The organism is Winogradskyella damuponensis, assembly GCF_039538385.1.
Lineage (GTDB): Bacteria > Bacteroidota > Bacteroidia > Flavobacteriales > Flavobacteriaceae > Winogradskyella > Winogradskyella damuponensis.
Window position 1 is genome coordinate 1 of record NZ_BAABCB010000030.1, and the last position, 57,671, is coordinate 57,671.

The 57,671-nt window shown below is 34.9% G+C and carries 43 protein-coding genes and 1 riboswitch (1 of these 44 running past the window's edge); of the genes, 36 read left to right on the forward strand and 7 right to left on the reverse strand.

All coding sequences use genetic code 11. The features are described from left to right. Nucleotides 1-297 precede the first annotated feature (297 nt). The 24 genes from ABD730_RS15255 (at nt 298) to hisIE (ending at nt 26,250) form a co-directional block, all read left to right on the forward strand. Nucleotides 298-468 (forward strand): hypothetical protein, encoded by a 171-nt coding sequence (locus tag ABD730_RS15255; RefSeq protein ID WP_344715767.1) that lies wholly within the window; start codon nt 298-300, stop codon nt 466-468. Nucleotides 469-674: 206 nt separating this feature from the next. Beyond that, the gene (ilvD, locus tag ABD730_RS15260) at nt 675-2,354 is read left to right on the forward strand and encodes a dihydroxy-acid dehydratase (protein ID WP_334465174.1); all 1,680 of its coding nucleotides are present in this window, start codon (nt 675-677) and stop codon (nt 2,352-2,354) included. 156 nt (nt 2,355-2,510) lie between these two features. Next, a complete protein-coding gene (gene ilvB, locus ABD730_RS15265; RefSeq protein WP_344715771.1) occupies nt 2,511-4,247 on the forward strand; it encodes a biosynthetic-type acetolactate synthase large subunit in 1,737 nt (578 codons plus the stop codon). A gap of 2 nt (nt 4,248-4,249) precedes the next feature. Next, entirely contained in the window at nt 4,250-4,780 is a 531-nt protein-coding gene (ilvN, locus tag ABD730_RS15270; protein ID WP_334465179.1) for an acetolactate synthase small subunit, read from the forward strand. Between the two features lie 13 nt (nt 4,781-4,793). Beyond that, on the forward strand, nt 4,794-6,293 hold the full coding sequence (gene ilvC, locus ABD730_RS15275) for a ketol-acid reductoisomerase (RefSeq protein ID WP_344715773.1): 1,500 nt from the start codon (nt 4,794-4,796) through the stop codon (nt 6,291-6,293). A gap of 150 nt (nt 6,294-6,443) precedes the next feature. Next, nucleotides 6,444-7,709 (forward strand): threonine ammonia-lyase IlvA, encoded by a 1,266-nt coding sequence (ilvA, locus tag ABD730_RS15280; protein ID WP_344715774.1) that lies wholly within the window; start codon nt 6,444-6,446, stop codon nt 7,707-7,709. A 79-nt stretch (nt 7,710-7,788) separates the two neighbouring features. Further along, nucleotides 7,789-9,381, forward strand: a complete 1,593-nt coding sequence (locus ABD730_RS15285; protein WP_344715776.1) for an NADP-dependent glyceraldehyde-3-phosphate dehydrogenase — start codon at nt 7,789-7,791, stop codon at nt 9,379-9,381. 412 nt (nt 9,382-9,793) lie between these two features. Continuing rightward, nucleotides 9,794-10,423, forward strand: a complete 630-nt coding sequence (locus ABD730_RS15290) for a GNAT family N-acetyltransferase (RefSeq protein WP_344715777.1) — start codon at nt 9,794-9,796, stop codon at nt 10,421-10,423. Beyond that, nucleotides 10,416-11,597 carry an argininosuccinate synthase gene (locus ABD730_RS15295; protein WP_344715779.1) on the forward strand — a complete coding sequence of 394 codons (1,182 nt, stop codon included), beginning with the start codon at nt 10,416-10,418 and terminating at the stop codon, nt 11,595-11,597. Before ABD730_RS15290 ends, ABD730_RS15295 begins: the two co-directional genes overlap by 8 nt. Before the next feature lie 51 nt (nt 11,598-11,648). Then, nucleotides 11,649-12,632: an N-acetyl-gamma-glutamyl-phosphate reductase gene (argC, locus tag ABD730_RS15300; protein WP_344715780.1), complete on the forward strand. Its 984-nt coding sequence runs from the start codon at nt 11,649-11,651 to the stop codon at nt 12,630-12,632. 58 nt (nt 12,633-12,690) lie between these two features. Further along, the gene (gene proC / locus ABD730_RS15305; RefSeq protein WP_344715782.1) at nt 12,691-13,491 is read left to right on the forward strand and encodes a pyrroline-5-carboxylate reductase; all 801 of its coding nucleotides are present in this window, start codon (nt 12,691-12,693) and stop codon (nt 13,489-13,491) included. Continuing rightward, nucleotides 13,488-14,621 (forward strand): aspartate aminotransferase family protein, encoded by a 1,134-nt coding sequence (locus ABD730_RS15310; RefSeq protein ID WP_344715783.1) that lies wholly within the window; start codon nt 13,488-13,490, stop codon nt 14,619-14,621. Before proC ends, ABD730_RS15310 begins: the two co-directional genes overlap by 4 nt. A gap of 67 nt (nt 14,622-14,688) precedes the next feature. After that, on the forward strand, nt 14,689-15,624 hold the full coding sequence (locus ABD730_RS15315; protein ID WP_344716100.1) for a Rossmann-fold NAD(P)-binding domain-containing protein: 936 nt from the start codon (nt 14,689-14,691) through the stop codon (nt 15,622-15,624). A gap of 147 nt (nt 15,625-15,771) precedes the next feature. After that, nucleotides 15,772-16,548, forward strand: a complete 777-nt coding sequence (gene argB / locus ABD730_RS15320) for an acetylglutamate kinase (RefSeq protein ID WP_344716101.1) — start codon at nt 15,772-15,774, stop codon at nt 16,546-16,548. Further along, nucleotides 16,545-17,606 carry a M20 family metallo-hydrolase gene (locus tag ABD730_RS15325; RefSeq protein WP_344715785.1) on the forward strand — a complete coding sequence of 354 codons (1,062 nt, stop codon included), beginning with the start codon at nt 16,545-16,547 and terminating at the stop codon, nt 17,604-17,606. The genes argB and ABD730_RS15325 overlap by 4 nt, the downstream gene beginning before the upstream one ends. A 96-nt stretch (nt 17,607-17,702) precedes the next feature. Then, the gene (gene argH / locus ABD730_RS15330) at nt 17,703-18,977 is read left to right on the forward strand and encodes an argininosuccinate lyase (protein ID WP_344716102.1); all 1,275 of its coding nucleotides are present in this window, start codon (nt 17,703-17,705) and stop codon (nt 18,975-18,977) included. Nucleotides 18,978-19,219: 242 nt separating this feature from the next. Further along, complete coding sequence (hisG, locus tag ABD730_RS15335) at nt 19,220-20,077, forward strand: ATP phosphoribosyltransferase (protein WP_344715787.1); 858 nt, start codon at nt 19,220-19,222, stop codon at nt 20,075-20,077. Beyond that, nucleotides 20,077-21,366, forward strand: coding sequence for a histidinol dehydrogenase (gene hisD, locus ABD730_RS15340; protein WP_344715788.1), 1,290 nt, complete (start codon nt 20,077-20,079; stop codon nt 21,364-21,366). The genes hisG and hisD overlap by 1 nt, the downstream gene beginning before the upstream one ends. Next, entirely contained in the window at nt 21,359-22,423 is a 1,065-nt protein-coding gene (hisC, locus tag ABD730_RS15345) for a histidinol-phosphate transaminase (RefSeq protein ID WP_344715790.1), read from the forward strand. Before hisD ends, hisC begins: the two co-directional genes overlap by 8 nt. Further along, nucleotides 22,423-23,514, forward strand: coding sequence for a bifunctional histidinol-phosphatase/imidazoleglycerol-phosphate dehydratase HisB (gene hisB / locus ABD730_RS15350; protein WP_344715791.1), 1,092 nt, complete (start codon nt 22,423-22,425; stop codon nt 23,512-23,514). The genes hisC and hisB overlap by 1 nt, the downstream gene beginning before the upstream one ends. Then, complete coding sequence (gene hisH, locus ABD730_RS15355) at nt 23,511-24,089, forward strand: imidazole glycerol phosphate synthase subunit HisH (RefSeq protein ID WP_344715793.1); 579 nt, start codon at nt 23,511-23,513, stop codon at nt 24,087-24,089. Before hisB ends, hisH begins: the two co-directional genes overlap by 4 nt. A 117-nt stretch (nt 24,090-24,206) precedes the next feature. Next, nucleotides 24,207-24,920: a 1-(5-phosphoribosyl)-5-[(5-phosphoribosylamino)methylideneamino]imidazole-4-carboxamide isomerase gene (gene hisA / locus ABD730_RS15360; protein WP_344715794.1), complete on the forward strand. Its 714-nt coding sequence runs from the start codon at nt 24,207-24,209 to the stop codon at nt 24,918-24,920. Continuing rightward, entirely contained in the window at nt 24,914-25,672 is a 759-nt protein-coding gene (gene hisF / locus ABD730_RS15365; protein WP_344715796.1) for an imidazole glycerol phosphate synthase subunit HisF, read from the forward strand. The genes hisA and hisF overlap by 7 nt, the downstream gene beginning before the upstream one ends. Then, the gene (hisIE, locus tag ABD730_RS15370; RefSeq protein ID WP_344715798.1) at nt 25,663-26,250 is read left to right on the forward strand and encodes a bifunctional phosphoribosyl-AMP cyclohydrolase/phosphoribosyl-ATP diphosphatase HisIE; all 588 of its coding nucleotides are present in this window, start codon (nt 25,663-25,665) and stop codon (nt 26,248-26,250) included. Before hisF ends, hisIE begins: the two co-directional genes overlap by 10 nt. Nucleotides 26,251-26,424: 174 nt before the next feature. Here hisIE and ABD730_RS15375 read toward each other — a convergent pair whose 3' ends face one another. Both ABD730_RS15375 and gltB read right to left on the reverse strand, forming a co-directional pair. Then, a complete protein-coding gene (locus ABD730_RS15375; RefSeq protein ID WP_344715800.1) occupies nt 26,425-27,888 on the reverse strand; it encodes a glutamate synthase subunit beta in 1,464 nt (487 codons plus the stop codon). A 77-nt stretch (nt 27,889-27,965) separates the two neighbouring features. Next, a complete protein-coding gene (gene gltB / locus ABD730_RS15380) occupies nt 27,966-32,474 on the reverse strand; it encodes a glutamate synthase large subunit (RefSeq protein WP_344715801.1) in 4,509 nt (1,502 codons plus the stop codon). Between the two features lie 442 nt (nt 32,475-32,916). On the opposite strand from gltB, the gene ABD730_RS15385 reads away from it, so the two are divergent. Together ABD730_RS15385 and ABD730_RS15390 are read left to right on the forward strand one after the other, a co-directional pair. After that, complete coding sequence (locus ABD730_RS15385) at nt 32,917-33,975, forward strand: outer membrane beta-barrel protein (protein ID WP_334465245.1); 1,059 nt, start codon at nt 32,917-32,919, stop codon at nt 33,973-33,975. Between the two features lie 30 nt (nt 33,976-34,005). Further along, nucleotides 34,006-35,304, forward strand: coding sequence for an ammonium transporter (locus ABD730_RS15390; protein ID WP_418636624.1), 1,299 nt, complete (start codon nt 34,006-34,008; stop codon nt 35,302-35,304). A 186-nt stretch (nt 35,305-35,490) separates the two neighbouring features. Here the strand turns inward: ABD730_RS15390 and ABD730_RS15395 are convergent, their stop codons facing one another. From ABD730_RS15395 to ABD730_RS15415, 5 genes are all read right to left on the reverse strand, one after another. Further along, nucleotides 35,491-38,070, reverse strand: coding sequence for a phosphoenolpyruvate carboxylase (locus ABD730_RS15395; protein WP_344715804.1), 2,580 nt, complete (start codon nt 38,068-38,070; stop codon nt 35,491-35,493). 9 nt (nt 38,071-38,079) lie between these two features. Further along, entirely contained in the window at nt 38,080-39,198 is a 1,119-nt protein-coding gene (gene leuB / locus ABD730_RS15400; RefSeq protein ID WP_334465251.1) for a 3-isopropylmalate dehydrogenase, read from the reverse strand. A gap of 45 nt (nt 39,199-39,243) precedes the next feature. Next, on the reverse strand, nt 39,244-39,834 hold the full coding sequence (gene leuD, locus ABD730_RS15405) for a 3-isopropylmalate dehydratase small subunit (protein WP_334465252.1): 591 nt from the start codon (nt 39,832-39,834) through the stop codon (nt 39,244-39,246). Nucleotides 39,835-39,914: 80 nt separating this feature from the next. Then, nucleotides 39,915-41,297, reverse strand: coding sequence for a 3-isopropylmalate dehydratase large subunit (gene leuC / locus ABD730_RS15410; RefSeq protein ID WP_344715806.1), 1,383 nt, complete (start codon nt 41,295-41,297; stop codon nt 39,915-39,917). Between the two features lie 5 nt (nt 41,298-41,302). Next, entirely contained in the window at nt 41,303-42,478 is a 1,176-nt protein-coding gene (locus tag ABD730_RS15415; RefSeq protein WP_334465258.1) for a 2-isopropylmalate synthase, read from the reverse strand. A 148-nt stretch (nt 42,479-42,626) separates the two neighbouring features. On the opposite strand from ABD730_RS15415, the gene ABD730_RS15420 reads away from it, so the two are divergent. The 10 genes from ABD730_RS15420 to ABD730_RS15465 all read left to right on the forward strand — a co-directional run. Then, nucleotides 42,627-44,174, forward strand: a complete 1,548-nt coding sequence (locus ABD730_RS15420; protein WP_344716103.1) for a hypothetical protein — start codon at nt 42,627-42,629, stop codon at nt 44,172-44,174. A gap of 102 nt (nt 44,175-44,276) precedes the next feature. Further along, nucleotides 44,277-44,400: riboswitch (SAM riboswitch) on the forward strand. A 120-nt stretch (nt 44,401-44,520) separates the two neighbouring features. Then, nucleotides 44,521-45,819 (forward strand): O-acetylhomoserine aminocarboxypropyltransferase/cysteine synthase family protein, encoded by a 1,299-nt coding sequence (locus ABD730_RS15425; protein WP_344715807.1) that lies wholly within the window; start codon nt 44,521-44,523, stop codon nt 45,817-45,819. Nucleotides 45,820-45,900: 81 nt separating this feature from the next. Then, nucleotides 45,901-46,353, forward strand: coding sequence for an OsmC family protein (locus ABD730_RS15430; RefSeq protein WP_344715809.1), 453 nt, complete (start codon nt 45,901-45,903; stop codon nt 46,351-46,353). A 9-nt stretch (nt 46,354-46,362) separates the two neighbouring features. Further along, nucleotides 46,363-47,370 (forward strand): alpha/beta fold hydrolase, encoded by a 1,008-nt coding sequence (locus tag ABD730_RS15435; RefSeq protein WP_344715810.1) that lies wholly within the window; start codon nt 46,363-46,365, stop codon nt 47,368-47,370. A gap of 144 nt (nt 47,371-47,514) precedes the next feature. Next, nucleotides 47,515-52,599, forward strand: a complete 5,085-nt coding sequence (locus ABD730_RS15440) for a translocation/assembly module TamB domain-containing protein (RefSeq protein ID WP_344715812.1) — start codon at nt 47,515-47,517, stop codon at nt 52,597-52,599. A 2-nt stretch (nt 52,600-52,601) separates the two neighbouring features. Continuing rightward, the gene (gene tamL, locus ABD730_RS15445) at nt 52,602-54,884 is read left to right on the forward strand and encodes a translocation and assembly module lipoprotein TamL (protein ID WP_425583576.1); all 2,283 of its coding nucleotides are present in this window, start codon (nt 52,602-52,604) and stop codon (nt 54,882-54,884) included. 175 nt (nt 54,885-55,059) lie between these two features. Next, the gene (locus ABD730_RS15450; protein WP_344715813.1) at nt 55,060-55,533 is read left to right on the forward strand and encodes a nucleoside deaminase; all 474 of its coding nucleotides are present in this window, start codon (nt 55,060-55,062) and stop codon (nt 55,531-55,533) included. 15 nt (nt 55,534-55,548) lie between these two features. Further along, entirely contained in the window at nt 55,549-55,845 is a 297-nt protein-coding gene (locus tag ABD730_RS15455) for a hypothetical protein (protein WP_344715815.1), read from the forward strand. A 16-nt stretch (nt 55,846-55,861) separates the two neighbouring features. After that, nucleotides 55,862-57,274 carry an FAD binding domain-containing protein gene (locus ABD730_RS15460; protein WP_344715816.1) on the forward strand — a complete coding sequence of 471 codons (1,413 nt, stop codon included), beginning with the start codon at nt 55,862-55,864 and terminating at the stop codon, nt 57,272-57,274. Further along, nucleotides 57,264-57,671, forward strand: the start of a protein-coding gene (locus tag ABD730_RS15465) for a xanthine dehydrogenase molybdopterin binding subunit (RefSeq protein ID WP_344715818.1). It continues 1,923 nt past the right edge of the window; the window shows 408 of its 2,331 coding nt (coding positions 1-408); the start codon lies at nt 57,264-57,266; the stop codon falls past the right edge of the window. Before ABD730_RS15460 ends, ABD730_RS15465 begins: the two co-directional genes overlap by 11 nt.

The window sequence follows — 57,671 nt, forward strand, 5'->3', positions numbered from 1 at the left end:
TTTTTTTACAAAAATCAGAATCTTTTTTTAATCATCACACACAACTTTTAGCAATGACCCAAAAATATACCGTTTTTTAATATTTATTTCAGCTCTGTCATCATTTTTTATAAAATCAAAAAAATTACCACTGTGAGGTATTTCTACTCATTTTACACTTATTACTTTCAAATAAAACAATACAATCAGGTCTGCATAACTTTATAAAACGACAATAGCGTACTAAAACGCACCTTATTCAAAACATAAAAAGTATAAAAAGCGCCATAAAGTTCATAAGAAAATGTTGTGCGCTATGTGAACTCTAAAATACCTGTTATTGGGTATTTAATACCAACTGAAACTATTCATGTACCAAATCAAGATTTATCTGAAACGAATGAGATAAAAAGATTGAAACCTATTCAGACAAACCCAACAACAAAGAATAAAAGCATGAACATTCTAGAAACCATAATTTTATTTTAAGCCTTCCTTACATCGAGAAGGCTTTTTTTATGCAAAAAAATAGCACACTTGGACATCATATTTATTTCAAATCAAAATACTGATTAACAGCGATTTATAACCGTGTCAATTCTATTGAATTTAGATTAAGAAATAGAATATTAATATACAAACGCTGCATAACAAGTAATTTAGATTCAGCAAATCATTTTTGCCATAATAAAACTATGAACGAATTAAACAAATACAGCAAGACCGTCACTCAAGATCCAACGCAACCTGCAGCTCAAGCTATGCTACATGCCATTGGATTAACAAAAGAAGATTTTTTTAAACCTATTGTTGGTATTGCAAGTACAGGTTACGAGGGCAATCCGTGTAACATGCACCTTAACGACTTAGCCAAATTGGTAAAAGAAGGCACAAAAAACGAAGACATCGTTGGATTAATTTTCAATACCATTGGAGTAAGTGATGGCATTTCCATGGGAACGCCAGGTATGCGCTACTCACTTCCATCGCGAGACATTATTGCAGATTCTATGGAAACCGTAGTCCAAGCCATGAGCTACGACGGCTTAGTAACTGTAGTCGGTTGTGACAAGAACATGCCTGGCGCTTTAATGGCTATGATTCGATTAAACAGACCAAGTATTTTAGTCTATGGTGGCACTATTGATTCGGGTTGTCATAACGGCAAAAAACTAGATGTTGTTTCTGCTTTTGAAGCTTGGGGAAGTAAAGTGGCTGGTACAATGAATGAATCAGAATACCAAAATATTGTTGAAAAAGCCTGTCCAGGAGCTGGCGCATGTGGTGGTATGTATACCGCAAACACCATGGCTTCTGCAATTGAAGCTTTGGGAATGACATTACCGTTTAATTCTTCAAACCCAGCACTAAGTGATGCCAAACAAAACGAATCCATAAAAGCTGGTGAAGCCTTACGTTTATTATTAGAAAAAGATATTAAACCTTCAGATATTATTACAAGAAAGTCACTCGAAAATGCCGTAAGACTTGTAACAATCTTAGGAGGATCAACCAATGCCGTCCTACACTTTTTAGCAATAGCAAGAGCTGCTCAAATAGATTTTACACTTAAAGATTTTCAAGATATTAGTGATAACACGCCATTCTTAGCAGATTTAAAACCTAGCGGAAAATATTTAATGGAAGATGTGCATGCTGTTGGAGGTATTCCAGCTGTATTAAAATACCTTTTAAAGAAAGGCATGATTCACGGTGATTGTTTAACCGTTACAGGAAAAACAATTGCAGAAAACTTATTAGATGTTCCTGACCTTAAAGCAGGGCAAGATGTTATTAAACCTATTGAAGAACCTATAAAAATCTCTGGACATTTAAGAATGCTTTATGGCAATTTAGCAACCGAAGGCAGTGTGGCTAAAATTACAGGAAAAGAAGGCTTATGCTTTAGAGGAAAGGCCAAAGTTTTTGAAGGAGAATATGCCGCTAATGATGGTATTAGAGATGGCAAAGTTGAAAAAGGAGATGTTGTTGTCATTAGATATGAAGGGCCAAAAGGCGGGCCAGGAATGCCCGAAATGCTAAAACCTACCGCTGCGATTATGGGAGCTGGTTTAGGTAAGGATGTTGCTTTAATTACAGATGGTCGTTTCTCTGGCGGAACTCATGGTTTTGTGGTAGGTCATATTACACCTGAAGCACAAGAAGGAGGCACAATCGCCGTCGTAAAAGATGGAGACATTATTACTATTGATGCTGAGACCAATTCTATATCATTAGAAGTTTCTGAAGTCGAGCTTCAGAAAAGACGCCAACAATGGAAAGCACCAGAATTAAAATTTGAACGTGGTGTCCTCTATAAATATGCCAAAACAGTATCGTCAGCATCTAAAGGATGTGTGACTGACGAGTTTTAACTAATTTCTTAAAAAAGGAATCTCTAAGTCGGAAAAGCAAAAAGCCAATCCATAAAAAAAGAGAACGATAATATAAGTATTGAATAACCAATCTATGCTTCCTTCGAGACGTACAGATTTTAAAATGAGATTCCCATTGTCGTGGGAAGTAAAAACATGAAAGAAACTCAAACCGTACAAAACAACACCAAAAACACTGAAGCTACAGAACGTATTTCTGGAAGTGAAGCCATTATAAAATGCCTATTAGCCGAAGGTGTTGATATTCTTTACGGATATCCTGGAGGTGCCATTATGCCTGTTTATGATGAATTATATAAGTATCAAGACAAAATCCATCATGTTTTAACGCGTCATGAACAAGGCGCAACACACTCAGCACAAGGTTATGCTCGTATTTCAGGTAAAGTTGGTGTCTGCATGGCAACGTCTGGCCCTGGAGCCACCAATTTAATTACAGGTATTGCTGATGCCCAAATCGATTCGACTCCAATGGTTTGCATCACTGGCCAAGTCGGTTCGCATTTATTAGGAAGCGATGCGTTTCAGGAAACTGATATTGTTGGAATTTCAACTCCTGTAACCAAATGGAATTGTCAGGTTACTAAAGCCTCTCAAATCCCAGAAGCTATTGCTAAAGCATTTTATATTGCTAGAAGCGGACGACCAGGACCGGTTTTAATAGATGTCACTAAAGATGCTCAATTTGAAGAATTTGACTTTAAATATGAAAAATGTAAAGGCGTAAGAAGCTACAAACCTGTACCAGACACTGATAAAAACACACTAAAAGCAGCTGCCGAACTTATTAATAATGCAAAAAAACCATTAGTCGTTTGGGGGCAAGGAGTCATTTTAGGTAAAGCGGAACAAGAGTTTAAAGCTGTTATCGAAAAAGCAGGAATCCCTTCGGCTTGGACAATTTTGGGTGCTTCTGCCATCCCAACTTCGCATCCATTAAATGTTGGTATGGTTGGCATGCATGGAAATTATGCGCCAAATGTATTAACAAACGAATGTGATCTTTTAATCGCGATTGGCATGCGATTCGATGACCGTGTTACCGGAAATTTAGAAACATATGCAAAACAGGCAAAAATCATTCATTTTGATATTGATCCTGCCGAAATAGATAAAAACGTAAAAACAGATGTTGCCGTTCTTGGAGATGCAAAAGCAAGTTTAGAAGCTTTGCTACCCTTGTTAAATGCCAATTCTCATATTGAATGGCATCAAAAATTCAAAGATTTATATAACATTGAATTCGAAAAAGTCATTAAAAATGATTTACACCCAACCAAAGAAGGCCTAACCATGGGAGAAGTGTTAAAAGAAATCAACATTCAAACCAAAGGAGATGCTGCTATTGTAAGTGATGTTGGTCAGCACCAAATGATTGCTTGTCGATATGCCGAATTCAATAAAAGCAAAAGCAATATTACATCAGGTGGTTTAGGGACTATGGGATTTGCATTACCAGCAGCCATAGGTGCAAAAATGGCAGCACCAGACCGAGAAGTCATAATGATTGCAGGAGATGGTGGTTACCAAATGACAATTCAAGAGTTAGGTACTATTTTTCAACAAAAAGTACCCGTTAAAATCGTGGTATTAAATAACGAATTTCTAGGTATGGTTCGCCAATGGCAACAGTTATTTTTTGACAAACGTTATGCATCAACAGAAATGACAAACCCCGATTTTGTAGCCATTGCAAAAGGCTATTCTATCGAAGCTAAAAAAGTAACCGAAAGAAAAGATTTAAAAGCAGCTGTAAAAGAAATGATTGACTGTGAAGGGCCTTATTTCTTAGAAGTCCGAGTGGAAAAGGAAGGTAATGTCTTCCCAATGATTCCAACAGGCGCAAGTGTTTCAGATATAAGACTAGACTAACTATGGAAAACGAAATAAAACAATTTACCGTTTCTATATATACGGAAAACAACATCGGATTATTAAACAGAATTTCTGCAATATTCCAAAGAAGACACATCAATATTGAAAGTTTAAACACTTCGCCATCTGAAATTGAAGGAGTCTCTAGATTTACGATTGTCGTCAATATTACAGAATCTCAAATGAAAAAGATTCAAGGCCAAATTGAAAAGCAAGTCGAAGTCATAAAAGCCTATTATCATACTGAAGAAGAAATCATTTATCAGCAATCGTGCATCTTTAAAATGAAATCTAATTTATTGTTTGATGAACGTCAAATTCAGAATATCATTAAAGAAAGCAATGCTAGAATTGTCACTGTAAATCGCGATTTCTTCGTTATAGAAAAATCAGGTAGAAAAGAAGAAATCGATTTATTACATAGAGAATTAAGTGTCTTTGGCATTATGCAGTTTACACGCTCAGGCCGTATTGCTGTAACCAAAGACGAAATGAAAATATCAACAATGCTATTAGCATTAGAACATTAAAATACAAGAAAAAATGTCAAATTACTTTAACACATTACCATTAAGAGAACAATTAGGTCAATTAGGAAAATGTCGTTTTATGGACGCTTCAGAATTTGAAGATGGCGTCAACGCATTAAAAGGAAAGAAAATCGTTATTGTGGGTTGTGGAGCGCAAGGCCTTAATCAAGGTTTAAATATGCGCGATTCTGGATTAGATATTTCATACACGCTTCGTCAAGTTGCCATTGACCAACAACGCGATTCTTATAAAAATGCAACGTCTAATGGATTTACAGTAGGCACTTATGAGGAATTAATTCCTACAGCCGATTTAGTTTTAAACTTAACTCCAGACAAACAACATACCAATGTCGTAAAAGCCATAATGCCTTTAATGAAGAAAGGAGCGACGTTAAGCTACTCTCATGGTTTCAATATTGTTGAAGAAGGCACTAAAATCCGAGAGGATTTAACCGTAATTATGGTGGCACCAAAATGTCCTGGAACCGAAGTAAGAGAAGAATATAAACGTGGATTTGGAGTCCCAACATTAATTGCTGTACACCCTGAAAATGACCCAGAAGGTAAAGGTTGGGCGCAAGCAAAAGCATATGCCGCTGCAACTGGAGGACATCGTGCTGGTGTTTTAGAATCCTCTTTTATTGCTGAAGTAAAATCAGATTTAATGGGAGAACAAACTATATTGTGTGGTCTGTTACAAACCGGAGCTATTTTATCTTTTGATAAGATGGTTGAAGAAGGTATTGAACCTGGTTATGCAGCTAAACTAATTCAGTTTGGCTGGGAAACCATTACAGAAGCCTTAAAACATGGAGGTATTACCAACATGATGGATCGTTTATCTAATCCTGCAAAAATAAAAGCCCACAACTTATCAGAAGAATTAAAAGTGATTATGCGTCCATTATTCGAAAAGCATATGGACGACATTATCTCAGGTCACTTCTCTCAAACCATGATGGAAGATTGGGCTAATGACGATATTAATTTATTAACCTGGAGAGCCGAAACTGGTGAAACTGCTTTTGAAAAAACAAAATTGACTTCAGATCATATTACAGAGCAAGAATATTTTGACCATGGAGTATTATTAGTCGCTTTTGTAAAATCTGGTGTAGAACTCGCTTTCGAAACCATGGTAAGTGCAGGTATTATTGAAGACTCAGCTTATTATGAATCGCTTCACGAGTTACCATTAATAGCTAACACTATCGCAAGAAAAAAATTATTTGAAATGAATCGCGTCATTTCTGATACGGCAGAATATGGCTGTTATTTATTTGATCATGCTTGCAAGCCCTTATTAACGGATTTCATGAAAACAGTAGATACATCTATCATTGGAAAATCATTCTCAAAAACAACAGGAGTTGACAATATAGAATTAATTGCTGTTAATGACGCGATTAGAAATCACCCTATCGAAGCTGTTGGTCAACGTTTGCGTGCAGCAATGACTGCTATGAAAGTGATTAAAACTGAAGATGTAAAAGCATCTGTTTTAGCGTAACAAAAATTATCCTGCAAGGTTTCAAAAACCTTGTAGGTTTAAAGATAAAAAAAACTCTGTTTACTGCGAAAATTAAAACTTCGTAGAACATTAACTTTAAGATTTAATGAAAGTAGGTCATTCTCAAGAGATTCCTGCTTTCACAGGAATATGGAAACCAAAACCACATACAGACCAACATTAAAAGCTATTGAAGCTGCAGCAGAAAAATTACAAGGCATTGCATCCGTAACACCTTTAATTAAAAATGCACGATATTCTAAAGATTTTGATGCTAATATTTATTTTAAAAGAGAGGACTTACAAGTTGTGCGTTCTTACAAAATTCGTGGTGCTTATAATAAAATAGCCTCATTGAGTCCATCTCAAATTGAAAATGAAATTGTGTGCGCAAGCGCAGGAAATCATGCGCAAGGTGTTGCCATTTCATGTAAACTTTTAAAAATAAAAGGCACTATTTTTATGCCCTCGCCTACTCCCAATCAAAAGATTGAACAGGTAAAAATGTTTGGGGAAGAGTTTGTTGACGTTGTTTTAGTTGGAGATACGTTTGATGATGCTTACCACGCAGCAATGCAACAAAGTAAGGAACTCAATAAAACCTTTGTACACCCTTTTAATGACGAAAAAGTTATTGAAGGCCAAGCAACCGTAGGCTTAGAGATTATAGACCAAGCCAAAACACATCCCATTCATTATGTTTTTGTACCAGTAGGTGGTGGTGGACTTGCCGCAGGATTATCCTCTGTTTTTAAAATCTTATCTCCTCAAACTAAAATTATTAGCGTTGAGCCGAAAGGAGCACCAGCAATGCTCACCTCTATTAGAGCTAACCGAAATACAGAATTAAGTACCATCGATAGTTTTGTTGATGGTGCTGCTGTTAAACGTGTTGGAGATTTAAGTTTTGCTATTTGTAAAGAAACACTGCATCGTGTCGTTACAGTAGACGAAGGTAAAATTTGCCAAACGATTTTAGACTTATATAATAAAGATGCTATTGTAGTTGAACCTGCAGGAGCTTTGAGTCTTTGTGCCTTAGACCAATTTTCTGAAGAAATCAAAGGCAAAAACGTGGTTTGTGTGATTAGCGGAAGCAATAACGATATCACGCGAATGGCAGAAATAAAAGAACGTGCGCTTCTTTATGCCAATCTTAAACACTACTTTATCATCAAGTTTCCACAACGCGCAGGAGCTCTACGTGATTTTGTAGTTGATATTTTAGGACCTACAGATGATATTACACATTTTGAATACACTAAAAAAGTCAATCGCGAAAATGATGTCGCAGTCGTTGGTTTACAGTTAAAATCACCAGAGGATTTAGAACCTTTAATTACCAAAATGAAGCTTAATAACTTCTATGGAGATTACCTAAATGATAAACCCGATTTATTTCAGTTTTTAGTATAGCTTAACATAACCATAACCACACAAGAGATGCGATTTAGTATCTTTATTACTTACAATTAACAGTTCAAAATAAGTTATTATGACTTCAGCATTTGTGAATATTCCAGAACAGTTTCAAATTAAAAATTTAGTCGAACAAAACACCTATTTAGTAGACGGTGCACTGATACCTTGGCGCGGAGAAACTTCTAAAGTATATTCTACAATTTCTTCCACTGAAGATTATAAACCCACATTACTTGGAACTATTCCAACTTTAGGAAAAAAAGAAGCTATAAAAGCATTAGATGCTGCTGTTTCAGCATACAATAAAGGACAAGGTTTATGGCCAACAATGAAAGTTGTAGACCGTATTGCTTGCATGGAAAAGTTTGTAGAACAGATGAAGACGAAACGTGAGGAAGTCGTCAAATTACTAATGTGGGAAATTGGAAAAACCCTACCTGATTCTGAAAAGGAATTTGATAGAACCGTTGAATACATTTACGATACCATTGAAGATTACAAACAAATGGATCGTGATAGCGCTAAATTTGTAAAAAGCTCTGGTGTTAATGCTCACATTAGAAGAGGACCTTTAGGTGTCGTTTTGTGTCTAGGCCCTTATAACTACCCTTTAAATGAAACTTTTGCTTTATTGATTCCGGCATTAATCATGGGTAATACAGCCATTTTTAAACCTGCAAAACATGGAGTTTTATTAATTACACCTTTATTGGAAGCTTTTAGAGATAGTTTTCCAAAAGGAGTTGTAAATATTATCTATGGAAGAGGAAGAACCGTAGCGGCTCCAATTATGCAATCTGGCAAAGTGGATGTTTTAGCTTTAATAGGAAATAGTAAATCAGCAAATGCATTACAAAACCAACACCCTAAAAGTAACAGGTTACGTTTAGTTTTAGGTCTTGAAGCTAAAAACCCTGCTATTGTGTTACCAGACGCTGATTTAGATTTAGCCATTGATGAATGTATTGCAGGAACTACTTCTTTTAATGGTCAACGTTGTACGGCTTTGAAAGTTCTATATGTACATGAAAATATCATTGAAGAATTTAACAAGCGTTTTTCAGCTAAAGTCGATGCGCTTAAATTCGGAAACCCATGGGAAGATGGAGCAAAACTAACTCCGTTACCAGAACCCGATAAACCAATATATATTCAAGATTTAATTGACGATGCCATTGAAAAAGGAGCCAACATCATTAATAAGAAAGGTGGAAACACCACAGAAAACTATATTTTTCCAGCAGTTTTATATCCAGTAACTAAGGATATGCGCGTCTTTCAAGAAGAACAATTCGGACCAGTTATTCCAATAGTTCCATTTAATGACATCGAAGAACCCTTAGATGATATGGCAGCATCGAATTACGGACAACAAGTGAGTTTATTTGGAAACGACGTTAAAACCTTAGCGCCATTAATTGATACTCTTGTGAATTTAGTTTGCCGTGTGAATCTAAATAGTTCTTGTCAACGTGGACCAGATGTATATCCATTTACTGGACGAAAAGATTCGGCTGTAGCAACATTAAGTGTACATGATGCCTTACGTTCATTTTCAATTAGAACCTTTGTAGCGTCAAAAGACAATGATTATAACAATGCTATTTTAAAAGATTTACTAGATTCTAGAGCCTCAAATTTTGTGAGCACAGATTATATCCTCTGACAAATAGCCGATTAGAATGAATTATTTAAAATTTTAGTCGCTTATATTATGAATTTCATAAAAAAATAGCAAAAGTGAACGCGTTGCGACGAATATTAAATATTAATTCTAAATTTACACTATGTTAAGTCAAAAAAATAGAATCGAAAGACCCACACGCTTGTTGTTAAACAGGCGACGTCGCTAATGGCATTACTTAAAACCATTTAGTTAATCTTTTATTTTTTTACATTGAACAATCTATCATATATATTTTCCGCTTTAGTACTTTCCTTTTCAAATCGAAATACTTTACGTTGTACCCATAATCGTCGCCCGTAAGGGTACACTTCTATTTATAGAACTTAGGTGAGTCCGGTTCTCCTTTCAGAAACAAAAATTAAGTCAATTTATAATTAAAAAATCAATTACAATGAAAATTGTTATTGCTGATAAATCACATAGCATATACGCAGAAATCATCTGCGATACTATTGCTGAAGCTGCTAAAGTTAGAGGTACTGGTATCGCAAAACGTCAACCAGCATACATCATTACCAAAATGGAAAATGGTAATGCTGTCATTGCATTAGAAGGTGATAAATTCGCTGGCTTTTGCTATATCGAAGCATGGAGCCACGGGAAATTCGTCGCTAATTCCGGCTTAATTGTTCATCCAGATTTTAGAAATATAGGTCTTGCTAAACAAATTAAGAAAGTCATTTTTGAACATTCTAGAACCAAATTTCCAGATGCAAAAGTTTTTAGTATTACCACAGGTTTGGCAGTTATGAAAATGAATAGCGAATTGGGTTACAAACCTGTGACGTTTTCAGAATTAACAGACGATCAATCCTTTTGGAAAGGCTGTCAAACATGTAAAAATTTCGATGTATTAACGAGAACAGAACAAAAAATGTGCTTATGCACAGGAATGTTATATGATCCTTCTAAAGCTGAAGCATCAAAACCTAAAACACGTCCTTATGACAAAAAAGTATGGACACGATTAAAATTGATAAAACAGAATATGTTTTTAATAAAAGACAAAAAAGATGAGTAAAAAATTAGTTATAGCATATAGTGGAGGCTTAGATACCTCTTACTGCGCAGTAAGTTTAAGTAAAGCAGGATATGATATTCATGCCGTAAGTGTGAATACTGGCGGATTTACTCAAGAAGAAATTAAAACTATTGAAAGCAATGCCTATAAAATGGGTGTTTCAACATACAAGAATATTGATGCGGTTGCATCCTATTACGATAAAGTGATTAAGTATTTAATCTTCGGAAATGTTTTAAAAAATAACACTTACCCTTTATCTGTGAGCGCCGAACGTATTATTCAGGCCATTGAAATTGTACAATACGCCAAAAGTATAGATGCTAAATATATTGCACACGGTAGTACAGGCGCAGGAAATGACCAAGTGCGTTTTGATATGATTTTTCAAACCTTAGCACCAGAAATTGAAATCATTACACCAATTAGAGATGGCAAATTAACCAGACAGCAAGAAATTGACTACCTCATAGAAAATGGCATCGACATGTCTTGGAACAAAGCAAAATACTCAGTAAACAAAGGCCTTTGGGGAACGAGTGTTGGTGGAGAAGAAACGTTAACGTCTGAAAAACCATTACCAGAATCCGCTTACCCATCACAATTAAAACATACAGACCCAGAGAAAGTAGTACTTACATTTTCTGAAGGTGAATTAGTAGCTTTAAATGGTGTAGAAAATAATCCCGAAGTCAATATCGAAGTGCTGAACAACTTAGCTTCTGCTTATGCTATTGGCAGAGATATTCATGTTGGCGATACGATTGTAGGTATCAAAGGTCGTGTTGGTTTTGAAGCTGCCGCTGCTTTAATTATTATCAAAGCGCATCATTTATTAGAGAAACACACCTTAACGAAATGGCAACTGCAACATAAAGATTATTTATCTAATTTCTATGGCATGCATTTACACGAAGGGCAATATTTAGACCCAGTAATGCGAGACATGGAAGCCTTTTTACAAAGTAGTCAAGACAAAGTTTCTGGTAATGTAACTGTAACGTTAAAACCTTACCACTTCACGCTAGATGGCATAAAATCTAAACACGATTTAATGAGTGCGAAGTTTGGAAGTTATGGTGAGGAAAATAAAGGTTGGACAGCAGATGAAGCCAAAGGATTTATTAAAATATTTGGCAATCAAAACAAGATTTATCAGCAAGTAAACAACTAAATAAGACCTCACAGGTTTTCAAAACCTCGTAGGTCTCAAAATGTTAGCACAATGAAAAAATTAAATATAGGAATCATTGGAGGCGCTGGTTACACAGCAGGAGAATTAATTAGATTATTGATTCATCACTCTAAAGTAGAAATCGATTTTATTTACAGTACTTCTAACGCAGGAAACAAAGTTAGTAAGGTGCATCAAGATTTGTTAGGCTCAACTGATTTGATGTTTTCAAATGAAATCAATACCAATGTTGATGTGCTTTTCTTGTGTTTAGGTCATGGCAATTCAAAAGCATTTTTAGAACAAAATACATTTTCTGAAGGCACTAAAATCATTGATTTAAGTAATGATTTCAGATTAACTAAAGACGACGTTTTCAATGCCAAAACCTTTGTTTATGGTTTACCTGAATTACATAAAGAAGCGATTAAAAAAGCCGATTATATTGCTAATCCAGGTTGTTTTGCTACAGCAATTCAATTAGCAATATTACCTTTAGCTAATGCCGAAGTATTACAAAACGATGTACACATCAATGCTGTAACTGGTGCCACTGGTGCCGGAACTTCATTATCTGCGACAACACATTTCACTTGGCGAGATAATAATTTTTCACACTACAAAGCATTTACACATCAGCATTTAGGAGAAATAAATCAAACCGTAAATGCGCTACAATCAGATTTTAATTCTGAAATCATTTTTATGCCGAATCGCGGTGATTTTTCAAGAGGCATTTTTGCAACACTTTATACGAAATATGAAGGCAGTTTAGAAGACGCAAAACAATTGTATACGGAGTTTTATAAAGATGCTGCATTTACCTTTATTTCTGATGAAGACATTCATTTAAAACAAGTCATTAACACCAATAAATGCATCCTTCATTTACATAAACACAACGATAAATTACTGGTTACAAGTATTATTGACAACCTATTAAAAGGCGCCTCTGGACAAGCGATTCAAAACATGAATTTAATGTATGGCTTTGAAGAAACTGAAGGATTACAATTAAAGGCAAATTATTTTTAATAAACACTATAGACCTGTAAGGTTTTTGAAACCTGACAGGCCTTAAAACATTAAACACATGAAAATAGCAATCATAGGAACAGGAAACTTAGGAAAGTCCATCGCAAAAGGGCTCATCACTAACAACGCCATAACGACTCTTTATTTAACCAAAAGAAATCTGGATGATATTCAAGATTTGGACGGTTATAAAAATGTCATATTAACAACCGACAATATTGAAGCTGTAAAAAATTCAGATATTTTAATATTTGCCATTCAACCTAGACATTTCGAAACCATATTAAACGATGTTAAACCGTATTTAACAGAAAAACACGTTTTAATCTCAACGATTACAGGTTTTCTAATTCCTAAAATCGAAGGTATCGTTGGGACTGACCAATTTATCATCAGAGCCATGCCAAATACAGCTATTGCGGTTGGTAAATCTATGACTTGTATGTGTAGTAATGAAAAAGGTGCTAAACGTATTAAAATTGCCGAAGCTATTTTCGATAGATTAGGTCATACCTTAGCCATTCCAGAATCTCAAATGCAAGCAGCAACGGTGGTTTGCGCGAGTGGCATTGCCTTTTGGATGCGACTAATTAGAGCAACAACACAAGCTGCAATACAATTAGGTTTTGACGCTAAAGAAGCACAAGAATTAGCCATGTACACCAGTGAAGGAGCTGCCAATTTATTAATTACAAACGGCAATCATCCGGAAGAAGAAATTGATAGAGTAACCACACCTAAAGGTTGTACAATTCAAGGTTTAAATGAAATGGAACACAAAGGCTTAAGTTCATCTTTAATCCAAGGCATGGTCGCTTCTTTTAATAAAATCAATACCATTAAAGAAGAACAAATATGAGTTTATTTAATGTTTACCCACTGTTTGATATCACACCAATAAGCGCAAAAGACATTTACGTTTACGATGATAAAAATGTAGAATACTTAGACCTTTATGGTGGACATGCAGTAATTTCTATTGGTCATTCGCATCCAAAATATGTTTCGGCAATTTCTAATCAAGTTGAAAAATTAGGCTTCTATAGTAACGCAATTCAAAACCCATTACAAGTTGAATTAGCAGATAAGCTTGAAGCTGTATCTGGCTGTAAAGACTACCAACTATTTTTATGTAATTCTGGTGCTGAGGCTAATGAAAATGCTTTAAAATTAGCATCATTCTATAATGGTAAAAAGAAAGTTTTAGCCTTTAAAAATTCATTTCATGGCAGAACTTCTGCTGCAGTTGCTGCAACTGACAATCCTAAAATTGTTGCACCAATTAATACGCAGCAAAAAGTTGATTTTGTAGAATTAGGTGACTTAGACACGGTTGAAACCATTTTAAAACAAAACGAAACTTGCGCAGTCATCGTAGAATTCATCCAAGGTGTTGGTGGCTTGGACCAAAGTACAACGGAATTCTATAAAGGACTAGAACAACTTTGCAAACTATACAACACAGCATTTATTGCAGACGAGGTACAATCTGGATTTGGCAGAACTGGCGACTTTTTTGCTTTTCAAAAACACAATATTACACCTGATATTATTTCTATAGCTAAAGGCATGGGAAATGGTTTTCCGGTAGGTGGTATTTTAATCCATCCTTCAATTAAAGCTTCTTTTGGGTTATTAGGTACCACATTTGGCGGCAACCATTTGGCTTGTGCAGCGACCCTTTCGGTTTTAGAAGTTTTGGAAGAAGAACAATTAATGGAAAATGCTAAAAACATTTCAGAGTATTTTCAAGATAAAGCGAAGTCATTACCACATTTAAAATCGATTAAAGGACGTGGTTTAATGTTGGGATTAGAGTTCGATTTTCCAATTTCAGAACTAAGAAAAAAATTAATTTTTAACCATCATATTTTTACAGGAAGTGCAAAGAATCCTAATTTAATTAGAATACTTCCGCCTTTAACGATTCAGAAAAAACACATTGATGTATTTTTTGAAGCCTTAGAAAATGAATTAAAAAAGAAATAAAGATTAATTCGAAAACCTTAAAATTAAAGTTTAATTAATGAGATTCCCGCTTTCGTGGAAAATGACTATGAAAAACTACACCAAAATAAAAGATATTTCTAACCTTTCCGAAATCATAAAGGATGCCATTTTATTAAAAATGAATCCTTTTGAATTTAAAGACTTAGGAAAACACAAAACCTTAGTCATGCTATTTTTCAATTCGAGTTTAAGAACACGATTAAGCACTGAAAAAGCAGCAAAAAACCTAGGTATGGAAGTGATGATTTTAAACGTGAATGACGCTTGGAATTTAGAATTTGAGGATGGCACCATTATGAACGTTGACAAATCTGAACACATTAAAGAAGCAGCGCGTGTTATTTCTCAATATGCAGATATCATTGCTGTAAGAGCATTCCCAACGTTACAAGATAAAGCTAAGGACGAATCGGAATACATTCTCAATAACTTTAAAAAATATGCAACAGTACCCATTGTAAATATGGAAAGTGCTACTGCGCATCCTTTACAAGCATTGGCTGATGCTATTACCATTACCGAACTTGCAGAAAAAGTAAAACCAAAAGTCGTGCTGTCTTGGGCACCACATCCAAAAGCTTTACCGCAAGCAGTTGCAAATTCGTTTGTAGAAATGATGCAAGATTTAGAAGTAGATTTAACCATTACGCATCCTGAAGGCTACGAATTAAATGAAGTAATCACTAAAGACACATCAATAAATTACAACCAAGAAGACGCCTTAAAAGATGCTGATTTTGTCTATGTAAAAAACTGGAGTAGCTACAAAGATTACGGTAAAGTCCTAAATCAAGATAAAAATTGGATGATGACAAAAGCCAAATTAGGTCACGCCAAATTCATGCATTGTTTACCTGTAAGACGAAATGTTGTGGTGGAAGATGCTGTTTTAGACAGTGAACAATCTGTGGTGATTAAACAAGCGAATAACAGAACTTATGCAGCACAAATTGTGTTGAAACAGATTTTGGAAGATTTATAATTTATGTCTGGTCGAGCGCAGTCGAGACCTATTAACGTTAAAGACCTCTCGACTGCGCTCGAGGAGACAAAAAATATAGTAGACCTCTCAGGTTTAAAAAACCTAGCAGGTCTTCAACTTAAAGATACTCGCCTTCGCGAGCACGAGATGAAAACAATAAAAATCATAAAAATAGGGGGAAATATTATCGATAATGAAGACGCACTAGCCACCTTCATTAAAGATTTTTCAACTATTACAGGTCCTAAAGTCTTAGTTCATGGAGGCGGAAAATTAGCCACCAAGTTAGCAACACAAATGAATATTCCTGTAAAAATGACTGAAGGTAGACGCATTACTGATACAGATACTTTAGATATTATCACTATGGTTTACGCTGGAAAAATCAATAAAAATATAGTAGCGCAATTACAAGCTAATCAATGCAATGCCATTGGACTTTCTGGTGCAGATGGCAATACTATTGTTTCAGAAAAAAGACCTGTTAAAACCATTGATTATGGCTTTGTTGGCGATGTGAAAAAAGTAAATACAGAGGTATTAAATATATTACTAAGAAACAATGTCACACCTGTTTTTTGCGCTATAACTCATAATGAAAACGGACAATTACTAAATACAAATGCAGACACGATTGCTTCTGAATTAGCCATTGGCTTGTCGTCTATTTTCAACACCGAATTATATTATTGTTTTGAAAAAAATGGTGTTCTAGAAAATGTAGAAGATGATGATTCTGTCATTGAAAACATCAACACAGAAAGTTATAAAGCATTAAAAGATAACCATATCATATTCGAAGGCATGTTACCGAAATTAGACAACTGTTTTCATGCTATAAATCAAAACGTTAAAAAAGTTTGTATCGGAAAATCAGACATGCTTTTCAATACCAACAACAAACATACAACCATCACAAAATGATAGAAAGCCTTACCACAGAAGCCATTGACTTGTTAAAACAACTCATAGAAACACAGTCATTCTCGTCAGAGGAAGACCACACCGCTTTGCTTATTGAAAATTGGTTTACATCGCATAACATACCATTTAAAAGAAACAATCATAACATTTGGACAACCAACAAATATTTTGATGAGAGCAGACCCACCTTATTATTAAACTCACATCACGATACCGTAAAACCCAACAACGGTTACACAAAAGACCCTTTTAAGGCGATTGTTGAAGATGGTAAATTATATGGTTTAGGAAGTAATGATGCTGGTGGATGCTTGGTCTCTTTAATAGCCACCTTCACGTATTTTTATAATAAGAAAAACCTCAACTACAATTTAGTCATTGTGGCTTCTGCAGAAGAAGAAAGCAGTGGACCAAAGGGCCTGAACAGCATGTTATCTATTATTCCTAAAGTTGATGTCGCTATTGTTGGAGAACCAACACTAATGAATTTAGCCGTTGCTGAAAAAGGTTTAGTTGTTTTTGATGCGAAAGTAAAAGGAACCGCTAGCCATGCAGCACACCCCAATAATGACAATTCAATTTACAACAGTATTGCAGTCTTAAATTGGTTTAAAGATTATAAGTTTGAACGTAAATCACCAGTTTTAGGTGATGTAAAAATGACGGTCACCCAAATCAATGCTGGTAAGCAACACAATGCAGTTCCTGCAGAAGTTGACTTAGTCATTGATGTACGTGTGAATGACAAATATTCTAATCAAGAAATTGCAGATATTTTAACTCAGAAATCACCTTGCTCAAGCATTACACCACGTAGCTTACGATTAAATTCATCTTCTATTCCTATTAATCACGATTTGGTAAAAGCAGGCATTGAATTAGGTAGAGAAACTTATGGTTCGCCAACGCTTTCTGACCAATCGGTTTTAACTTGTCCGTCGTTAAAATTAGGACCTGGAGATAGCACACGCTCGCACACGGCTGATGAATTTATTTATCTAGCCGAAATTGAAGAAGGTATTGATTTGTATATTAAATTGTTAGAGAAAGTATTATAAAAAGATAATAGACCTAGCAGGTTTTTTCAACCTAGCAGGTCTAAATTTATTAACTAAATAATGAAGGCAGAGATTACTGCCTTCGCAGGAATAAGTATGAAATTGTGGGACAAAGGCTATTCAATAGATAAAAAAATAGAATTATTTACCGTCGGCAACGACAGAGAAATCGATATGCATATTGCAAAATATGATGTAGAAGCTTCACGAGCGCATGCTGTGATGTTAGAATCCATCGGAATTATATCTTCAGAAGAGTTAGAACAATTAAAATCAGGATTAAATATTTTAGCAAAATCTATTGAAGATGGTACGTTTATCATTGAAGAATCGTTTGAAGATGTACATTCTAAAATTGAACATGAACTCACCAAAACTTTAGGCGACGTCGGAAAGAAAATCCACACCGCACGTTCTAGAAACGACCAAGTTTTAGTAGCCCTTCAACTGTACTATAAAGAGAATCTTGAAATCATAAACAGTAAAACAAAAACGTTTTTTGACACGCTTTTGGGTTTAGCTGACATGTATAAAACTAAATTATTACCTGGCTACACACACTTACAAGTGGCAATGCCTTCCTCTTTTGGACTATGGTTTTCTGCTTATGCTGAATTGTTGATTGATGATGTGTATGTACTGAATGCAGTTTCAAAAATTGCGGACCAAAACCCATTAGGTTCTGCTGCTGGCTACGGCAGTTCTTTTCCTATCGATAGAGATATAACCACTAAAGAATTAGGCTTTTCAACACTAAAATATAATGTGGTTGCTGCGCAATTAAGTAGAGGAAAAAGCGAACGTGCTATCGCCAGTGCTTTAGGAGGCTTATGTAATACAATGGCACGTTTTGCCATGGATATTTGCTTGTATATGAGTCAGAATTTTGGGTTTATCACATTTCCAGATGAGTTAACCACAGGAAGTAGCATTATGCCACACAAAAAAAATCCTGATGTATTCGAATTGATTCGAGGTAAGTGCAACAAAATTCAAGCTTTACATTCTGAAATGTTATTAATTACCAATAATTTACCAAGTGGTTATCACAGAGATTTTCAATTGTTGAAAGAAAACATCATCAATGCGTTTGAAGATGTAAAAGATATTTTGGACATCTTTAATTATTCCATTCAGCAAATCATCGTAAAAGATATTGACCTCACTGATGAGAAATACCAATACCTATTCACCGTAGACAGTATTAATAATTTGGTCGTAGAAGGCATGAGCTTTAGAGAGGCTTATCAAAAAATTGGAAGCGAAGTACAAGCAGGAACTTACAAACCAGATTTAGGAAAAGAACATTCGCATATAGGTAGTATTCATAATCTGTGTTTGGATAACATTAGAGCTAAGTTTCCTAAATGATGTTAAAATTTTGAAAATGATTTTTGAATAGTGTCTTCAATTAAAAATTAATGTTACCTTTGATTCTCAAATAAGAAACAAATGACATTAAGTCAATTACATCATCATCATTTTCATACTTGCATTCAGGCGAGCAGGAATTGATATATGTAATTTAAAAATATTTCAAAACCCGTCTGAATAAATTCAGACGGGTTTTTTAGTTCTACACGTTTGGTTTATTCAGATTTAAAAAACTAAAAATGAATAAATTAAAAATTGCTATTCAGAAAAGCGGAAGATTAAACCAAGACTCTCTAGAACTCTTAAAAGATTGTGGTATAAAAATAGACAACGGAAAAGATCAACTGAAAGTTTCAGCACGTAATTTCCCTTTAGAAGTCTTGTATTTGCGAAATTCAGATATCCCACAATATATTGAAGATGGTGTTGTAGATATCGCTATTATTGGTGAAAACATTCTGGTTGAAAAACAGAAACAAGCGGAAGTCGTTGAAAAACTAGGCTTCGCCAAATGTAGAGTTTCACTAGCTGTTCCTAAGCGGATTGAAATCGATGAAGCCGCTTACTTCAATGGAAAAAAAATTGCAACCTCTTACCCTAACACACTTCAGACGTATTTAAAGAAAAACAATATAGAAGCCGACATTCATGTCATTTCTGGTTCGGTAGAAATTGCTCCAAATATTGGCTTAGCAGATGGTATTTGTGATATCGTAAGTTCTGGAAGCACACTTTTTAAAAATGGTTTAAGGGAAACTCAAGTGATACTAAAATCCGAAGCCGTTTTAGCAAAAAATCGCAATCTTAATGCGGAAAAAGAAGCTATTTTAGAAAAGCTCATATTCAGAATCCAAGCGGTTTTAAGAGCAAAAAATTCGCGCTACGTCTTAATGAATGTACCAACTTCTAAGATTGATGAAGTCACTGCAATTCTTCCGGTTTTAAGAAGTCCAACGATATTACCTCTTGCACAAAAAGGCTGGAGTTCATTACACTCTGTAATTGAAGAAGAAAAATTTTGGAATAATATTGATGCCCTTAAAAACGCAGGAGCAGAAGGTATTTTAGTCGTTCCTATTGATAAAATGGTGCTATAATGAGAGTATATAAAAATCCAAACAAATCAGACTGGAATACGCTAATAAAGCGTCCCATTTTAGAACAGCAAGATCTAGATGATATTGTAATTGACATTCTAAAAGATGTTAAAAACAATAAGGATCAAGCCTTATTTAAATATGCTGAGAAATTTGACAAAACGAAATTAGACACTATTCAAATTGATGCTAACGAAATTGAAACTGCAAAAAATCAATTACCTCAAGATTTGAAAAATGCCATCAATTTAGCGAAACAGAATATTGAAACATTTCATAAAAGTCAAAAAGAAAAAGAACAAATCATTGAAACCACAAAAGGAGTTAAGTGTTGGAGACGATCTGTTGGAATTGAAAAAGTAGGCTTATACATTCCTGGTGGTTCCGCTCCCTTATTTTCAACAATTTTAATGCTTGGTATTCCGGCTCAATTAGCAGGTTGTAAAGAAATTATATTATGTTCTCCACCAAATAAGGAAGGCCATATAAATCCTGCCATTTTATATACCGCAAATCTTGTTGGTATTTCAAAAATATATAAAGTTGGTGGCGCACAAGCTATTGCTGCTATGGCTTATGGTACGGAATCTATTCCGCAAGTATATAAAATATTCGGCCCAGGAAATCAATTTGTGACTAAGGCAAAAGAATTGATTCAACAACAAGGAGTGGCTATAGATATGCCTGCTGGTCCTAGTGAGGTTTTGGTAATCGCAGATAAAACGAGTAATCCAGAATTTGTCGCAGCAGATTTATTGTCACAAGCAGAACATGGAGCAGATAGTCAGGTAATATTAGTATCAGATGATGAAAATATTATCAATCAAACCATCGCAGAATTAGACAAACAACTTAGCCAATTACCTCGAAAAGCCATTGCCGAAAAAGCTCTAAAGATAAGTCGTGCTATTCAATTAAATTCAATAAACGAATGCATCGAATTCAGTAATTTGTATGCACCAGAACATTTAATCATTGCTACAGATAATGCTTCAGATTATATAGAACACATTACAAATGCAGGTTCTGTATTTTTAGGAAAATACAGTTGCGAAAGTGCTGGAGATTATGCAAGTGGCACTAATCATACCTTACCAACAAATGGATATGCAAGAAATTACAGTGGAGTATCCTTAGATAGTTTTGTAAAGAAAATTACGTTTCAAAATTTAAATAAAGAAGGCATAAAAAATATTGGTCCTGCAATAGAATTAATGGCTGAAGCCGAAGGATTAGATGCACACAAAAACGCCGTAACATTAAGATTAAAACAGATAAACAATGTTTAATTTAAAGAAATTAGTTAGACCAAATATATTGGCGCTTAAGCCATACTCTAGCGCTCGCGATGAATTTAAAGGTGATGAAGGTATATTTTTAGATGCCAACGAAAATCCGTTTGGCACTTTGAATCGCTACCCAAATTCGGATCAAAAAAACCTAAAACAAAAGCTAACAACATATAATGGCATAGCAAACAACAATACTTTTATTGGAAATGGTAGTGACGAAATTATAGACCTTATTTATCGCATTTTTTGCAATCCAGGAAAAGATAAAGCACTCACGTTTACACCAACATTTGGCATGTATCAAGTCGCTGCAGACATCAATGATATTGAATTAATAACACTTCCGCTAAATGATGAATTTCAGATTAACAGAAATGATTTAACATCATATTTCGAAGATGAAAATCTAAAACTCATATTCATCTGCTCACCAAACAATCCTACAGGGAATTGTTTTAATGAATCAGATATTGAATTCATCTTAAAAAATTTCAAGGGTATTGTAATTATTGATGAAGCTTATGCAGATTTTAGTGATCAGCAATCTTGGCAAAATTCTTTTGAAGCCTATCCTAACCTTATCGTTATCCAAACATTTAGTAAAGCTTGGGCTTTAGCAGCTGCAAGAATAGGAATTGCATATGCTAACGACGAGATTATTCAATTACTCAATAATGTTAAGATGCCATACAATATTAGTAAGTTAAATGAAACTGCTGCTATTGAAGCCTTAGAAAATCGAAAAGATTTTGAAGCCAATAAGCAAATCATTCTTGATGAGAAAGCGCTATTGATTCAAGAATTGAAAACCTTAGACATTATAAAAAAAATATATCCATCTGATGCAAATTTTTTATTGGTTGAAGTTGATGATGCCAATGAACTATACCAAAATTTAGTGGATCAAAAAGTAATTACTAGAAATCGGAATAGCCTAGTTGAGAATTGTATTAGAATAACCGTAGGAAAACCTAAAGAAAACAAACAATTGATAAAAGCACTAACAGACCTGATAGGTTTTAAAAACCTGTCAGGTCTCAATACAACCAAATAATGAAAAAAGTTTTATTCATAGACAGAGACGGCACATTAGCCATTGAGCCACCAATCGATTTTCAACTCGATAGTTTAGAAAAATTAGAATTTTATCCTGGTGTTTTTCAATGGATATCAAGAATCGCAAAAGAGTTCGATTACGAGCTCGTTATGGTAACCAACCAAGATGGTTTAGGAACAGATTCGTTTCCTGAAGACACCTTTTGGCCAGCACAAAACAAAATCATTCAAGCCTTTAAAAATGAAGGTGTAGAATTCTCAGAAATACTAATTGATAAAAGTTTTCCTGAAGACAATGCACCAACTCGAAAACCCAGAACAGGCTTACTTAACAAATACATTCACGGCAATTACGATTTAAAAAATTCTTTTGTCATTGGAGACAGAGCTACAGATATTGAATTGGCTAAAAACCTAGGAAGTAAAGGCATTTACATAAATTCGGAAGGTAGCGATTATGCCATTTTGAATACCACCTCATGGGAAGACATCTATAACTATCTCAAAGCGATTCCAAGAACAGCAACCGTTGTTAGAAAAACCAATGAAACTGACATTCAGGTTGACATTAATTTAGATGGTTCTGGAAAAAGTAATATTTCTACAGGATTAGGATTCTTTGACCACATGTTAGAACAAATTTCAAAACATGGAAATATCGATTTATTTGTAAAAGTGGATGGAGATTTAGAAATAGACGAACACCACACCATAGAAGATGTTGCCATAACCTTTGGTGAAGCTTTTATTGAAGCTTTAGGAAGCAAACGCGGTATTGAACGCTATGGTTTTTTATTACCAATGGACGATTGCCTAGCACAGGTTGCCATCGATTTTGGAGGCAGACCTTGGTTGGTTTGGGAACCAGAATTTAAACGTGAAATGATTGGAGAAATGCCAACTGAGATGTTTATGCACTTTTTTAAATCTTTTAGCGATGCCTCTAAATGTAATTTAAATATTAAGGCTGAAGGCGACAATGAACACCATAAGATTGAATCCATTTTTAAAGCCTTTGCTAAAGCTATAAAAATAGCAGTTTCAAAGACCAATAATTTTTCAATACCAAGCACAAAAGGAAGTTTATGATTGCAATTATTAAATACAATGCAGGTAATATTCGTTCTGTCCAAAATGCTCTCAATCGTTTAGGTTATGAGAGTATGATTACAGATGATAAAACCGAGATATTAAATGCTGATAAAGTTATTTTTCCAGGTGTAGGAGAAGCGAGTTCAGCTATGAAATATTTAAAAGACAAAGGACTTGACGACGTCATTAGATCCATCGAAAAACCTATGCTTGGTATTTGCTTAGGCTTACAATTAATGTGTGATTATAGTGAAGAAGGTGACACCAAATGTTTAGGGATTTTTAATACACAAGTGAAAAAATTTCCACCAAAAGAGAAAGTACCTCATATCGGTTGGAATAGTTTTGCTGAAATAAAAGGCGAACTTTTTCAACATATAAAACCCGAAAGCGACATGTATTATGTACACAGTTATTATGCTGAAAAAAATGAGCAGACTATTGCAACTTGCAATTATATAGAACCATTTGCAACAGCAATACAGCACAATAATTTTTACGCCACACAATTTCACCCAGAAAAATCGGCTGATGTTGGCACACAATTATTAAAGAATTTTTTAGAGTTGTAAAAAGATAATGCAGACCTCGCAGGTTTTAAAAACCTCGCAGGTCTAATCAAGTAATAAAAAGAAGTAGTAATAAAAACAAGAGAGTAAGGGTGAGATTCCTGCTTTCACAGGAATAAAATGAGAATCATACCAGCAATAGACATCATAGACGGAAAATGTGTTAGACTCACAAAGGGAGATTACAACACTAAAAAAGTATATAACGAAAATCCATTGGAAGTGGCCAAAGAATTTGAAGCTAATGGCATTGAATATTTACATTTAGTAGATTTAGATGGAGCCAAATCTAAACATATTGTCAATCATAACATATTAGAAAGCATTGCCACAAAAACCAATTTAAAGGTTGATTTTGGAGGCGGCTTAAAATCTGATGACGATTTAAGAATTGCATTTGAATGCGGAGCGCATCAAATTACAGGAGGAAGTATTGCTGCCAATAATCCAGATGTATTTTTAGCATGGCTAGATAAATATGGCTCTGAAAAAATAATTTTAGGAGCCGATTGCAAAGACCGAAAAATTGCTACCAATGGTTGGTTGGAAGCTTCAGAATTAAATGTTGTTGATTTTATAAACGATTATGAATCAAAAGGCATTCAATATGTAATTTGTACAGATATCGCAAAAGATGGCATGTTACAAGGCACTTCAAACGCATTATACACCGAAATTATTTCAAAATCGAATGTAAAACTAATTGCAAGTGGAGGGGTATCTTCTATGCAAGATTTAGAATTGGTAAATGCCATAGGTTGCGAAGGAGTAATTCTAGGAAAGGCCATTTACGAAGGCAATATAACACTTAAAGAACTTCAGAAATTATGCTAAAAAAACGAATTATACCTTGTCTTGATATCCAAGATGGAAGAACCGTAAAAGGCATCAATTTTGTGGATATTATCGATGCTGGCGACCCAATTGAATTGGCGAAAAGCTACGTGGCTCAAGGTGCTGATGAATTGGTATTTTTAGATATTACAGCTACAATTGAAAAGCGAAAAACATTAGTAGAATTGGTGACTCATATTGCTGAAGAAATTAATATTCCGTTTACCGTTGGAGGTGGCATCAATTCTATTGAAGATGTTTCTGCAATTATAAAAGCTGGAGCAGATAAAGTGAGTGTGAATTCTTCAGCCGTTAAAAACCCTAAATTGATTACTGAAATCGCCAACGAATTCGGGAGTCAATGCGTGGTTGTTGCCATCGATACAAAATATATTGATGGAGAATGGATGGTATTTGTGCATGGAGGACGCACAGCAACACCATTAAAAACATTAGATTGGGTAAAACAAGTCGAAACATTAGGAGCTGGTGAAATACTACTTACTTCTATGAATAACGACGGTACCAAAGCAGGTTTTGCTCTTGATATTACTGAAAAAGTAAGCGCCTCTGTTAATATTCCGGTAATTGCTTCAGGAGGAGCAGGAACTAAAAAACATTTTAAAACCTTGTTTGAAAACACGCAAGCAAGTGCAGGATTGGCAGCAAGCATTTTTCATTATGGTGAAATTCCAATTCCAGAATTAAAAGAGTATTTAAAAAACGAAAACATAGCAATACGATGGACATAGATTTTTCAAAAGACAACGGACTTGTCCCTGTCATTATTCAAAATAATAACACCTTACAAGTATTAATGTTAGGTTACATGAATTTGGAAGCCTTCAATAAAACTAAAGCCGAAAACAAAGTCACTTTTTTTAGCAGAAGCAAAAACAGACTTTGGACCAAAGGCGAAGCATCTGGTAATTTCTTAATAGTTAAAGACATTCAAATTGACTGCGATAACGATACTATTTTAATTAAAGCAGAACCTAAAGGACCAACATGCCACACAGGAAGCACCTCTTGTTTTAAAGAAGAAACGGCCAAAGGCTTTTTATATGAATTGCAGCAAACTATCAGTGACCGAATTGATACTAACGATGAGAATTCTTATACCAATAAATTATACAAAAGCGGCATTAACAAAGTTGCCCAAAAAGTAGGTGAAGAAGCTGTAGAATTGGTTATTGAAGCCAAAGATGATGATGCCGATTTATTTAAGAATGAAGCAGCCGACTTAATGTACCATTATTTAATTTTACTGAAAGCTAAAGGGTTTACGCTTGAAGATATTGAGGATGTATTGGAAAGCCGACAACGGTAAATCCTTTTATTCCACATACTTATTGATTGAATCATCATCTAATAAAAAAATCCCGAAAGGTTTTCAAAACCTTTCTAGAACACAAAAAAGCATCTGAAAACAGATGCTTTTAACTTCTACCCTAAAATTAGACTTACCCTTAGAAATTGATAGCAGTAGAATGATTTTATATAATTAAACTCCAACTAAATCGCCTTCTTCATTTTTAGTGGCTAAATCGGATTTACCCATTAAATAAATATCAACTTGACGAGCCGCTTCTCTACCTTCCGAAATTGCCCAAACAATTAAGGATTGTCCTCTGCGCATATCGCCAGCTGTGAATATATTTGGAATATTGGTTTGGTATTTTCCGTAGGTTGCTTTGTAATTAGAACGCACATCTCTTTCTAAACCTAGTTTATCTGCAATAGTAGATTCTGGACCTGTAAAACCAAGCGCTAATAATGCTAAATCACATTTCCATGTTTTTTCTGTACCTGCAACTTCAATCAGTTTAGGACGTTCTCCTGGCACCATTTCCCATTCTACATTTACCGTTTTTAAAGCTGTTAATTTACCTTTAGCATTTGTTACAAACTCTTTAGTGTTGATTAACCAATTACGCTCCACACCTTCTTTATGAGATGTTGACGTTTTTAATTGCAACGGCCAATATGGCCAAGGTGTTGCCGGTGAACGATGTCCTGGTGGTTTTGGCATAATTTCAAAATTAACTACCGATTTTGCACCTTGACGATTCGATGTACCTATACAATCTGATCCTGTATCTCCACCTCCAATTACTATAACATTCTTGCCAGTTGCTAAAACTTGATCTTTTACTTTCTGACCGAAAACAACTTTAGTTTGTTGCGTTAGGAAGTCCATCGCTTGCACTACGCCATCTGCATCGATACCAGGTGTTGGTAAACTTCTTCTTTCAGTTGCACCGCCACAAAGTACGACAGCATCAAACTTTTTTAAATCTTCAACATCATAATTCACACCAACATTAACATTGGTTTTAAACACAATACCTTCAGCTTCCAAAATGGCTAAACGCCGATCTATAATGCCTTTTTCCATTTTAAAATTTGGAATTCCGTAGCGTAATAATCCACCAATAGCATCATCACGTTCAAAAACCGTCACTGTATGACCAGCTCTGTTTAATTGTTGCGCTGCAGCTAAACCTGCCGGACCAGAACCAACAATTGCAATTGTTTTTCCTGTTCTCGTTTTAGGTGGCTGCGGTTTAATCCAACCTTCTTTAAAGGCACGTTCAACAATATTTTTTTCGATATTTTCTATAGAAACTGGATCTTCAATAATACCCAAAACACATGCTTGCTCGCAAGGTGCAGGACACAAACGACCTGTAAACTCTGGGAAGTTATTTGTTGAGTGTAATATCCAAGAGGCTTTTTGCCATTCGCCTTGGTGTACCATATGATTAAAATCTGGAATTAGATTCCCAAGCGGACAACCACTATGACAAAATGGAATGCCGCAATCCATACAACGTGACCCTTGCTCTTGAAGATCTTTATCCTTTAAAGGCACAGTAAATTCATTATAATGCTTTACACGATCCTTTACTGGCTTGTATGACTCATCTTTTCTTTCAAATTCTTTAAAACCTGTTACTTTTCCCATTTTATTCCTGCGAAGGCAGGAATCTCATCCTGCTTTCTAAATTTAATTGTATTATCACTTTTATCTTCTCCCTTAGCTTACACCAATTCTTCAACCATTTGTTCTTCTGTCTCTAAACGTTTTAAAGCACGTTTGTATTCCGTTGGCATCACCCGAACAAAATTCTTCAAGCTTGTTTCCCAATCTTCCAATAGAGATTTACCTAATTGACTATCTGTATATTTTACATGCTTTTCAATTACCGCTTTTAAATCGTTAGCATCTTTCTTCAGAATCTTTTCAAATTCTATGGTTTCGGTATTACATAATCCATTAACAAATTTGTTCTCTGGGTCATATACATATGCTATTCCTCCACTCATACCTGCAGCAAAATTTCGTCCTGTTTTACCAAGAACAACCACTTTTCCACCTGTCATGTATTCACAACAATGGTCACCTACACCTTCTACAACTGCTGTTGCACCCGAGTTTCTAACTGCAAAACGTTCTCCTGCAATTCCATTGATATACGCTTGTCCTTCGACCGCACCAAATAAGCAAACATTACCAATAATGATATTGTCTTCTGCTTTGAAATCTGCTTTCGTTGGCTTCTTAACAATTAACTTAGCTCCAGATAATCCTTTCCCTAAATAATCATTTGTATTTCCTTCAAGTTTAAAAGTCAATCCGTGTGCTCCAAACGCTCCAAAACTTTGTCCTGCTGAACCTTCAAAATTTATATTTAAGGTATCTTCAGGTAATCCTAAATGTCCATAGATTTTTGAAATTTCATTACTTACAATCGCACCAACAGTTCTATTTGTATTCTTTATTGGATAAGCTAACGACATCTGCTCTTTTCGATATAAAGCGCGATGCGAATCTTTTAGAATTTTGAAATCTAAAACATTATCTAAATTATGTTCTTGCTTCTCAGTATTCTTAACCGTCATCTTACTATAAGCTTCCGGTCGGTATAAAATAGAAGATAAATCTAAGCCCTTAGCTTTATAATGCTTAATGGCTTTATTAGCATTAATTTTATGTGTTTGACCAATCATTTCTGCCATAGATCGAAAACCTAGTTCTGCCATAATACCTCTTAATTCCTCTGCGATATAATAGAAGAAATTAATGACATGCTCTGGTGTTCCTTTAAAGTTTTTACGTAACTCTTTATCTTGAGTTGCGATACCAACAGGACAGGTATTTAAATGACATTTACGCATCATAATACAACCAGAAGCGACTAAAGGCGCTGTTGCAAATCCGAACTCTTCCGCTCCTAATAATGCAGCAATTGCTACATCACGACCTGTTTTTAATTGACCATCACATTCAACTACGATTCTACTTCTTAAATTATTAAGTACTAAGGTTTGTTGTGCTTCTGCTAAACCTAATTCCCAAGGCAAGCCTGCATGTTTTAAAGAGGTTAAAGGTGATGCTCCTGTTCCGCCATCGTATCCTGAAATAAGCACCACATCTGCTTTTGCTTTCGCTACACCTGCAGCAATGGTACCTACTCCAACTTCTGACACTAATTTTACATTAATTCTAGCTTCTCGATTTGCATTTTTTAAATCGTAAATTAATTGTGCTAAATCTTCAATTGAATAAATATCGTGATGTGGTGGTGGTGAAATTAAACCTACAAATGGTGTAGAATTTCGAGCTGCAGCAATCCATGGCAATACTTTTTCACCAGGTAACTGACCACCTTCTCCAGGTTTTGCACCTTGAGCCATTTTTATTTGAATCTCTTTAGCGTTGGTTAAATAGTGAGAGGTTACTCCAAAACGACCAGAAGCCACTTGCTTAATGGCAGAATTTCTGCTATCGCCATTGACATCGGGTTGAAAACGTCTTCGGTCTTCTCCTCCTTCACCTGAATTAGATTTTCCTCCAATTCTGTTCATGGCAATGGCTAAATTTTCATGCGCTTCACGCGAAATTGAACCGTATGACATCGCACCTGTTTTAAATCGTTTTACGATATCTGTCCAAGGTTCTACTTCTTCAATAGGAATTGGGTCAATATTATTAAATTCAAACAACCCACGAATGGTCATTAAATTTTCTGACTGTTCATTAATGGCTTTTGCATACACATCGTAACTCGCTTGGTCACTCAATCTCACAGCTTGTTGTAATTTTGCAACCGTAGTTGGGTTAAACAAATGCTTTTCACCATTTCGTCTCCATCTATAATCTCCACCAATATTTAGACCTAATCGCTTATCAACTTCGGTATTTGGATAGGCAAATTTATAGCGCTTTTCTATTTCTTTTTCAATTTCATATAATCCTATACCTTCGATTCTTGAAGCTGTATACGGAAAATATTTTTCAACAAATTGAGAATTAAACCCTACGATTTCAAAAATCTGAGAACCTCTGTAAGAACGTAAGGTTGAGATTCCTATTTTATTCATTACTTTCAGTATTCCTTTTCCGATAGCTTTATTGAAATTATCAACCGCCTTTTGTTCATCCATACCAGTGATAAAACCTTCTTTTACTTGCGCTCTAATGATTTCATTTACCATATAAGGATTTACAGCACTTGCTCCATAACCAAATAATGTTGCAAAATGATGTGGCTCACGTGGTTCTGCAGATTCAATAATAATATCGAAATATGAACGCTTACGTAAACGATTCATCTGATGGCTTACATAAGAACAAGCTAATAATGGTGGAATTGGCGCCATTTCTTTACTAACACCTCTATCTGATAAGATTATAATGTTTGTTTTTCTAACTAAAGCTTTTTCAATTTGAACTATTATGCTGTCTAAAGCATCTTCTAAACCATTAAGACCTTTATCTTTTTGATATAACATCTCGATGGTTTCAGCTTTAAAGCCTTCAACTTTAATATTTCTAATTTTAGCTAAATCGTCATTTGAAATTACTGGATTCTGAATTTTCAATTTTCTACATTGCCTTTCGGTAATACTAAAAATGTTTCTATCCTTTCCTAAAGACAAACTAATATCTGTAACAATTTCTTCACGAATTCCATCTAAAGGTGGATTGGTAACCTGAGCAAATAATTGCTTAAAGTAGTTTGAAATTAATTGCGGTTTATTAGATAAAACGGCTAAAGGTGTGTCAGTCCCCATAGAACCTAAAGCTTCCTTAGAATTTATAGCCATTGGCGTAATAACTTCTTGAATATCTTCGAACGTATAATTAAATAAACGTTGTCTTGTTTTTATATCTAGAGTTTCAATCGGACAGGTTTCACCAGTATACGGAATATCTTTTAAGTGTAATCTCGTTTTATCTAACCATTCTTGATATGGTCTTTCTCTAACAATTTTACTTTTTATTTCTTCGTCATTAATAATTCGACCTTGGTTCATGTCTACTAAAAACATTTTACCAGGCTCTAAACGACCATGACTTTCCACATCCTCTGGCGCAATATCTACCACTCCAATTTCTGAAGACATAATTAGTTTTCCGCTTTTAGTTACAGTATACCTCGAAGGTCTTAAACCATTTCTATCTAAAAGGGCACCTATATAATTTCCATCTGTAAATGGTACAGAAGCTGGTCCATCCCAAGGTTCCATAATACAAGCATTGTAATCGTAAAATGCTTTACGCTCTGGCGACATGGTTTTGTGTTTTTCCCATGCTTCAGGAATCATCATCATCATGACTTCTGGTAATGAACGCCCTGTGTGTGTCAACAATTCTACCACCATGTCCATAGAAGCTGAATCTGATTTTCCTGGTAAGATAATTGGGAATAATTTTTCTATTTGCGGACCAAAGACGTCACTTTTCATGATTTCCTCACGTACACGCATTCTACTAATATTTCCACGAAGGGTATTTATTTCTCCATTCTGACACATAAATCGAAATGGTTGCGCTAACTCCCAAGTAGGCATCGTATTGGTAGAAAAACGTTGGTGCACTAAAGCCAAACGTGTTACTAAATCGTCTTCTTGTAAATCTTTGTAATAAGGACCTATATCTTCTGGCATAATAATACCTTTATATATCAGTGTATTCATTGATAAACTAGACACATAAAAATAAGAGCTTTGCGACATCTTAGATTTTCTAACGGTATGCTCTGTGATCTTACGTGCTGCATAGAGTTTTGCTTTAAAATCTGCCTCAGAAACTTCGTTAGATTTTCCAACAAAAAGTTGTTCTATATTAGGTTCTGAAGCTAAGGCGATTTCACCTAATTGTGTAGAATCTACAGGCACTTCTCTCCATCCAATTACAGAGAGTCCTTGAGCTATAATTTCTTTCTCAAAAGTATCCTTGCAAAACTTATATTGATTTCTGTTTTTTGGCAAGAAAACCATACCTACAGCATACTTCCCTTTTACTGGCACTTTAAACCCACAAACACGCTTAAAATAAGCATGAGGAATATCTATTAAAAGACCTGCTCCATCACCTGTTTTTCCATCAGCACTTACACCTCCTCGATGCTCTAGTTTTACCAGTATTTCTAAGGCGTCATGTATAATTTGATTTGTCTTCTCTCCCTTTAGATTACAGATGAATCCAGCACCACAATTTTCGTGTTCAAATTCCGGTAAATAAAGTCCTTGCTTCTTAAACATAATTCAGAAAAATTTTAAAGGTTTTTACCCCTTATTACATCTCTAATATAGAAGCTATAATTCGATTAAAAAAAAAGTAGAAACACTTTTCAAGAATTCACAATAAGCCTTAAAATGATTGCGGTAAATCTAATTAACACGACATCTGAATGCTAAATCAATAATAACAAATCATCAACAAAAAACCCAATACAATAAGAAAACAATTCAAAAACAAATAAAACATTGAAAATAAATCACAAAAACACGCTTTTTAATGAAAAATACAAAAACCTCAATTGTTGATATAATAAAAATATAGCTTAAATTAATTTTAACCCCCAAATTAACAGGGTTAAAAATTATAATTTCATAAAAATTAACTATTTACTCTATATTTTTAGGGGGTATAAATAAAGATTATATAGATTTGAAACGAACTAACTACACAAAACACATCATTATGAAAAAAATTCTCACTCTAACACTACTTGCTATGTCTGTAGTTTTAACAGCTCAAGAAACAGAAGAGATTAAAGAAAAATCTTTTACAATAAGCGGAAGCGTTGACGCGTATTACCAAACTTACCTCACCGCTTCTGACGATTCTGGACAAACATTTGGAACCGCATTCGCTGGACAAACAGGATTTGCCTTAGGCATGGGAAATATAATCGCTAACTACGAAAGTGGTAAAGTAGGCGCTGTACTTGACCTGGTTACAGGACCAAGAGGTGGTGATGCCACATTTAGCAACGACATTGTTGATGGCATTGTAAACCAAGCCTATGCTTATTGGAACGTTTCTGAAACTACAACATTAACATTCGGACGTTTTAATACGTTTTTAGGGTACGAAGTTATTGCTCCAGCAGCAAACTTTAACTACAGCACATCTTATTTATTCTCTAACGGTCCTTTTTCTCATGTTGGCTTAAAAGCAGATTTTGCATTATCTGATGACTTTAGCCTAATGCTTGCCGTTATGAATCCTTGGGACACCAACGACACGTCGACAACTGGCGAATATTCTTTTGGCGCTCAATTAGGGTACAAAGGACAATACTTAAACCTATATTATGATAGTGGTGCTAATTCTGGCTTAGGATTTGAAGTCGATTATACTGGCGGATTTGATGTGTCTGACAATTTTTTCTTAGGAATCAATGCGGCTTACCAAACCACTTCTTATGTTTTTGATGATAATGGAGATGTATTAAATGATGATTTTAAAAACGGATTCTATGGAGCTGCTTTATATCCACAGTACACATTATCTGAAGATTTTGCTCTTGGCTTAAGAGGCGAGTTTTTTGGATACCATGCTGAAGAAGGGGAAGACTTACCAAGCGTAATCGGCGCAACCTTAACAGGCAGCTACACCGTAGACAGTAATTTAATCATTAAACCAGAAATCAGGTTAGACTCTTGGAGTAATAACGACGCAGCATATTTTGATGCTGACGGTGAAGACGCAAGCAGCTTAGCTGCATTTACTCTAGCTGCCATCTACTCATTCTAAAAAACCAAACACTAACTAACACTTTTTATTATGATACATAATTTTTTAACAATACTACCAACCCTTACAACAGTGCAAGATGCTGCACAACCTTCTGAAGTCGAAGCTGCTGTTGCCGCTATAAACAGTGACATGGGAATGCTCTGGATGCTAATCTCTGCTATCTTAGTATTCTTTATGCAAGCTGGATTTACACTAGTTGAAACTGGCATGACCCGCTCCAAGAACGCCGCCAATATCGCAATGAAAAATTTACTTGACATTTGCGTTGGCTCATTAACTTACTGGTTTGTTGGTTATTCTTTAATGTATGGTGACACTTCAAACGGATGGTTTTTCTGGAGTGGCCTAATGCAAGGAGAAGGAGCTGACTTATTATTCCAAACGATGTTTGCCGCTACAGCCGCGACCATTGTATCTGGAGCTATTGCTGGTAGAACAAAATACTCTACTTATGCTATATTTTCAATCGTAATGACTGCGTTAATCTACCCTATTGCTGGCGGATGGCAATGGCAAGGATCTGGTTGGTTAACCGAACTCGGATTTATTGACTTTGCAGGATCTTCAATTGTACATTCTGTTGGAGGATGGGCCGCTTTAGTTGCCGCCTATATGGTAGGACCAAGAATAGGAAAATATGTTGACGGAAAAGTAATGCCAATCCCAGGCCACAACCAGGTACTGGCAACTTTAGGTGTTTTTATCCTATGGTTAGGATGGTTTGGATTTAACGGAGGTTCTCAATTAGCCTGGGGAGGTGACGATTCTATTGCAGCTTCTAATGTTATTTTAATAACAAACTTAGCAGCAGCAGCCGGAGGTTTAGGCGCACTAATAACGACATGGATCTGGTACGGAAAACCAAATCTACCACAAACTTTAAACGGAGCATTAGCCGGTTTAGTAAGTATTACTGCTGGTTGCGGAAACATGTCTACATTAGGCGCGCTTTTAGCTGGTTTAATTGGTGGTATTATTGTCGTATTCTCGATAGAAATAATTGAGAAAAAACTTAAAATTGATGACGCTATTGGAGCTGCTTCTGTTCACGGTGTTGCCGGAGTTTGGGGAACACTTGTTATTGGCCTTTGGGGAATTGATGGTGAAACAGGAATAGGCCTATTCAACGGCGGAGGATTTACACAATTAGGCGCTCAAGCTACAGGTGTTTTAGCTTACGGCGTATGGTCTGTTGTGCTATCATTCATCATTCTAAAAATATTAAAATCTACAATGGGTCTTCGTGTTAGTGAAGAAGAAGAACTTGTTGGACTTGACCTTTCCGAACATGGTGAAATTGCTTATCCAGGAAAAAGAGAACGCTAATCAACTTGCTGTATTCTTTCACATAAGTTTAAATTGATAATTAATTTAGTTGTTAGAACAAAAACCTTCGAAGCCTAACCTTCGAGGGTTTTTGCTTTAATACAGCTTAATATAATTGCATAAAAAATCCTCAGAAGTTTAACAACTCTGAGGATTTATAATATTCTACTAAACTAGTTGTTTTTTTTATGCTGAATTACGACTCGCGTTTATATTACCAAACAAAGAACGCGTTACCATCTTTTCAAAGATTTTAATCTGCTCTTCATCTCGTACCTCAGCTTTTTCAAGCTCTTGAATTTTCTTTAAAGCATATTGCTGAATCGTTAATAACGGTAACACAATAGACTCTCTTACTGCAATTGATGCTTTTCCAGAAGGCTCTTCTTGCATCAATTCCTTATAACCCGTAAGTTTTAAAATCAAACGTTTTGAAACTTCATATTCTTTATAAATTACATTCCAAAATTCACCGTATTCTTCATCTTCAGACATATAACGTGTTAAGTCGAAAAAAGACTTAGACAGAGACATCATACTATTTTCAATTAAAGTTTTGAAGAACGCAGATGTTTTAAACAAATGCTGTGCTTTATCAAACTCACCAATATCTTCATAATGCTTCAATGCTGTACCAACTCCAAAGAAGCCTGGCACATTTTGTTTCAATTGACTCCAAGATCCTACAAAAGGAATCGCTCTTAAATCTTCAAAAACCAAACCTTCCGATTTACCTCTTTTAGACGGGCGACTACCAATATTTGTTTTCGCATAATATTTAAGCGTACTCATATGCTCTAAATACGAAATAAATTTAGGATGCGCTTTAAAATTCGCATACGCTTCATAACTACGATTCGCCAAGTCCGTCATAACCTCCCTGTTTTCTGGCTGCATACTTAAATCGGCATCACTTAAACTGTTACCAATACCAGAACTAATCAATTGCTCTAAATTATATTGTGCAGATTCTAAAGTTCCAAAATTAGAACTTATGGTCTGACCTTGTATTGTTAATTGTACCTCCTCATCTTCTATTGTCGGACCTAAAGACGCATAAAAATTATGTGTTTTTCCACCACCACGTGCCGGCGGCCCACCACGTCCATCAAAGAAAATTACTTTGATACCATATTCTCTAGACACTCTGGTTAAATTTTCCTTAGCTTGATAAATGGCCCAGTTTGCCATTAAATAACCACCATCTTTAGTACCATCACTAAAACCAAGCATAATGGTTTGCCTATTACCTCTTGCTTTTAAATGCTTCGCGTAATCAGGGTTAGAATACAACTCCTCCATCACTTTTGGAGCATTCTCTAAATCGGTAATAGTTTCAAATAATGGCCCAATATCAACAGTTAAATCGTCTTGAAATGCCACTAATTTTAACATCGCAAACAATTGCATGACATGCAAAGTCGATTGGTTATTACTAATTATATAACGGTTTGCAGCTTGCTCCCCATTGGTTTCTTGAATGGTTTTTATAGCCTTAATCGTCTCTAAAGCCATTAAAGTTTCTTCATCTTTTATTAAAGATAAATCTACAGAACCTTCAACTTTAGATAAAATTTTAATTTGTTCATGTTCTGGTAAGTCGTGATAATTTTTAGGAAAGATGTCACTTCCATTTTCAAGCAACGCATTCACCATATCATTAAAAAACTGCTCGTGTTTTCGGCTGTCTTGTCTGATATCTAAATTCGCAAAATGAAATCCGAATAAATGAGTTTTATTAATCAAACTATTCAGCTCATCAACATATAAAGACTGATGCTTATCGATAATAATTTGCTTCACCGCTTTTAATTCTGAAACGAAAGTCTTCAACGTTAAATCAGAAGCTTCATTTGTAATGATACTATAAAGCTCACGCTCTAAATTACCCATACGATCTTCGACTCCTTGAAACGTTAATTTCCGCTTTAATTGTCTTACGTTTCTATAATAATTTTTAATAATTGAAAGTCGTAATCTATCAGCAACCTTCAGCGTAATTTCTGGTGTTACAAAAGGATTTCCATCTCTATCACCTCCTGGCCAAAAACCTATATTAATAATATTGTTTTCTATTTGTTCACCATCGAATATATTCTGTTGAATGTAATCGTATATACCTCCAAAGGACTTATAAAATACATTCTCTAAATACCAGATTAAACTCACAGCCTCGTCAAAAGGAGATGGTTTTTCGTGCTTAAAAAATGGTGTTTTTCCTAATTGCGCCAATAAATCATTAATTCTTAATAAATCATTTTCGCGAATAGCCTCGGTTAAATCTGTAATAATTCCTAAAACAGAACCAGGATAAAACTGTGTTGGATGGGCTGTTAGAACAATTCGCACTTTAAATTCTTCTAAATATTTACGAAGGGTCTCCAACTTATTATCAGCAGAAACCGTTTCTTTTAAACTTCGCAAGGTTCCGATACCATCCATATTATTTACAATAGGAAAAGCAGCATCTTCAATAGCATCGAATAAAACGACCTGTCTTTCGATATATTGAATAAATCGAAATAACAGATTCACCTGACTCTCAGAAGAGCGTCTGGCTTGGTATTTTTTAAAAAAAGTATTAACGATTGTTGTAGGATCTTCTTTATTTTCAAATCCTTTATGGCAAGTTTCGTGAAACAAAGGCAAAAGCGCTCCTGTTTTTGTAACTGCATCAAAAGGTAAAGTCATAAATATACTATTGTATATCTGATACTTGGACAATACATTTTGATTGAATCGTGTTAATTTTGGTTGTGTGGACATTATCTTAAATTATATTATTGTAGACTGCCCTAAATGGATATTCTTAAAATTGAGATTAGTATCTTTTGGATTGTAAATAAAATCTTCAACAAAGTCACCAACATTAGAGGTCGTCACTGTATTTACCACCGAATTTATATCTGGTGTTGTAATGTTTAATTTTAACGATTTTTCTACAGCTAACCTAATTAATTCGGCTTCATTATGTAATTCAAAATGACTCAACAACATAGCAGCAGATAAAATTGATGCAATCGGATTCGCAATACCTTTATTGGCCGCCTGAGGGTATGAACCATGAATAGGTTCAAACATCGCATATTTATCTCCAACTGAAGCTGAAGCTAACAATCCTATAGAACCTCCGATAACACTAGCTTCATCACTAATAATATCACCAAACATATTCTCTGTTAAAATCACATCAAACTGTTTTGGGTTTAAAATCATTTGCATTGCTGCATTATCTACAAATAAAAAGTCGAGTGTAACATCTGGATATTGCTCCGCAACCTCTTTAACTACACGTCTCCAAAGTCGAGATGTTTCTAACACATTAGCCTTATCTACTAAAGTCACTTTATGATTTCTATGTTCAGCAGCAACAAATGCTAAATGTGCAATACGCTCTATTTCTTCACGTGAATAACTACATAAATCTGAAGCATAATCACCATCTTTTGACGTCTGTTTTTCACCAAAATAAATACCACCAGTCAATTCTCTATAAATAGAAATATCTGTCCCCTGAATGATATGCTTCTTTAGCGGAGATTTATCTAGCAATGTTTTATAAGCTTTTACAGGCCTAATATTAGCATACAATCCCAACTCTTTGCGCAATTTCAGCAAGCCTTGTTCTGGTCGTACTTTTGCAGAAGGATTATTATCATATTTAGGATCACCAATAGCTCCAAATAAAATGGCATCACTTTTTTTACAAAGTTCTAATGTTTCCTCTGGCAAAGCATCATTATGCTTATCAATGGCAACAGCACCTACATCTGCTGTTGTAAATTTAAAATTGTGATTAAACTCTGAAGCAATCGCCTTCAAAGCTTTTACAGCTTGATTCGTTACTTCTGGACCAATACCATCACCTGGTAAAATTGCTATATTTAATTTCATTGAAGAAAAATCAATTCCCGAATTAACGAAAATCTTATTTAGTTATTAATATATTTTTTGAGCTTCAAAAGCTTCAATTTGTTCTTTATTATTAATCAAATAGTCAATATCATCATAACCATTGATCATACATGTTTTCTTGTAGGCATCGATTTCAAAATTTTCGGATAATTCTGAATCTTTTACTGAGATGGTCTGTTTTTCGAGATCAACCACTAATTCTGTCTCTGGATTGGACACGATTTCCTGCATTAAGTCACTCAAAAAAGCTGGCGAAACCTGTACTGGCAACAAGCCATTATTTAAGGCATTTCCTTTAAATATATCAGCAAAAAAACTAGATACCACAACTTTAAATCCAAAATCTGTTATAGCCCAAGCGGCATGCTCTCTACTCGATCCGCAGCCAAAATTATCTCCAGCAACTAAAATACTTCCTGAGTATTTTGAATCATTTAATACAAAATCCGTATTAATTGTTCCGTCTTTGTGATATCTCCAATCTCTAAATACATTGTTTCCAAACCCTTCTCTATCTGTTGCTTTTAAAAAACGAGCAGGTATAATTTGATCCGTATCTACATTCTCTATATGTAATGGAATGGCTCTTGATTGTAATGTTGTAAACTTTTCCATAGTAACGCCCACGAAAGTGGGTATCTTCTTTTAATTCATTTTAAATACCTACAAAGTTTTTGAAACTTTGCAGGATCATATCAATTTAATTGCTTTGAAATATCTATAATTTTACCTTCTACAGCTGTTGCTGCAGCTACCAAAGGACTTGCCAAAATCGTTCTTGAACCTTGTCCTTGGCGACCTTCAAAATTTCTATTGGAAGTTGACACACAATATTCTCCCTGAGGAATCTTATCATCGTTCATTGCTAAACACGCCGAACAACCAGGTTGACGCAATTCAAAACCTGCGTCATCAAAAATAGATTTTAGACCTTCTTCAATAATTTGAGTTTCTACTTGCTTACTTCCTGGCACTAACCAAGCCGTAACATTAGCGGCTTTTTTCTTGCCTTTTATATAATTGGCTGCGACTCGAAAATCTTCAATTCTAGAATTGGTACAACTTCCTATAAACACAAAATTGATGGGCTTATTAATTAAGCTTTCTCCAGCTTCAAAACTCATATAAGCTAAAGATTTTTTAAACGATGGATTCTCATCAACAGGAATCGTTTCAGAAATTTTAATTCCCATTCCCGGATTCGTTCCATAGGTAATCATTGGCTCTATATCTTCTGCATCGAAGCTGTATTCTTTATCAAATTTAGCATCGCTGTCTGTTGGCAAGGTTTTCCAATAGGCCACTTTCTTATCAAACTCCTCGCCTTTTGGCGCAAATTCTCTACCTTTTACGTATTCAAAGGTCGTTTCATCTGGAGCAATCATACCTCCTCTTGCGCCCATTTCGATACTCATATTACAGACCGTCATTCGACCTTCCATACTCATCTCTTCAAACACGTTTCCGGCATATTCACAAAAATAGCCTGTCCCAGAATTGGTTCCTAATTTTGAAATGATATACAGAATGACATCTTTAGGTAAAACTCCATTTTTCAACTTACCATTAACGGTAACTCTTAAACTTTTTGGTTTTGTAAGCAACAAACATTGGCTCGCAAATACTTGCGCTACCTGACTTGTCCCGATGCCAAAAGCAATAGCCCCAAACGCACCATGTGTAGACGTATGACTATCACCACAGACCATGGTAATCCCTGGTTGTGTCACCCCTAACTCTGGAGCCATTACATGCACAATACCGTTATATTTATGCCCTAATTCGTATAGTGTTATATTGTTTTTTTTACAATTTTCAGATAATTGCTCCAATTGCTTTCTAGACAAGGCATCTTTTATCGGTTGATCTTGATGTAATGTTGGAGTATTATGATCTGCTGTAGCCACAATCTGATTGGGTCTAAAAACAGGAATACCACGTTCTTCTAACTCGTTAAAAGCCTGCGGACTTGTTACTTCATGTATTAAATGTTTATCTATATATAATATTTGTGGCCCATTTTCTATAGTACTGACCACATGCGAATCCCAAACTTTATCAAATAATGTTTTACCCATCTATCTTATGCTGAAATTATTTGTTGATACACATTGCTCGTTTCGATAATTTGATGAATATCATTATCATTGATTTCTTTCTTTCGATCTGCAAAACTCAAAAAGTTTGCATACACATCATCTAACTGCAACTTCGTAAGTTCGTAACCTACATTTTTTGCTCTGTAAGCCAAGGCTGCTCTTCCACTTCTTGCGGTTAACACAATAGCCGACTCCGTAACACCAACATCTTTAGGATCGATAATTTCGTAAGTTGCTCTATTTTTTATCACACCATCTTGGTGAATCCCAGAACTATGCGCAAAAGCATTTGCTCCAACAATCGCTTTGTTTGGCTGCGTATAAATCCCCATACTATCACTAACCAACTGGCTCATTCCGAATAGCATTGATGTATTAATATTTGTATCTAAATTAAGATAAGGATGCTGCTTCAACACCATCACTACTTCTTCTAAAGCTGTGTTTCCTGCACGTTCACCAATACCGTTGATCGTACATTCAATTTGACGTGCTCCGTTAATGACACCTTCAATAGAATTTGCTGTTGCTAAGCCTAAATCATTATGACAATGACAAGACAGAATAGCCTTTTCAATACCTTTTACATTTTCTTTTAAGTATTTTATTTTTGCACCATATTCACTTGGCAAACAATACCCCGTTGTATCCGGAATATTCAATACTGTTGCACCTGCTCTAATAGCAGCTTCACATACACGAGCTAAATATTCGTTATCTGTCCGACCGGCATCTTCAGCATAAAACTCAACATCTTCAACAAATGATTTTGCATATTTTACCGCTTCAAAAGCACGCTCAATAATCGCCTCTCTGTTCGATTTGAATTTATGAAGGATATGTGAATCTGAGGTTCCAATTCCCGTATGGATTCTAGGCTTTTTAGCATACTTTAAAGATTCTGCCGCTACTTTTATATCATTTTCTACGGCTCTAGTTAATCCACAAACAGTCGCATTTTTAACAATTTTTGAAATCGCTTCTACCGATTTAAAATCACCTGGACTGGAGACCGGAAATCCTGCCTCAATCACATCCACCCCAAGTTGATCTAACTGTTCTGCAATGACCACTTTTTGTTCTGAGTTGAGTTTACAACCCGGAACTTGCTCTCCATCGCGAAGTGTTGTATCAAAGATTTGTATCTTGTTATTTGACATATATCAAAATATATTTTATAGTATTGTCTAACGAATGTATGTTTTGATTTAGATTTAAATATTATTGATATAGTTAGTTTACGATGTTCAGTCGCCAAAATATACTTTAAATAACTGATTTACAGATTCATAAATCTATTTTCTATTGATAACTAAAGACCAAAAAGATAATTTATTTTCACTTGTAAAGTCCTTAACAAAATCCGAAAAACGGCAATTTAAACTTTACGTAGGGAGACTTGGAGTAAATTCAGATTCTAAATTCTTGAATTTATTCAATCTTTTGGACAAAGCTAAAACCTATAATGAAGCTTTTATTTTAAAAAGTGGCATTGTAAAAAAACAACAACTTGCCAATGTCAAAGCGCATTTATATAAGCAAATTTTAATCAGTCTTAAGCTCAATCCATCACATCAAAATGTACGTTCACAAATTAGAGAACAACTCGATTTTGCTTCTATTTTGTACCACAAAGGCTTATATAAACAAAGCTTAAAAATTTTAGATAAGGCCAAGGAGCTCGCAATTATTAACGAAGAAAAAAATTCAGCTTTTGAGATTGTAGAACTCGAAAAATTAATTGAATCTCAATACATCACACGAAGTATAAATACTCGAGCAGATGAGTTAGCTGTACAAGCCAAAGAACTGAGTTCTCTTAATCTTATTGCCAGCAAACTCTCCAATTTATCACTGCAACTCTATAGCACCATTCTAAAAACAGGCTATATAAGAAATGAAGAAGAAGCCAATATGGTTATTAATTATTTCAACAAAAGCCTTCCAAAAGTTAAAATCGAAAAATTAGGATTTAGAGAAAAATTGTGGCTATATAAAGCTAATTTATGGCAAAGCTTTTTGCTTCAAGATTTTTTGAATTGTTACAAATACGCTTCAAAATGGGTGGATTTATTTTATCAAAACCCAAATATGATTAATCTGAACCCCGTGTTCTTTTTAAAAGGCAATAATTACCTCCTAGAAGCCTTATTTTTCATTGGTAACAAGTCAAAATTTTTAGAAAAATTCTCTGAATTTGAAGCGACTGTTCAAAAATCAACATTTCCAACCGATGAAAATGTAGCTACTCTTGTTTTTTTATACACCAATTTCCACAGCATTAATCAACACTTTATTGATGGTAGTTTTGAAGACGGACTTCATCTAATTCCAAAAATTGAAAACGACTTAATTCCGTTTAATGACAGAATTGACCCTCACCATAAAATGGTTTTTTATTATAAGTTTGCGAGTTTACAATTTGGAGCCGGCAACAACAAAGCTTGTATAAAATACTTAGATAAAATTATCTCAAACAAAACACTTTCGATGCGCGAAGATTTACTCTGTTTTTCGAGAGTTCTAAACCTTGTAGCGCATTATGAAGCTGGACTAGACTACCATTTAGAAACCCTTTTACGAAGCACATACAAGTTTTTAATTAAGATGAATGACCTGCATGAAGTGCAAAAAGAAATGATAAAATTCATTAGAGGACTTCAGGATATTTACCCACACGATCTTAAAAATGCATTTAAAGAATTACACAAAACACTAAAGACTTTTGAAGACCATCCGTACGAACGACGTGCATTTTTATATCTCGATATTATTTCTTGGCTAGAAAGCAAAATTGAAAACAAACCTGTTAGCGAAATCATCCAAATTAAGTATTTAGCAAAGAAAAGTTCGTAATTCTACGAAATTCATAAAAAACTCACAAAATCTACAAATAATTTGGATTTCTAATTTTTGTGTTGCAATATTTGTGCTCACAAAGTTCAAACACTTACTGAAATGTTATCAAGAAAGGTGGAGGGAATGACCCTATGAAGCCTTAGCAACCCTTAGATTTACTAAGAAGGTGCTAAATTCTACTTAATTATCCGATTCATTAATCGGAAAATTGGATAGATAACTCAAGACTAATTACTCATCTGTAATTAGCATTTTCTTTATAATATTTTTCTATTAAGTACGCTTCTAACGAGGCTTATTTGGCTTTTGGTTTAATCATTTATTAACTCAAAAACTTAGAAAAATGAGTACACAAAAATTTGCAACACAAGCGTTGCACGCAGGTCACGACGTCAGTCAAACTTCAGGAACAAGAGCTGTTCCTATTTACCAAACATCATCGTATGTCTTTAATGATTCAGATGATGCAGCCGGACGATTTAACCTTTCTGTTCCTGGCTTTATTTACACACGTTTAAACAATCCAACAAACGACATTTTAGAGCAGCGATTAGCAGCGCTAGAAGGAGGAATTGCAGCAGTGGCTACGGCTTCTGGAACCTCAGCAATTGCAACAACTTTACTAACACTTTTAAGAGCAGGAGACCACATTGTGGCGTCGAGTAGTTTGTATGGAGGCACCTACAATTTATTAAGCGTCACCCTACCAAGACATGGTATTACCACAACATTTGTTGATGCGTCAAATCCGGAAGAATTTAAAAAAGCAGCACAAGAAAACACAAGAGCCTTTTTTGTAGAATCTTTAGGAAATCCGAAATTAGATGTTTTAGATCTTGAAGCCATTTCAAAAGAAGCAAAAGCATATAAAGTGCCGTTAATTGTAGATAATACTGTCGCTACACCTTATTTGTTAAATCCAATAGAATATGGTGCTAACATCGTTATTCATTCGCTAACCAAATATATCACTGGAAACGGAACATCACTAGGAGGTATTATTATTGATGCCGGAACATTTGATTGGACTAACGGAAAATTCCCAGAATTTACAGAGCCATCTGCAGGTTATCATGGTTTAGTGTATAGCGAAGCTATTGGGGCAGCTGCATTTATAGCAAAAATTAGAATTGAAGGTTTACGAGATTATGGTGGAGCCTTAAGTCCGTTTAATGCGTTTCAAATTATTCAAGGTTTAGAAACTTTAGAACTACGTATTTTAAAACATAGTGAAAACGCCCTTGAATTAGCAACATGGTTAGAGTCTCAACCAGAAGTCAAATGGGTGAATTACCCTGGACTTGAAAGCAGCAAATACAGAGAACTTGCTAAAAAATATTTACCAAAAGGCCAAAGTGGCGTCGTCACTTTTGGAGTGGATGGTGGTTACGAAGCGGCAAAAACCATAGCTGACACAACGAAACTATTCTCATTATTAGCCAATATTGGAGACACAAAATCACTTATCATTCATCCTGCAAGTACAACACATCAACAATTAAGTGATGAAGCGCAAGAAACTACAGGTGTTACTAAAGATTTAATTCGTTTGTCTGTTGGTATTGAAAACATAGAAGATTTAAAAGATGATTTAAAAGAAGCTTTTGCTGTTGTTAAACAGAAAAAAGCCCTTCAAAATTAAATTTAAATTGTGAAGTAAAATGGATGTCTTTAATTGTAAAGACATCTGTTTTATAGTATTCAACACTAAAAAGACAAAAACATGAGTGATTTAAAATTCTCCGTTGTAGGAGACAGTACTTCTGCAACCCAATTTATAGGAAAAACAAGACAATTTACTTTAGTTGTAGATGAACCAGAAGCTTTAGGTGGCACCGATGAAGATGCCAATCCTGTAGAATACATTTTAGCAGGCTTTGCTGGTTGTGCCAATGTTGTTGGACATTTGGTAGCTAAGGAATTAGGTTTTACAATTAAAAATTTAAAGATTGAAGTGACGGGTGAATTAAATCCGGATCGGTTTTTAGGTACGTCTACCAAAGAACGCGCAGGCTTTAAAACCATTAATCTCAACCTTATTCCAGAGACCGATGCCAGTATTGAAGTTTTAACGCAATGGCTTCAAATTGTTGAAGAACGTTGTCCTGTAAAAGATAATTTACAGAACGAGACACCTTTAAAAATTTCCGTAGAAAAAGAATATACAGCTATATAAATATTTGTAATGGCACATTTACACTACATAACCCTAACTAATTACGTTACTGAAAGTGGTAAGACAATCAATCCTAAATTGTCTTACCAAACTTTTGGTAAAGCATTACATTCTGCACCCATAATTTTAGTCAACCACGCCCTTACCGGAAACTCAAATGTGGTTGGAGAAGACGGCTGGTGGAATGATATTATTGGAGACGACAAATGTATTGACACTAATGATTATACGATTTTAGCGTTTAACATTCTTGGCAATGGCTACGATAATATTGCAGAAAACTGCATTGAAAATTACAAAGACTTTACAGCAAGAGATATTGCCAAACTATTTGCTTTAGCCATAGAGCAATTAGAAATTGAAAATTTATTTGCCGTTATAGGAGGTTCTGTTGGTGGCGGAATTGCATGGGAATTAGCCGCATTAAAACCCCAATTAATTCAACATTTAATTCCTATTGCGACCGACTGGAAATCGACGGATTGGGTCATTGCGAATTGCCACATTCAAGATGCAATATTGAATAATTCTTCACAACCACTAGTGGATGCTAGAATGCACGCCATGACTTTATATCGTACACCAGAATCGTTAACACAAAAATTTGATCGCACTAAGAAAAACGATGCCCTTTACAATATTGAATCTTGGTTGAGTTATCATGGAAATGCACTAGACAATCGATTTCAGTTGGCTGCCTATAAACTGATGAATCAGATTTTGCGTACTATTGATATTACAAGAAACAGAACTGATTTTTTAGAAGTCGCTTCAAAAATTGAAAGCGATATTCATATCATCACCATTAATTCTGATTTGTTTTTTAAAGCGGATGAAAACTGGAATACCTATGTGGATTTAAAAGGAGTGAAAGACAACGTTAATATTCATGAAATTAAATCCGTGCATGGCCACGATGCTTTTTTAATAGAATTTGACCAATTAGCACGCTTTTTGAAACCTATTTTTTCGACGGCATTGAAATCAAAGGAAAAATTAGTACAGCAAGTTGCGTAGAACATACTTACATTTTATTAATATAAAGCCAAACGACCTGTTTGGCTTTTTTACGTTATAATTTTAGCTAAAATTAAAGTATGAGCGTTAATATTATTAGCAATAACGACAATTGTAATACTTTTACTCGTATATTTTTACGTATTGAACAAAACAGAAGACACAGCACCCCAAATACCAAGAAAACGAAAATTTCGTTGGTTGCGCAGAACCTTACGCGTACTGTTAGGAATTCTTGCGTTTTTATTTTTGGTGATTCTTTTTGTTCGTAGTCCTTGGGGACAAGGTATCATTGTGGACAAAGCCGTTAGCTTCGTTTCAGATAAAACCGGAACTAAAGTCGCCATAGAAAAACTCTTTATTACGTTTGACGGTGATATACAACTCGATGGTCTATATCTCGAAGACAAAAAAGGAGACACCTTAGTCTATTCAAAATCATTGGAAGCTAACATCCCTCTAATTAAAATCATAAGTGGTAATGGCATCGGAGTCGATGCTTTAGATTGGGATGGTTTGCGTGCCAATGTGATTAGAAAAGATAGTATTGAAGGTTATAACTTTCAATTTTTAATTGATGCTTTTGCTTCTACCGACACTACAACCGTTGCAACAGATACCACCTCCACACCACTGAACCTTATTTTAGGCAACTTAAATTTCAAGAATTTTGATGTTGTTTTTGATGATGCGGTTGCAGGCATTGATTCGAGGTTTATAATTGGCAAGTTGAAGGCTAATATGAAAACCACCAATATTGAAGACATGATTTTTGATGCTTCAACGATTGAACTTAATGATGCCAATATCAAGTTTATTCAAAAACCAGTAGCGATTGACACCACAACTTCAAACACACCTTTACCAAAATTAGCTTTTGAAACTATTGCATTAAACAATGTGGTTGCTTATTACGAATCGCAACCTGACCGTTTGATTGCTGATGTTGACATTTCGGAATTTTCAACAGAATCACCACTCATAAATTTAGCAGCTAGTGATTTCAACCTTAAAAACATCACGCTTAAAAATTCTAAAATCAGCTTAACCACAGACGTTAAAATTAATGGTTTAACGCAAAAAATAGAGGAAGTTACTGAGGAAGTAAAAACAGACATCACAACGTTTGAATGGCCGCAACTAACAATTAATATTGCTGCTATTGATTTTGAAAACAATCACATTAATTATAGCGTTGGTAATGCAAAACCAAAACAAGACATCTTCAACCCGAATGCCATAGCACTTTCAAATTTTACGCTTCAAGCGAAAGATATTTCTTTAAAAGATAAAAAAGCGACACTAGATTTAGAGCAATTGAATTTTAATGAATTTTCAGGATTAAGCCTTAATCAACTCGCTGTTAATTTCGACGCTACAGACCAAAATATGCGTTTGGATGATTTAAAATTCAAATTAAATAACAATTCAATTTCAGGTGATGCACATTTAGAGTATCAGTCACTTTCAAAATTAATAGAAGCTCCTGAAACTACTAAGGTCAACTTAAACCTCCCAGCCTTTCAACTCTCATTGACAGAGATTTTCAAATTTCAACCTGATTTAAAAAATAACGAATACCTCAATAAATTAAGCAAAAAACTAATTCTAGGAAATCTAAATGCTTCCGGAACTTTAGCATCAATTAATTTAAATAAAGCAGAACTTAACTGGGGAAATTCAACAAAAATCTCTACTAAAGGAACGCTTCAAAACGTCACCAATCCTGAAACACTTCAATTTGATATTCCACAGTTTTTAGCAGTTACAAAACGCTCTGATTTAATTCAGTTTGTAAATGAGGAAGACTTAGGAATTAGCTTTCCAAATGACGTGAAATTTGTAGCACAACTCAAAGGCAACCCACAAGACATTTCAGCAAAAGCAAAACTAACAAGCTCTCAAGGCCTTGCGACTATTGGTGGTAGTTATAAAAACACGGATAAAATTGCGTTTAATGCTACAGTCGCTATTGAAGATTATAAAGTAAATGAATTGCTTAACAATCCGCAATTTGGGACACTAAGTCTTACCCTTACATCTGAAGGAAGCGGAAACACCATTAACACGCTCGATGCCATTTTGGATACTACTATTTCTGAATTTCAACTTAATAATTATGCCATAAAAGATCTTCATCTTAATGGTGATATTAAAAACGGAACAGGAAATATTCAGTCGCAATATAAAGACAGTAATCTCAATGCGAACCTAGATGCTTTTGTGGTTTTAGATTCTATTTCACCTGAAGCTAAAGTCAAAATTAACGTTATTGGCGCTAACCTAGAAGCGCTTGGTGTAATGAGTCGTAATATTAAAACGGCCATGAATGTCACCGTAGATTTTAAAGGTAATGGTGAAACTTACGATGCAAGCGCTAACATTGACAATGGTGTTGTTGTGTATGACAATAGAAGTTATTTAATAGGTGATATTAAAGCCATGGCGCATGTGGATACAGATACGACTTCGGTTTCTTTTAAAAACAACATTTTAGATCTTGATTTAAAGTCAAATACCAATCCTCAAACGTTTAGTAAAGCGATTAAACGCCACGTTTTAAGTTATTTTTATAGAGATGAAAATGTCTCAGACACAATTAGCGATTTTGTGAACTTAAACCTCAAAGGTAAAATTTCGCAATCCCCTTTATTGAATGACGTCTTCTTAGTTAATGTTCAAGGTTTAGATACCATTAACGTGGCTGTAGATTTCAACGAAAAAGCGCGACAATTACAAGCAAATATTACAGCACCACATATTAATTATAGTGGCAACAAATTGGACAGTCTTGCTTTTTCTATGGACACCGACAAAGAAAATTTCAATTTTAATCTAGGTTTTAAAAACATCACTGCTGGTCCGTTAGATGTGCCTAAAACCATCATAACTGGCCACCAAACCAACAACGAATTAGCGCTTAACTTTTTGGGCTATCATCAAGGAGAGCAGCTCATGAATGTCAACACTAAAATCACTGGCAGCAGAGAGCGTTTAAGATTTACAGTAAATTCGGATAGCTTAATTCTCAATAAAGAGAAATGGTTAATTCCTGAAGATAATGAAATCATCCTAACCGATAAGCATCTCGAATTTAATAACTTTAAAATCAACCAAAACAACCAATCTATCGCGCTCACAGACAAATTACAAAATATTTCGAAAGAACATATTGCCATTGAATTCGAGAATTTTGACATCAATGCCGTCTTTAATTATTTAAATCCAGAAGCCGAATTAGCAACCGGACAACTGAATGGTAATTTTATTCTTGAAGATCCGTTTACCAATGCTGGTATTTTAGCCGATTTAAGTATTGAACAATTGAACATGCTTAAAACCGATTTAGGAACTTTAAGCGTGAATGGAAATTCATTGGACGACAATAGTTACACGTTTAATGCTGGACTTAAAGGTGGTGATATTGATTTTGATCTCGTCGGCGATTACACTGTCACTAACAACATAGCAAATCTCGATCTCGATTTTAATATCAACGAATTCAAAATACAAGCACTCAACACCTTATCTATGGGTGAAATTAAAGATGCTGATGGTAGTTTTTCTGGTGCTTTTAAAGTTACAGGCTCAACATCAGATTTAAAATACGATGGCTCCATAACATTTAATAATGCTGGTTTCAATGTTGCTAAACTGAACACTAAATTTAGTATGGCTAAAGAAACATTAAGTATCAATAATGATGGACTTTCAATGAAAGATTTTACCATTCGTGATGAAAACAATAACGCCTTAGTACTTTCTGGTAAGGTTGGTACCGAGAGTTTTATTAATCCAACATTCGATTTAAGTGTAAAAACCTCCAATTTTCAAGTCTTAAACGCTTCAAAAGAAGACAATCAAGAATTTTACGGCAAGGTCACTTTTGATGCCAATGCAAAGCTTACTGGTGATTTACAAATCCCAAAATTAGATGCTAAATTGACTTTAGGTTCCGATACCGATCTCACTTATGTACTACCATCATCAGTAGCCAGTGTAGAGGAACGCGATGGAGTTGTTGTATTTGTTAATCGTGAAAATCGAGATGCTATTCTCACCCAAACTGAAGAACAAACAGCAACAATTAAAGGTTTTGATATTTCGGCATTATTCAACGTTGGAAAAAACGCAGCAGTCACTATAATTATAGATGAAGACACCGGAGATAATTTTAAAATTTCAGGTGAAGGCGATTTTGTGTTCACCATGAAACCAAATGGGCGAATCACACTTACTGGTGCCTATGAAATTTCAGAAGGACATTACGAACTCAACCTCTACAATTTAGTGAATCGAAAATTCTTAATTGCTCAAGGCAGTCGTGTCACTTGGTCTGGCGATCCTTTTGATGCGAAACTAGATATACGCGCCATATACAATTTAGACACTTCAGCTTATGGACTAATGGCTTCGCAAATTTCTGGTTCAGATTCATCTGTAAAAAGTAAATACCAAGAAGTTTTACCTTTTAATGTCTACCTCAATATAGATGGCGAATTATTACAACCTAAAATTTCATTTGGTTTAGATATGCCAGAGGAAGACCAAGGTGCCATTAGCGGACAAGTATATTCTAGAGTACAACAAGTCAACCAGCAAGAAGGAGAACTTAATCGTCAAGTCTTTTCACTTTTAGTGCTCAATCGCTTTTATCCAGATTCTGGAAGTGATGGTAGTGACGGAGGCTTTGCTACAATTGCAAGAGACAATTTAAATGATGCAGTATCCGATCAGCTGAATACATTTTCTGATAAAATATTAGGTAGTACTGGTATCGAACTCGATTTTGGACTTAACAGCTATACCGATTATCAAGGCGATTCACCAACCGACCGTACCGAGTTAGAAATCGCAGCAAAGAAAAAATTGTTTAACGACAGATTAACGGTTAGTGTTGGTAGTGACGTTGATATACAAGGCAGCAATAGTACTGATAAAGAAACACCTGTAATTGGTAATGTAAGCTTAGAATATGCGTTAACAGAAGATGGCAGATACCGACTAAAAGGTTTTAGAAAAAGTGAATTTGAAAATGTAATAGATGGCCAAACCATAGTGAGTGGTATTAGTTTAATATTTACAAAAGAATTCAACCAATTTAGCGAACTTTGGGATGCTATTTTACGCTCTAAAAAAGAAAAGAAAGCAAAATCCGAAGCCGAGAAAAGGGCACAAGAAAAACAGCAAGAAGCAACAGACAAAAGCATGGAACAGAAAACCAATTAAACTTGAAAAGAATCTTAAAACATAGTATCTCTTTTATTTTCTTAGGAATGATTTTATACTCATGCAGTATAAAAAAACACATTCCTGAAGGCGAACGTTTATACACTGGTGCTAAAATTGAAATTGAATCGGATTCTATCATAAAAAATGAAGACGAACTAAAAACAGAATTAGAAACCGTTTTAAGACCTGAACCAAATTCTAAGTTCTTGGGAATGCATTTTGGCTTGTATTATTATTACAAAATGCAAAAGAAAAACCCAGGGTTTCTCAACAGATGGCTATATAAACAAATAGGAGAAAAACCTGTTTATCAATCTAGTGTAGAACCCTTTGAGATTGAAGACGTATTAAGAAATCGCCTAGAAAATAAAGGATTTTTCTATAGCACTGCAACTTCCGCTTTTGAAGAAAAAGAGATTGAGGCGTCCATCAATTATAAACTAAAAATCACGGAACCATATAAAATGGAACGTTTTCAGATCGATTCTATGCCGTCACCACTCTATGAAGATGTAAAAAAGGAAACCGACAAATCCCCATTTCAAAAAAGCATGCGTTTCGATTTGTCTAATATGAAATTAGAACGCCAACGTATTGATGCGCAACTAAAGAAAAAAGGCTATTATAATCTCAATCCCGATTTTTTCATTTTTGAAGCAGACACTAATCAATACGACAATAAACGCTTCGATTTATTTTTAAAATTGAAAGCTGAAGTTCCTAAAAAAGCGACTATTCCTTACCGTATTTCAAAGATAAATGTATTTGCTAATTACGACTTACAAGATTCCACATACGCCAAAACAGAACGATTCAACAATAAGAATTACATACAAGACACACTGTTTATAAAACCTAAATTCCTCGATGAATTTATTACACTAAATGAAGGAGATTTCTACAGTCCTGAAAATTCTAAAAATACCGCCAGACGTTTATCTAAAATTGGTGCGTATAAATATGTCAACATTCAATATAAAGAAGTTGATTCGCTACTAACAGACAGTTTAGGTATTCTTGAAACCAATATTTTTTTATCACCATTAACTAAACGTGCCGTCCGTGCCGAAATACAAGCCGTCACCAAATCCAATAACTATACAGGACCACATTTAGCGTTAACCTACAGTAATCGAAATGTATTTAAAGGTGGTGAAACGTTTAACATTAGTACAAATGTTGGTTACGAATCGCAATTTATCAGCGGCAACAACACAGGGCTTAGCAGTATAGAGTTAGGTCTAACAACGGAACTCATTTTCCCTCGTGTTTTATTTCCTGTAAAAATTAATACGGATTTCTTTAAATATTCTATCCCAAAAACAAAAACAAGTATTGGACTTAATTATTTGAGCCGAAGTCAACTATATACTTTACTTTCAGGAACTGGACAGTTTGGGTACTCTTGGAATGCTAATAGATTTATAACCTATCAATTTAATCCTATTTCCGTAAGCTACACTAGACTTTCAAATACCACTGCTGAATTTGAAGCTATTTTAGACGAAAATTCATACTTACAACAAAGTTTCGATCAGCAATTTATTTCAGGTATGACCTTTTCATTTACCTATAACGAAATGGTAGATGCTAACGATCCTAATCAGTTTTACCTAAACACAACTTTAGATGTTGCAGGTAATTCGATTAATTTACTAGGAAAAGAAACCACTTCTGGCGAACCTAAAGAATTTTTAGGATTGCAATATGCGCAATATGCGAAAGCCGATTTGGATTTAAGATTCCATCTTAACTTCGGTAAAGATAGAGCACAAACCTTAGCAACACGATTATTTGCTGGCTACGGCTTACCTTATGGAAACTCGGATGTTATTCCGTATGTAAAGCAATATTTTTCAGGTGGCCCTTATAGTGTTAGAGCTTTTAAAACGCGCTCTTTAGGACCAGGAACTTACAATGACGATAGCAATAACGACGATGTAACCTATTGGGATCAAACCGGAAATATTAGACTAGAAGCCAATGTAGAATATCGTTTTCCTATAGTTTCATATTTTAAAGGAGCGGTATTTGCCGATGCTGGAAATGTCTGGAACTCTAAAGCCAATTCTGTGTTTGATGGTGAAGATAAATTCACCTCTAACTTCATTAATGAATTAGGTATGGGAGCCGGATTTGGATTGCATATTGATGTACAAGGTTTTGTTATTCGTTTCGATTTGGCAGCACCTTTCCACGATCCTTCATTAGCACCAGGAAAACGCTTCGATTTTAAATATGACGAACCTGTGCTTAACTTCGCTATTGGCTATTCGTTTTAAATGAAATTGAAGTTGAACTCGAAATTGAAATTGAAATTGAAATTCACAATACATCTTGGCTCACGACTCACGACTCACAACTATTGACTCTTAGCTCTTAAAATGAATCAGTTTTCATTCTATTATCAAAATTTTAATACCTTTATTCAAAACTAAAAATAGACACAAATTATATATGAACAATAAAGAACAGTACATGAAAGAAGCTGTAAACGCAGCTTTAAAAGGAATGAACAACAACGAAGGAGGACCATTTGGTTGTGTCGTTGTTAAAGACGGAAAAATTGTAGGACGCGGAAATAACAAAGTTACCTCTACTAACGACCCAACGGCTCATGCTGAAGTTACAGCGATTAGAGACGCTTGTAAAAACTTAGATTCTTTTCAACTAGATGGTTGTGAAATTTACACCTCTTGCGAGCCTTGTCCAATGTGTTTAGGCGCTATTTATTGGGCGAGACCAGACAAAGTATATTATGGAAGTAACCAGGTAGATGCTGCTAATATTGGTTTTGATGATGAGTTTATTTACAAAGAAATTCCATTACCTTACGAAAAAAGAAGTATTCCTTTTGAGCAATTAGCTCGTGAGATTGCTTTAGAGCCATTTCAGGAATGGACTAAAAAAGAAGATAAGACGGAGTATTAAGTTCAGGGAAATAATATGAGAAATAAAAGTTTAAATCTTATATGGGGAAATGACTTAAAAGAATTAGGATATTCTAAGAAAAGTGTAAATCATTTTGAAAAAAAGTATAAAAAGCACAAATTGTGTATCGACTATGATTTAATGGGGTATATTTTAATGTTTAGAATTTTAGGTTTTGATGCTTTTAATAAAACAAAATGCATTAAATATAAAGACATTAAAAATATGGATTCACTAACTCAAATTGAATTTATTAATTTGGTTAATAAAATAGAAAACGAGTTTAAACTATTCATTGAAAACGAAGAATAAAATAGATTTTTAACAAATGATCACCTTCATCCTAAATAACAAAACCATTAAAACATCGGAGCATTCCGGAACCACTTTACTGGATTTTGTACGTTACCAACAACGCTTAACTGGCACCAAAATTGGTTGTCGTGAAGGCGATTGTGGTGCTTGCACACTTTTGGTCGGTACACTAAACGACGATACGATGGAATACCAAAGTATCACCTCATGTATTTCACCATTAGGAAACGCACATGGTAAACATATTGTAACGGTTGAAGGCACCAATCTAAAAGACAAACTCACCACAGCTCAAGAAGCCATGAAAGCCAATTACGCCACACAATGCGGATTTTGCACACCGGGTTTTGTGGTGGCCTTAACTGGTTTTGCATTATCAAATTCTGAAAACAATTACAGTAATGCTATTGACGCTATTAGTGGAAATATTTGCAGATGCACAGGTTATAAAGCCATTGAAAAAGCCGCTCATCAAGTGGTTGAAAAACTAGAGCATCAAGAAAAAAATTCTTTTAAATGGTTAATTGAAAATGAGTTTATTCCAGAATATTTTGAAAGCATTCCACAACGTTTAAAAGATATTGAAGCTAAAGATTTAAATCAACCCAAAGGAAAATATGTTTCTGGCGGAACGGACTTATACGTCCAGAAAGCAGATCATTTAGCGGGTAACGACGTGCATCTCATTGCTGAAAAAGAGTATCTAAAAGGTATTTCAATTGAAAACGGAATTTGCACCATTGGAACCAACTCTACCGTTTCTGATTTATGGAATCATAAAGAATTAAACAGCATTTTACCAAATTTAAGAAAACACTTAAAACTAGTCTCTTCAGAACAAATTAGAAACATGGCTTCTTTGGGTGGAAACATCGCCAATGCTTCGCCTATTGGAGATATGACCATATTTTTCTTAGCACTTAATAGTGATCTTACCATTACCAATGAAAAAGACGAAGAGCGTAGTGTTGCACTAAATAACTTTTATCAAGGTTATAAAACTTATGACTTAAAAGATGATGAACTTCTAAAAGCCATCAGCTTTAAGTTACCAACAACGCAGTCCTTTTTTAATTTTGAAAAAGTTTGTAAACGCACCCATTTGGATATTGCAAGTGTCAATTCAGCGATACATTTATCAGTTAAAAATGGTACCATTTCAGAAGCGCATGTGTCTCTTGGCGGTGTTGCTGCAATTCCGAAGTATTTACACGATACCTCAGCATTTTTAACAGGAAAACCACTGACTTCCGAAACGGTATTAGAAGCTAATGATATACTTCAAAAGGAAATTAGTCCAATTAGCGATGTTAGAGGAACAACCAACTATAAACGTTTGCTTGCAAGACAATTGTTTTTCGCACATTTTACGGAGTTGTTCCCCAATCATTTCACCTTAAACGATTTTGTTCAGTATGCACAATAACAAGACAAATACAGTACGTGACACTAAATTAGATGCGGTTTCAAAATCATTAAAACAAAGCATTAAAAACTTAGATTCTTATACGCATGTTCGTGGTGAATCCTTGTATGTTGATGATGTTAATATTAGACAAGGTACATTTCACGCTGTAGTTTTTGACTCACCAAAAGCACACGGAAAAATAAAACATATCGATTATTCTAAGGCGGAAGCTCTGGAAGGTGTCGAACGTATTTTTACCTACAAAGATGTTCCTGGCGAAAATGAAATTGGAGGCATCATCGCAGACGAACCTTTATTTGCGGAAGACGAGGTTCATTTTTGGGGCATGCCAATTGCCTTAATTGTTGCCGAATCTGAATTTATTGCACGAAAAGCAAGAGGTTTAATCGAGATT

Bases quoted from the DNA above. Each gene is read 5' to 3' on its own strand.
- ilvD (WP_334465174.1), top strand. From the start codon at position 675: ATGAACGAATTAAACAAATACAGCAAGACCGTCACTCAAGATCCAACG.
- ilvB (WP_344715771.1), top strand. From the start codon at position 2,511: ATGAAAGAAACTCAAACCGTACAAAACAACACCAAAAACACTGAAGCT.
- ilvN (WP_334465179.1), top strand. From the start codon at position 4,250: ATGGAAAACGAAATAAAACAATTTACCGTTTCTATATATACGGAAAAC.
- ilvC (WP_344715773.1), top strand. From the start codon at position 4,794: ATGTCAAATTACTTTAACACATTACCATTAAGAGAACAATTAGGTCAA.
- ilvA (WP_344715774.1), top strand. From the start codon at position 6,444: ATGGAAACCAAAACCACATACAGACCAACATTAAAAGCTATTGAAGCT.
- ABD730_RS15285 (WP_344715776.1), top strand. From the start codon at position 7,789: ATGACTTCAGCATTTGTGAATATTCCAGAACAGTTTCAAATTAAAAAT.
- ABD730_RS15290 (WP_344715777.1), top strand. From the start codon at position 9,794: ATGAAAATTGTTATTGCTGATAAATCACATAGCATATACGCAGAAATC.
- ABD730_RS15295 (WP_344715779.1), top strand. From the start codon at position 10,416: ATGAGTAAAAAATTAGTTATAGCATATAGTGGAGGCTTAGATACCTCT.
- argC (WP_344715780.1), top strand. From the start codon at position 11,649: ATGAAAAAATTAAATATAGGAATCATTGGAGGCGCTGGTTACACAGCA.
- proC (WP_344715782.1), top strand. From the start codon at position 12,691: ATGAAAATAGCAATCATAGGAACAGGAAACTTAGGAAAGTCCATCGCA.
- ABD730_RS15310 (WP_344715783.1), top strand. From the start codon at position 13,488: ATGAGTTTATTTAATGTTTACCCACTGTTTGATATCACACCAATAAGC.
- ABD730_RS15315 (WP_344716100.1), top strand. From the start codon at position 14,689: ATGAAAAACTACACCAAAATAAAAGATATTTCTAACCTTTCCGAAATC.
- argB (WP_344716101.1), top strand. From the start codon at position 15,772: ATGAAAACAATAAAAATCATAAAAATAGGGGGAAATATTATCGATAAT.
- ABD730_RS15325 (WP_344715785.1), top strand. From the start codon at position 16,545: ATGATAGAAAGCCTTACCACAGAAGCCATTGACTTGTTAAAACAACTC.
- argH (WP_344716102.1), top strand. From the start codon at position 17,703: ATGAAATTGTGGGACAAAGGCTATTCAATAGATAAAAAAATAGAATTA.
- hisG (WP_344715787.1), top strand. From the start codon at position 19,220: ATGAATAAATTAAAAATTGCTATTCAGAAAAGCGGAAGATTAAACCAA.
- hisD (WP_344715788.1), top strand. From the start codon at position 20,077: ATGAGAGTATATAAAAATCCAAACAAATCAGACTGGAATACGCTAATA.
- hisC (WP_344715790.1), top strand. From the start codon at position 21,359: ATGTTTAATTTAAAGAAATTAGTTAGACCAAATATATTGGCGCTTAAG.
- hisB (WP_344715791.1), top strand. From the start codon at position 22,423: ATGAAAAAAGTTTTATTCATAGACAGAGACGGCACATTAGCCATTGAG.
- hisH (WP_344715793.1), top strand. From the start codon at position 23,511: ATGATTGCAATTATTAAATACAATGCAGGTAATATTCGTTCTGTCCAA.
- hisA (WP_344715794.1), top strand. From the start codon at position 24,207: ATGAGAATCATACCAGCAATAGACATCATAGACGGAAAATGTGTTAGA.
- hisF (WP_344715796.1), top strand. From the start codon at position 24,914: ATGCTAAAAAAACGAATTATACCTTGTCTTGATATCCAAGATGGAAGA.
- hisIE (WP_344715798.1), top strand. From the start codon at position 25,663: ATGGACATAGATTTTTCAAAAGACAACGGACTTGTCCCTGTCATTATT.
- ABD730_RS15375 (WP_344715800.1), bottom strand. From the start codon at position 27,888: ATGGGAAAAGTAACAGGTTTTAAAGAATTTGAAAGAAAAGATGAGTCA.
- gltB (WP_344715801.1), bottom strand. From the start codon at position 32,474: ATGTTTAAGAAGCAAGGACTTTATTTACCGGAATTTGAACACGAAAAT.
- ABD730_RS15385 (WP_334465245.1), top strand. From the start codon at position 32,917: ATGAAAAAAATTCTCACTCTAACACTACTTGCTATGTCTGTAGTTTTA.
- ABD730_RS15390 (WP_418636624.1), top strand. From the start codon at position 34,006: ATGATACATAATTTTTTAACAATACTACCAACCCTTACAACAGTGCAA.
- ABD730_RS15395 (WP_344715804.1), bottom strand. From the start codon at position 38,070: ATGTCCACACAACCAAAATTAACACGATTCAATCAAAATGTATTGTCC.
- leuB (WP_334465251.1), bottom strand. From the start codon at position 39,198: ATGAAATTAAATATAGCAATTTTACCAGGTGATGGTATTGGTCCAGAA.
- leuD (WP_334465252.1), bottom strand. From the start codon at position 39,834: ATGGAAAAGTTTACAACATTACAATCAAGAGCCATTCCATTACATATA.
- leuC (WP_344715806.1), bottom strand. From the start codon at position 41,297: ATGGGTAAAACATTATTTGATAAAGTTTGGGATTCGCATGTGGTCAGT.
- ABD730_RS15415 (WP_334465258.1), bottom strand. From the start codon at position 42,478: ATGTCAAATAACAAGATACAAATCTTTGATACAACACTTCGCGATGGA.
- ABD730_RS15425 (WP_344715807.1), top strand. From the start codon at position 44,521: ATGAGTACACAAAAATTTGCAACACAAGCGTTGCACGCAGGTCACGAC.
- ABD730_RS15430 (WP_344715809.1), top strand. From the start codon at position 45,901: ATGAGTGATTTAAAATTCTCCGTTGTAGGAGACAGTACTTCTGCAACC.
- ABD730_RS15435 (WP_344715810.1), top strand. From the start codon at position 46,363: ATGGCACATTTACACTACATAACCCTAACTAATTACGTTACTGAAAGT.
- ABD730_RS15450 (WP_344715813.1), top strand. From the start codon at position 55,060: ATGAACAATAAAGAACAGTACATGAAAGAAGCTGTAAACGCAGCTTTA.
- ABD730_RS15455 (WP_344715815.1), top strand. From the start codon at position 55,549: ATGAGAAATAAAAGTTTAAATCTTATATGGGGAAATGACTTAAAAGAA.
- ABD730_RS15460 (WP_344715816.1), top strand. From the start codon at position 55,862: ATGATCACCTTCATCCTAAATAACAAAACCATTAAAACATCGGAGCAT.